Source organism: Rhizobium sp. Root708 (assembly GCF_001429725.1).
Lineage (GTDB): Bacteria > Pseudomonadota > Alphaproteobacteria > Rhizobiales > Rhizobiaceae > Rhizobium.
Genome location: NZ_LMHV01000001.1, coordinates 1 through 56,053, shown reverse-complemented (window position 1 = coordinate 56,053; position 56,053 = coordinate 1). Strand labels below are relative to the sequence as shown.

At 61.1% G+C, this 56,053-nt stretch carries 52 protein-coding genes and 1 tRNA gene; 28 read left to right on the top strand and 25 right to left on the bottom strand.

Annotated elements, in window-relative coordinates; all coding sequences use genetic code 11:
• The first annotated feature begins 151 nt into the window (after positions 1–151).
• Both ASE04_RS00255 and ASE04_RS00250 read left to right on the top strand, forming a co-directional pair.
• Positions 152–1,906, top strand: a complete 1,755-nt coding sequence (locus ASE04_RS00255; RefSeq protein WP_056810124.1) for a methyl-accepting chemotaxis protein — start codon at positions 152–154, stop codon at positions 1,904–1,906.
• 493 nt (positions 1,907–2,399) lie between these two features.
• A complete protein-coding gene (locus tag ASE04_RS00250; RefSeq protein ID WP_056810121.1) occupies positions 2,400–3,029 on the top strand; it encodes a hypothetical protein in 630 nt (209 codons plus the stop codon).
• On the opposite strand, the gene yddG is transcribed toward ASE04_RS00250, so the two are convergent.
• Positions 3,026–3,916, bottom strand: a complete 891-nt coding sequence (gene yddG, locus ASE04_RS00245; protein ID WP_056810118.1) for an aromatic amino acid exporter YddG — start codon at positions 3,914–3,916, stop codon at positions 3,026–3,028. The genes ASE04_RS00250 and yddG overlap by 4 nt on opposite strands.
• 28 nt (positions 3,917–3,944) lie before the next feature.
• Positions 3,945–4,721 carry a DUF3108 domain-containing protein gene (locus ASE04_RS00240; protein ID WP_056811244.1) on the bottom strand — a complete coding sequence of 259 codons (777 nt, stop codon included), beginning with the start codon at positions 4,719–4,721 and terminating at the stop codon, positions 3,945–3,947.
• Positions 4,722–4,958: 237 nt separating this feature from the next.
• On the opposite strand from ASE04_RS00240, the gene rpmB reads away from it, so the two are divergent.
• The 4 genes from rpmB (at position 4,959) to ASE04_RS00220 (ending at position 7,735) form a co-directional block, all read left to right on the top strand.
• Positions 4,959–5,258: a 50S ribosomal protein L28 gene (gene rpmB, locus ASE04_RS00235; protein WP_037182170.1), complete on the top strand. Its 300-nt coding sequence runs from the start codon at positions 4,959–4,961 to the stop codon at positions 5,256–5,258.
• A gap of 113 nt (positions 5,259–5,371) precedes the next feature.
• Positions 5,372–6,007: a queuosine precursor transporter gene (locus tag ASE04_RS00230; RefSeq protein ID WP_056810114.1), complete on the top strand. Its 636-nt coding sequence runs from the start codon at positions 5,372–5,374 to the stop codon at positions 6,005–6,007.
• A 202-nt stretch (positions 6,008–6,209) separates the two neighbouring features.
• Positions 6,210–6,551, top strand: coding sequence for a hypothetical protein (locus ASE04_RS00225; RefSeq protein ID WP_056810112.1), 342 nt, complete (start codon positions 6,210–6,212; stop codon positions 6,549–6,551).
• Positions 6,552–6,712: 161 nt separating this feature from the next.
• Positions 6,713–7,735: a porin gene (locus tag ASE04_RS00220; RefSeq protein WP_056810108.1), complete on the top strand. Its 1,023-nt coding sequence runs from the start codon at positions 6,713–6,715 to the stop codon at positions 7,733–7,735.
• A gap of 105 nt (positions 7,736–7,840) precedes the next feature.
• On the opposite strand, the gene ASE04_RS00215 is transcribed toward ASE04_RS00220, so the two are convergent.
• The 4 genes from ASE04_RS00215 to ASE04_RS00200 all read right to left on the bottom strand — a co-directional run bounded on the left by ASE04_RS00215 (position 7,841) and on the right by ASE04_RS00200 (position 12,723).
• The gene (locus tag ASE04_RS00215) at positions 7,841–8,872 is read right to left on the bottom strand and encodes an esterase-like activity of phytase family protein (protein ID WP_056810105.1); all 1,032 of its coding nucleotides are present in this window, start codon (positions 8,870–8,872) and stop codon (positions 7,841–7,843) included.
• Between the two features lie 21 nt (positions 8,873–8,893).
• Positions 8,894–10,795 (bottom strand): cobaltochelatase subunit CobT, encoded by a 1,902-nt coding sequence (gene cobT / locus ASE04_RS00210; protein WP_056810101.1) that lies wholly within the window; start codon positions 10,793–10,795, stop codon positions 8,894–8,896.
• 12 nt (positions 10,796–10,807) lie between these two features.
• Positions 10,808–11,800 carry a cobaltochelatase subunit CobS gene (gene cobS / locus ASE04_RS00205; protein ID WP_056810098.1) on the bottom strand — a complete coding sequence of 331 codons (993 nt, stop codon included), beginning with the start codon at positions 11,798–11,800 and terminating at the stop codon, positions 10,808–10,810.
• A gap of 311 nt (positions 11,801–12,111) precedes the next feature.
• On the bottom strand, positions 12,112–12,723 hold the full coding sequence (locus ASE04_RS00200) for a J domain-containing protein (RefSeq protein ID WP_056810096.1): 612 nt from the start codon (positions 12,721–12,723) through the stop codon (positions 12,112–12,114).
• 100 nt (positions 12,724–12,823) lie between these two features.
• On the opposite strand from ASE04_RS00200, the gene ASE04_RS00195 reads away from it, so the two are divergent.
• Entirely contained in the window at positions 12,824–13,105 is a 282-nt protein-coding gene (locus tag ASE04_RS00195; protein ID WP_056811241.1) for a BolA family protein, read from the top strand.
• Positions 13,106–13,169: 64 nt separating this feature from the next.
• Here ASE04_RS00195 and ASE04_RS00190 read toward each other — a convergent pair whose 3' ends face one another.
• The 4 genes from ASE04_RS00190 to ASE04_RS00175 form a co-directional block, all read right to left on the bottom strand.
• The gene (locus tag ASE04_RS00190; RefSeq protein WP_056810093.1) at positions 13,170–13,649 is read right to left on the bottom strand and encodes a DUF2938 domain-containing protein; all 480 of its coding nucleotides are present in this window, start codon (positions 13,647–13,649) and stop codon (positions 13,170–13,172) included.
• A gap of 67 nt (positions 13,650–13,716) precedes the next feature.
• Positions 13,717–15,027, bottom strand: a complete 1,311-nt coding sequence (locus ASE04_RS00185; protein WP_056810090.1) for an HlyC/CorC family transporter — start codon at positions 15,025–15,027, stop codon at positions 13,717–13,719.
• Entirely contained in the window at positions 15,024–16,154 is a 1,131-nt protein-coding gene (gene aroB, locus ASE04_RS00180) for a 3-dehydroquinate synthase (protein WP_056810087.1), read from the bottom strand. Before aroB ends, ASE04_RS00185 begins: the two co-directional genes overlap by 4 nt.
• Entirely contained in the window at positions 16,154–16,741 is a 588-nt protein-coding gene (locus ASE04_RS00175; protein WP_056810084.1) for a shikimate kinase, read from the bottom strand. Before ASE04_RS00175 ends, aroB begins: the two co-directional genes overlap by 1 nt.
• Positions 16,742–16,887: 146 nt before the next feature.
• Between ASE04_RS00175 and ASE04_RS31100 the strand changes: the two genes are divergently transcribed.
• From ASE04_RS31100 to ASE04_RS00155, 5 genes are all read left to right on the top strand, one after another.
• Complete coding sequence (locus ASE04_RS31100; RefSeq protein WP_200960665.1) at positions 16,888–17,064, top strand: hypothetical protein; 177 nt, start codon at positions 16,888–16,890, stop codon at positions 17,062–17,064.
• 4 nt (positions 17,065–17,068) lie between these two features.
• On the top strand, positions 17,069–18,022 hold the full coding sequence (xerD, locus tag ASE04_RS00170) for a site-specific tyrosine recombinase XerD (RefSeq protein WP_056810079.1): 954 nt from the start codon (positions 17,069–17,071) through the stop codon (positions 18,020–18,022).
• A 63-nt stretch (positions 18,023–18,085) separates the two neighbouring features.
• Positions 18,086–19,039 carry an acetyl-CoA carboxylase carboxyltransferase subunit alpha gene (locus ASE04_RS00165; protein WP_056810075.1) on the top strand — a complete coding sequence of 318 codons (954 nt, stop codon included), beginning with the start codon at positions 18,086–18,088 and terminating at the stop codon, positions 19,037–19,039.
• 187 nt (positions 19,040–19,226) lie between these two features.
• On the top strand, positions 19,227–20,483 hold the full coding sequence (locus ASE04_RS00160) for a L,D-transpeptidase family protein (RefSeq protein ID WP_056810072.1): 1,257 nt from the start codon (positions 19,227–19,229) through the stop codon (positions 20,481–20,483).
• Positions 20,483–20,710: a sulfurtransferase TusA family protein gene (locus ASE04_RS00155; RefSeq protein WP_056810068.1), complete on the top strand. Its 228-nt coding sequence runs from the start codon at positions 20,483–20,485 to the stop codon at positions 20,708–20,710. The genes ASE04_RS00160 and ASE04_RS00155 overlap by 1 nt, the downstream gene beginning before the upstream one ends.
• Positions 20,711–20,712: 2 nt before the next feature.
• On the opposite strand, the gene ASE04_RS00150 is transcribed toward ASE04_RS00155, so the two are convergent.
• Both ASE04_RS00150 and ASE04_RS00145 read right to left on the bottom strand, forming a co-directional pair.
• Positions 20,713–21,864 (bottom strand): CobW family GTP-binding protein, encoded by a 1,152-nt coding sequence (locus ASE04_RS00150; RefSeq protein WP_056810065.1) that lies wholly within the window; start codon positions 21,862–21,864, stop codon positions 20,713–20,715.
• A 12-nt stretch (positions 21,865–21,876) separates the two neighbouring features.
• The gene (locus tag ASE04_RS00145) at positions 21,877–23,001 is read right to left on the bottom strand and encodes a D-alanyl-D-alanine carboxypeptidase family protein (RefSeq protein WP_056810062.1); all 1,125 of its coding nucleotides are present in this window, start codon (positions 22,999–23,001) and stop codon (positions 21,877–21,879) included.
• Between the two features lie 148 nt (positions 23,002–23,149).
• On the opposite strand from ASE04_RS00145, the gene ASE04_RS00140 reads away from it, so the two are divergent.
• The 3 genes from ASE04_RS00140 (at position 23,150) to ASE04_RS00130 (ending at position 24,935) form a co-directional block, all read left to right on the top strand.
• Entirely contained in the window at positions 23,150–24,313 is a 1,164-nt protein-coding gene (locus tag ASE04_RS00140; RefSeq protein ID WP_056810059.1) for a M20 aminoacylase family protein, read from the top strand.
• A 71-nt stretch (positions 24,314–24,384) separates the two neighbouring features.
• Positions 24,385–24,461 (top strand) — tRNA-Arg (locus ASE04_RS00135).
• A gap of 258 nt (positions 24,462–24,719) precedes the next feature.
• Positions 24,720–24,935 carry a hypothetical protein gene (locus tag ASE04_RS00130; protein WP_056810055.1) on the top strand — a complete coding sequence of 72 codons (216 nt, stop codon included), beginning with the start codon at positions 24,720–24,722 and terminating at the stop codon, positions 24,933–24,935.
• Positions 24,936–24,989: 54 nt separating this feature from the next.
• On the opposite strand, the gene ASE04_RS00125 is transcribed toward ASE04_RS00130, so the two are convergent.
• The 4 genes from ASE04_RS00125 to ASE04_RS00110 all read right to left on the bottom strand — a co-directional run bounded on the left by ASE04_RS00125 (position 24,990) and on the right by ASE04_RS00110 (position 27,026).
• Positions 24,990–25,550, bottom strand: coding sequence for a DsbA family protein (locus ASE04_RS00125; protein ID WP_056811238.1), 561 nt, complete (start codon positions 25,548–25,550; stop codon positions 24,990–24,992).
• A 135-nt stretch (positions 25,551–25,685) separates the two neighbouring features.
• Positions 25,686–25,904: a hypothetical protein gene (locus ASE04_RS00120; protein WP_244490307.1), complete on the bottom strand. Its 219-nt coding sequence runs from the start codon at positions 25,902–25,904 to the stop codon at positions 25,686–25,688.
• A 35-nt stretch (positions 25,905–25,939) separates the two neighbouring features.
• Positions 25,940–26,308: a VOC family protein gene (locus tag ASE04_RS00115; RefSeq protein WP_056810052.1), complete on the bottom strand. Its 369-nt coding sequence runs from the start codon at positions 26,306–26,308 to the stop codon at positions 25,940–25,942.
• A 4-nt stretch (positions 26,309–26,312) separates the two neighbouring features.
• On the bottom strand, positions 26,313–27,026 hold the full coding sequence (locus ASE04_RS00110) for an SDR family oxidoreductase (RefSeq protein WP_056811230.1): 714 nt from the start codon (positions 27,024–27,026) through the stop codon (positions 26,313–26,315).
• Between the two features lie 113 nt (positions 27,027–27,139).
• Between ASE04_RS00110 and ASE04_RS00105 the strand changes: the two genes are divergently transcribed.
• The gene (locus ASE04_RS00105; RefSeq protein ID WP_056810049.1) at positions 27,140–28,036 is read left to right on the top strand and encodes a LysR family transcriptional regulator; all 897 of its coding nucleotides are present in this window, start codon (positions 27,140–27,142) and stop codon (positions 28,034–28,036) included.
• A gap of 78 nt (positions 28,037–28,114) precedes the next feature.
• On the opposite strand, the gene msrA is transcribed toward ASE04_RS00105, so the two are convergent.
• Complete coding sequence (msrA, locus tag ASE04_RS00100; RefSeq protein ID WP_056810046.1) at positions 28,115–28,633, bottom strand: peptide-methionine (S)-S-oxide reductase MsrA; 519 nt, start codon at positions 28,631–28,633, stop codon at positions 28,115–28,117.
• Entirely contained in the window at positions 28,630–29,079 is a 450-nt protein-coding gene (gene msrB, locus ASE04_RS00095) for a peptide-methionine (R)-S-oxide reductase MsrB (protein WP_056810043.1), read from the bottom strand. The genes msrA and msrB overlap by 4 nt, the downstream gene beginning before the upstream one ends.
• 338 nt (positions 29,080–29,417) lie before the next feature.
• On the opposite strand from msrB, the gene ASE04_RS00090 reads away from it, so the two are divergent.
• Complete coding sequence (locus ASE04_RS00090; RefSeq protein WP_056810041.1) at positions 29,418–29,936, top strand: DUF992 domain-containing protein; 519 nt, start codon at positions 29,418–29,420, stop codon at positions 29,934–29,936.
• A gap of 164 nt (positions 29,937–30,100) precedes the next feature.
• Complete coding sequence (locus ASE04_RS31095) at positions 30,101–30,253, top strand: hypothetical protein (protein WP_200960664.1); 153 nt, start codon at positions 30,101–30,103, stop codon at positions 30,251–30,253.
• A 30-nt stretch (positions 30,254–30,283) separates the two neighbouring features.
• Here ASE04_RS31095 and ASE04_RS00085 read toward each other — a convergent pair whose 3' ends face one another.
• Positions 30,284–30,550 (bottom strand): BON domain-containing protein, encoded by a 267-nt coding sequence (locus ASE04_RS00085; protein WP_056810037.1) that lies wholly within the window; start codon positions 30,548–30,550, stop codon positions 30,284–30,286.
• A gap of 126 nt (positions 30,551–30,676) precedes the next feature.
• On the opposite strand from ASE04_RS00085, the gene dxr reads away from it, so the two are divergent.
• Positions 30,677–31,852 (top strand): 1-deoxy-D-xylulose-5-phosphate reductoisomerase, encoded by a 1,176-nt coding sequence (gene dxr, locus ASE04_RS00080; RefSeq protein ID WP_056810034.1) that lies wholly within the window; start codon positions 30,677–30,679, stop codon positions 31,850–31,852.
• Between the two features lie 22 nt (positions 31,853–31,874).
• Here the strand turns inward: dxr and hemA are convergent, their stop codons facing one another.
• From hemA to ASE04_RS00060, 4 genes are all read right to left on the bottom strand, one after another.
• Positions 31,875–33,089 carry a 5-aminolevulinate synthase gene (hemA, locus tag ASE04_RS00075; protein WP_056811228.1) on the bottom strand — a complete coding sequence of 405 codons (1,215 nt, stop codon included), beginning with the start codon at positions 33,087–33,089 and terminating at the stop codon, positions 31,875–31,877.
• Between the two features lie 186 nt (positions 33,090–33,275).
• Positions 33,276–34,073 carry an FAD binding domain-containing protein gene (locus ASE04_RS00070; RefSeq protein ID WP_056810031.1) on the bottom strand — a complete coding sequence of 266 codons (798 nt, stop codon included), beginning with the start codon at positions 34,071–34,073 and terminating at the stop codon, positions 33,276–33,278.
• A gap of 12 nt (positions 34,074–34,085) precedes the next feature.
• Positions 34,086–36,431, bottom strand: coding sequence for a xanthine dehydrogenase family protein molybdopterin-binding subunit (locus ASE04_RS00065; RefSeq protein WP_056810028.1), 2,346 nt, complete (start codon positions 36,429–36,431; stop codon positions 34,086–34,088).
• A gap of 81 nt (positions 36,432–36,512) precedes the next feature.
• Complete coding sequence (locus ASE04_RS00060) at positions 36,513–37,004, bottom strand: (2Fe-2S)-binding protein (protein ID WP_056810025.1); 492 nt, start codon at positions 37,002–37,004, stop codon at positions 36,513–36,515.
• A 260-nt stretch (positions 37,005–37,264) separates the two neighbouring features.
• On the opposite strand from ASE04_RS00060, the gene ASE04_RS00055 reads away from it, so the two are divergent.
• From ASE04_RS00055 to ASE04_RS00045, 3 genes are all read left to right on the top strand, one after another.
• A complete protein-coding gene (locus ASE04_RS00055) occupies positions 37,265–37,528 on the top strand; it encodes a YMGG-like glycine zipper-containing protein (RefSeq protein ID WP_056810022.1) in 264 nt (87 codons plus the stop codon).
• Positions 37,529–37,697: 169 nt separating this feature from the next.
• Entirely contained in the window at positions 37,698–39,626 is a 1,929-nt protein-coding gene (locus ASE04_RS00050) for an autotransporter assembly complex protein TamA (protein WP_056810020.1), read from the top strand.
• A gap of 57 nt (positions 39,627–39,683) precedes the next feature.
• Positions 39,684–45,791 carry a translocation/assembly module TamB domain-containing protein gene (locus ASE04_RS00045; RefSeq protein ID WP_056811224.1) on the top strand — a complete coding sequence of 2,036 codons (6,108 nt, stop codon included), beginning with the start codon at positions 39,684–39,686 and terminating at the stop codon, positions 45,789–45,791.
• Positions 45,792–45,818: 27 nt separating this feature from the next.
• On the opposite strand, the gene ASE04_RS00040 is transcribed toward ASE04_RS00045, so the two are convergent.
• Positions 45,819–46,247 (bottom strand): Lrp/AsnC family transcriptional regulator, encoded by a 429-nt coding sequence (locus ASE04_RS00040; protein WP_056810017.1) that lies wholly within the window; start codon positions 46,245–46,247, stop codon positions 45,819–45,821.
• Positions 46,248–46,369: 122 nt separating this feature from the next.
• On the opposite strand from ASE04_RS00040, the gene rocF reads away from it, so the two are divergent.
• The 6 genes from rocF to clpB all read left to right on the top strand — a co-directional run bounded on the left by rocF (position 46,370) and on the right by clpB (position 53,633).
• A complete protein-coding gene (gene rocF, locus ASE04_RS00035; RefSeq protein ID WP_056810014.1) occupies positions 46,370–47,305 on the top strand; it encodes an arginase in 936 nt (311 codons plus the stop codon).
• Positions 47,306–47,319: 14 nt separating this feature from the next.
• On the top strand, positions 47,320–48,519 hold the full coding sequence (gene rocD, locus ASE04_RS00030; RefSeq protein ID WP_056810012.1) for an ornithine--oxo-acid transaminase: 1,200 nt from the start codon (positions 47,320–47,322) through the stop codon (positions 48,517–48,519).
• A 66-nt stretch (positions 48,520–48,585) separates the two neighbouring features.
• Positions 48,586–49,368 (top strand): glycerophosphodiester phosphodiesterase, encoded by a 783-nt coding sequence (locus ASE04_RS00025; protein WP_056810009.1) that lies wholly within the window; start codon positions 48,586–48,588, stop codon positions 49,366–49,368.
• A 190-nt stretch (positions 49,369–49,558) separates the two neighbouring features.
• Positions 49,559–50,035, top strand: coding sequence for a chemotaxis protein CheW (locus tag ASE04_RS00020; RefSeq protein ID WP_056810007.1), 477 nt, complete (start codon positions 49,559–49,561; stop codon positions 50,033–50,035).
• A gap of 259 nt (positions 50,036–50,294) precedes the next feature.
• Positions 50,295–50,795, top strand: coding sequence for a hypothetical protein (locus ASE04_RS00015; protein WP_056810004.1), 501 nt, complete (start codon positions 50,295–50,297; stop codon positions 50,793–50,795).
• A 234-nt stretch (positions 50,796–51,029) separates the two neighbouring features.
• Positions 51,030–53,633: an ATP-dependent chaperone ClpB gene (gene clpB / locus ASE04_RS00010; protein WP_056810001.1), complete on the top strand. Its 2,604-nt coding sequence runs from the start codon at positions 51,030–51,032 to the stop codon at positions 53,631–53,633.
• 55 nt (positions 53,634–53,688) lie between these two features.
• On the opposite strand, the gene ASE04_RS00005 is transcribed toward clpB, so the two are convergent.
• The gene (locus tag ASE04_RS00005) at positions 53,689–55,632 is read right to left on the bottom strand and encodes a M23 family metallopeptidase (protein WP_056809998.1); all 1,944 of its coding nucleotides are present in this window, start codon (positions 55,630–55,632) and stop codon (positions 53,689–53,691) included.
• Between the last annotated feature and the right edge of the window lie 421 nt (positions 55,633–56,053).

The window sequence follows — 56,053 nt, the reverse complement described above, 5'->3', positions numbered from 1 at the left end:
CCCGGCTTAATCATTGGTTGTGACGTCGTGCTATGATGCGATCTGAAGTACGCGCCGCGACCATTGAGCTTTTGCCAACATCCAGGCTCAAAGGCCTCGCTCAACATTGCCCAGAGCCACCCGGAGTGGCTTGGGTTCGGAGGGGATTGCAATGCTCAGCCTATCTTCTGATTCCAAGTATATCCTCAATGCCATTTCGAAATCCCAAGCCATCATTGAGTTCGACCTGAAGGGCAACGTCCTTCGCGCCAACGAGAATTTCTGCGCGGCGGTCGGCTACAGTCTTTCCGAGATCGTCGGGAAGCATCACAGCATTTTCTGCGATCCCGCCCACGCCGCCACACACGAGTATCGCGAATTCTGGGCTCGGCTCGGACGCGGTGAATACGATGCAGGCGCCTATAAGCGCCTGGCAAAAGGCGGACGCGAAATCTGGATACAGGCCTCCTACAACCCCGTCTTCAAGCACGGCAAGCCTTACAAGGTCGTGAAGTTTGCCGCCGATATCACTGACGTAAAGATGAAGGCGGTGGAAGACGCCGGCAAGCTCGATGCGCTCTCACGGTCGCAGGCTGTCATCGAATTCAACCCCAAGGGCGAAATCCTGACCGCGAACGAGAATTTCTGCGGCGCGCTCGGCTACTCGCTCTTCGAGATCGCCGGCAAGCATCACAGCATGTTTTGCGATCCGGCCTATACTCGCACCGAGGAATACGCGAATTTCTGGCGGCGTCTTACGCAGGGAGAGTTCATCGCCAATGAATTCGTGCGCTACGGCAAGGGCGGCAAGGAGATCTGGATCCAGGCTGCCTACAACCCCATTACCGACGCGAACGGCAAGGTCTACAAGGTCATCAAGTTCGCCACCGACGTCACTCAGCGCATGAGCGCGATCAGTCAACTCGGCGGCGCGCTGCGAGCGCTGTCGGAAGGCGACCTCACGAAAACCGTCAATGCTGCCTTCGTCCCGTCGATGGAACAGCTGCGGCACGATTTCAACGCAACGATCGCCAGGCTGTCAGAGACCTTGAAGACCGTGGGCGAGAATGCCCAGGCAATCGCTGCTGGATCCCGCGAGATCGGTGCCGCGGCGGATTCCTTCTCCAAGCGCACCGAGCAGCAGGCGGCTTCGATCGAAGAGACGGCCGCGGCCCTCGAGGAGATCACAACGACGGTCAACGACTCCAGCCAACGTGCCGACGAGGCGGGCAAGCTGGTAGCAAAAACGAAGCAGGGTGCAGAACAATCGGGCCAGGTGGTGCGCAATGCCGTTTCCGCCATGGGGCAGATCGAGCAATCGTCGCGCGAGATCACCAACATCATCGGCGTAATCGACGACATCGCCTTCCAAACCAATCTTCTGGCGCTCAATGCCGGGGTCGAGGCGGCGCGAGCCGGTGAAGCCGGCAAGGGTTTCGCCGTGGTGGCGCAGGAGGTGCGCGAACTGGCGCAGCGTTCGGCAAGTGCGGCAAAGGAGATCAAGGCGCTGATCACCACCTCGAGTGAGCTGGTGAAGAACGGCGTGGATCTCGTCGGGCAGACCGGAAGAGCGCTCGAAACGATCGTGACGCAGGTCGGAGAGATCAACTCCAACGTGGTCGCCATAGTCGAGGGGTCAAAGGAACAGGCGACCGGGCTCAAGGAGATCAATCACGCCGTCAACTCCATGGACCAGGCAACGCAGCAGAATGCCGCGATGGTGGAGGAGAGCACCGCCGCAAGCCACAAGCTCTCGGCGGAAGCGGACGCGCTCCGCACGCTGTTGGCGCAGTTCCGTCTTGATGAAGCCTACAGCCTCCGGACGCCCTCGCGGGCCGCCAGTTCGCCGGCCTTGCATCTCGTCGCCCGTGTGGCCAAGGCGCATGGTGCCGCGCTTCCCGTAGCGGACAGCTGGGAAGAGTTCTGATCGCAAGCGGCAGCATGGCCGACTGCCGGCCATGCTGCAATCCAAGGACGTGCGGCGCCTTCCACGTTCTCTGTGCAATGCGCAATATCCTTGATTGCATTAGAATGTATTGATGTTAATGGTGACGAATGCGCCAGTTGGTTTGAGTGCTGGAGCGCAATCTCATCGTCACCGGATCGATGCTTCTTGTAAGTGAATTTTCTTATATTTATCAGATAAGTATAAACTGGTACCCTCGCGGATTTGCGGTTCTCTTTCGACAATCTTAATCTCGGCTTTCACGATCTGTTAGTCGTAGCAGTATCTGAATGAAACCTATACGAGAAGTTCTGTTGAAATTTTAGCATTGTCGAATATTCTTCCTCTTATCGAAAGAGACGTATCGCATCCACTTTTGGTTGCCGCGGATCGACCGACTAAGGAAAGCGCGCTTCCTCTTTGTTTTAACCGCCTGAGCATGGTGCTTCGGCGAGAGACGATCTGGAGGTTTGGAATGTCTTACTACGCAAAGTCGCTGGTGCTGATTGCTGCAAGCTGTGCCGTCCTGATGTTGCCATCGGTGGCCGGCGCCCTGGATATCGGCGGCAGTAATGGTGTCAGTGTCAGCGGTCGCAGTGGTGGCTTGAGCGTGTCGGTCGGTGGTGCCAGCGGCGTGAATGCCAGCGTCGGCAGCGGTTCCAGCGGCGGCCTTGGCGTCAACGCGTCGGTCGGTGGTGCAAGCGGTGTCAGCAGCCGCACGTCTGTTGGGGGTAGCGGCGGCAGTCTCGGTGTCGGGACCAGCGCGAGTGTCGGCGGATCAAGCGGCGTGAACGCCAATGTCAACGCAACGGTCGGCGGGTCTCGGCTTGCGAGTGCATCGGCCGATGTTGGTCTCGGCGGCAATTCGTTGCTCAATCTCGGCCTCGGCATCCCCTCGACGAACGATCCCGGCAATCCGGGTTCCGGTACCGGAGGCTCCGGTAGCGGCGGCCTTGGCAACGGCAGCCGCTTCGTCTCGATGTACAACGACATGTCGTCGGCAGAAAAGGCGAGGATGAAGGTCCGCTGCAAGGACGTGCTGCGATCCGGCGGCTTCGAAGCCGGCCTTGTGAAGCTCTGCAAGATGGTCGTCGCGATGCGCTAGGCCGTTGCGCGCTCTGTGCTTGCGGCCTTGCGACGGAACATCTCCTGAGCCGCCAGCACAGCGCCGCCGGTCACCAGAATGCAGGCCAGCGCAATGCGCCAGCTTGGCTCGGCAAAGCCGAAGACGGTCAGGATCAAGGTTGAAAGAAGTGGTGCGGCATAGCCTGCCGCACCCAAAATCTGAATATCGCCGTTCTTGACGCCATGATCCCAGGCGTAGAAGGCCATCCCGACGGGGAAGAGCCCTAAACCGACGACGGCAACCCACTGCGAGGCGGTATCGGGCCATACGGTTGTTTCCAGTAGCAGATGGCAGACGAGAGACAGGGCCGAGGTCGCGAGGCAGAAGCCGGTGACGACATCCGTCGAGACAGCATCGAAACGGCGCGTCAGCAGCGAATAGCCGGACCAGGTGAAGGCGCACAGAAAGGCGGCGCCGTAGCCGACGGCATAGGCGCCGTCGAAGTTGATGCCGTTGCGGCTGACGATCAGGAAGGTGCCGCAGAGACCGGCGACCGCTCCCGCGAGATGATACCAGCGCAGACGTTCACCCGGCAGCAACGCCGAGCCGACGACGATCAGCAACGGCCAGAGATAAGCGATCAGCCCGGCTTCGACGGCAGGTGCGTTTCGAAGCGCGGTGAAATAAAGGAAATGGTAGCCGAACAGGCCGGCTATACCTATCAGCCAGACCTTGGCGGGCTGCTTCAGCAGCGCGATCCGCGACGGGTTGAGGATCAGAACGGCGATGCCGGGAATGCTGCCGATGGCAAAGCAGATCGCCGACAGCTGAAACGGAGGCATCGTGCCTGATGCAGCCGTGAACAGCGCCAGAAACGACCACATGAGGATGGCCGTAAAGCCGATTAGCGTGGCCCGAAGCTTCACCTGTCCCCCTTTGCGGAGACACGCTCCGTCAACTTGCGCCGTATTTGACCGCGGTGATCGTCACCGGTCCATATTGCGTAGGAATACGGACGTAGACTGGAGCATATACATTTGCGGCATCGGCCTTGGCAAACCAGATTTCCATTCGGCTGCTCTTGCTCAGATAGTCGATGTCGCTGCGGCCCTTCTTGTAGCCCGAACGCGGGACAAACCGAACGCTGCAGACGGTTGCCTTGCCGCTGAAGCCCTCGGTGGAGAAGTCGTCGCTTCCCTTCGGTGAGAGCACGAGGTCCATGCGCATCTCGCCGTCGTAGATCGGCAGTTTTTGGGCGCAGACATTGGTGCCGGCAGGGAAGATCAGGCCGGAGATCGGGTCGAGCACAGCGCGCATGTCGCTTGGTGACACGTCCACCCAGTTCTTCGGCTGGCGGCGAGGAGGCCGAACGGTCGTCGAGGTGATGTTGCCGTTGCTGTAGCGCACCTCGTAGGTGCGGGCGCGCTTGCCGCTCTTATAATAGAGATAGTAGCGGGACGCCTGCAGCCGGTCGCCGCGCAGCACGCCGTCAACGCTTGTCTTGGCCGAGATGTTGGTGACGAGGTCGGCAAGGCCGGCGGAGCTGATGTCGCCGGACACCCGATAGCTCTTGTCGTCCTCGATCCTCGTCAGGAAGGCTGCCCGCGCAATCGTCAGGATGCCGAGCGAAACCTTGTATTCGGTTCGGTGCACGATCTCGCTGGCACTGGCGGGAATGGCCAACAAGGCAGCTGCCGCGGAAATGAGAATGCGTCTGCTCAGATGAGCCATGAGGTGAACCTTGTTCAGGCGGCTGGTAAAGCCGCTCATTCCGGTCTATACGCCGGTCACGTGACGAAGCAAACACGAGCTTTTTGACAGAATTGCGGGAAATGCCAAGGTTTGGCTTGACGCGCACAGCCTGTCTGACTATAGAACCGCAACTTTCCAATCATGGCCCGATGGATTGCTAGCCCGATTATGCGTGGGCGTGCAGCTGATGGCCGAGAAAACAAGAATAGGTGTTCCATGTCCCGCATGTGCGAATTGACCGGCAAGGCAGTCCTCGTTGGCAACAATGTCAGCCATGCCAACAACAAGACCAAGCGCCGGTTCCTCCCGAACCTGTGCCAGGTTACGCTGATCTCCGACGCGCTCGGCCAGCGTTACCGTCTTCGCGTTTCGGCTGCTGCTCTTCGTTCCGTCGAGCATCGTGGCGGTCTCGATGCCTTCCTGATCAAGGCAAGCGAAAATGACCTGTCGATGCGCGCTCGTCTGCTGCGCCGCCAGATCGTCAAGAAGACTGCCGAAGCAGCGGTTGCTGCGTAAGCTCCTGCTTCTTTTTCATACGGCTTCGAAAGGCTTGCACGGATGATATCCGGACAAGCCTTTTGCTTTGCCGGTCTATCTCTCTAACTGGTGGCATACCCCAGGATAAAAAAATGCTGACGACACGCTCTACGCTTATCTATGTCACCCTGATGACGCTCGTCGTCGTCGCTTCGAACTTCCTCGTGCAGTTCCCTCTGAACGCCGAGTTCGCCGGCATCAACCTAGCCGACATCCTGACCTGGGGTGCCTTCACCTATCCGGTCGCCTTCCTTGTCACCGACCTGACCAACCGCCAGTTCGGCCCACGAGCTGCCCGCGAGGTCGTGTTCGCCGGCTTTGTCGTCGGCGTGACGCTGTCGTTCTACACGTCGGTTCCGCGTATCGCGATTGCCTCCGGCTCGGCCTATCTGGCTGGCCAGCTGCTCGACATTTCGGTCTTCAACCGCCTGCGCCGTCAGGCGTGGTGGCGTGCGCCGCTCGTCGGTTCGCTCGTTGGATCGTTGCTCGACACGGCAATCTTCTTTTCCTTCGCTTTCGCGGCCTTCTTCGTCTTCTTTGGCGCGAACGACCCCTTCGCGCTTGAATCCGCGCCCATCCTCGGCGTCTTCGCGGCACAGGCGCCGCGTTGGATTTCCTGGGCAATCGGCGATTTCACCGTGAAGGTGATCGTTGGCCTCGTGATGTTGCTGCCCTACGGCGCATTGATGAACGTGCTTCGCCCAATGCAGGCAGCGCGCGCCAACTAAGCCTCGAAATTTCTAAGCAATACCGACACGGCGGAGCGCCTAGCTCCGCCGTTTTGCGTTTTCCACCCTGGAACGTGACTTCTCGCCGACATGTTGCTGCCACGCTGCGGTGTAAAAGTTTTTGGACTACGCGTAGCAATGGTTGCTGATGACGGTTTTATGACAAATATTGTCTCAATAGCGTCATGTGAAGGGATGGGCCGTGAACGAGAAACGGAAGAAAGTCTACGAAGCGCTTCTGGATGGCGCGACTGAGGGGCTTTCCGGGAATGCACTCTTTGACTTCGTGCTCGAACGCTGCCCGAAGGCCACCAGCAAGAAGATCGTCCGTGCCTCGTTGCTGGCCCTGACGGATCCCGATGTGACGGATCGGAATATCCTCCACACCATCTATGCGCTTGCAATAAGCCACAGGATGGATGAAGTCGGCGTCACCAGCGATCCCGATGATGACGAGAACCCGGCGGAAAAGAGCCCAGTCCTGCGGAAGCTCCGGAAAAAACGCGCGACCGTGCCAGAGTTGTCCGAGGCCGGTCAGGTCTGACGTGGGCGGCTTAGGGCGGTGCGGTGGCAGCCTTTATGTTGCTCATGCACAACACGTTATGCGAAGCGGCGCAGTGAGCCCCGTCGCCGCAATGTTGTCACGGAACTGTTAGGTCTCGCTCATAGATCGATTTCCTAATCGAACGCAGATAGGGATCTCCCATGACTATCAGAACCATCCTCCTGAGCTCCGCGGCAACCGTCGTACTGACAACCGGCGCCCATGCCGCTGACGCCATCGTCGCCGCGGAGCCGGAGCCCGTCGAATATGTCCGCGTCTGCGATGCCTACGGCACCGGCTTCTTCTATATTCCGGGAACTGAAACCTGTCTTTCGATCGGCGGCTATATCCGCGTCGAGGAGCGCTTTGGGCGCGACCGTTCCGGCACATCCGACTGGTCTGCGTGGACGCGCGGGCAAACGACCCTGACGTCGAAGAGCGAAACGGAATACGGCACGCTGACCGGCGTCGTGACCCTTCGCTTCAACGCCGAGAACGCAACCAACCAGACTGCCCTTCTCCAGGAAGGCTACATCGACATCGCCGGCTTCCGCGCCGGCATGCAATATTCCTGGTGGGATAACGACCGCAGCATCGGCACCGGTGAAACCGACGTCATCTCGAGCAACCAGACGATCCACAACGCCTTCCGCTACATGTACGAGACGCCCAACTTCAGCGCCGGTGTCATGGTCGATGAGCTCGAGGATGCCTACCGCACGAAGCCGGGCGAGGGCCCTAACAACGTCGGCATCGAAGGCCAGTTGTTCGGCAAGGCCGGCGCTGTCAGTGGCTACCTGCTCGGTGGTTACGACACCGATACCGAGGAAGTCGCGCTTCGCGGCATTCTCTTTGCCGATATCGGACCGGGGCAGCTCGGCCTCTACGGCCTCTGGGCAAGCGGCGCAAACTATTACTACGAGGAATCCGAGTGGGCGCTCGGCGCGCAATATGTCTACAAGGCTACCGACAAGCTCTCGATCATCCCCGGTTACCAGTATTTCAGCAAGATTTCCCTGGATAGCAGCGGCGACTTCACCGGTGGCGACGCCTGGCGAGCTGGTATGACCGTCGACTACAAGGTCGCCACCAACCTGCTGACCAAGCTCAGCGTCCAGTACTACGATCCCGACAACGCGAAGGATCAGGTTCAAGGGTTCCTGCGCTTCCAGCGTACCTTCTAAGGCACGCTGTAGGGGCTGCGCGAATGCGGCCCCTGGACCATATGGGCGCGCGGAATTGGCGTGCTGGCGGCAACGGCGGCGTTCATCTAATTCGATGCCGCCCGCTTAATTCTGCAAGTGAGCCGTATCGCCGGCTCGCGGCTCCAACAAGCGGAACTCCAGCATCAGATTGCGCTGCAGGATGGAATGGTTGTCGTCGGACACGATTACCAGATGCGTGGTGCCGTCCTCGGCCGTGAAGGTATCCAGGCCTTCCATGTTGTCGATCTGATAGCCGAAGTCGCCCTGCAGCAATATCTCGCCGTCCATCACCGCGCCGGGGCGTATGTCGGCCGCCTTGATGCGGCGGATGCGCATTCCGATGCCTTCCGCCATGTTGAAGCGACGTTCCAGCAGCAGGAGATCGCCGTCAGGCAGGAAGGCTCCGTCCGTGGCGTCGAAGTCGCCGTAGTGGGCGAGCGCCAGTTTTCCTTTCAGAGGTCCATCAAGGATCGCTGCCAGGGCGTTCCCGGATGTATCCAGGCTGCGCTCCGCGACGATCAGCGTCCCGCCCTTAAGAGCGCTGTCGATCGGCGCCACAACTGTTGTCTCGAAGCCGCGATTGGCACGCAGCGATTTCTTCGGAAACGGAATGGGGATGGTCTCGATCGCAGGCAACGCCTCGAAGCCCGGATCGGGATAGATATCGACGCGATGATCCTGTTCGAAGGAAACCAGGATGCCGTCATTGCGCAGGGCAAGGCCCTCGGCGTCCATGTGGCCCTTGCCCTCGAAGCTGCGCCCGGCCCGGTTTCTCATTGGCGCAATCGCCACGTCGGCAAGGCCGGAGAGCCGGCCCTTGGGATCACGCTCGATGCGCCCCGTCATCCAGTGGCCGGTATCGAGCACGCCGACGAAATGCGTCTTGTCCGGTCGAAAGCGGATCGATGACAGCGAGCCGAACAGGCGCTGCGGTGAGACCATCTCAAGCCCGCCGAGAAATTCCAGCGAACCGAACTTGGTCTCATCGGAGCCGATCTGGAAATCGGTAATGATACGGCTGTGAACCTCGACGTCGCCGTCCGCAAACGCCGGCGGCATGACAGCCGCCAGGCCAATGGCAATCGAGATCAGGCTGGCGAAGGGCTTCCCGAGCATCCAGAAAGCGTCCTTTCGCGGTTAGCCGGCGCGGCGGAGGCGACCGCCCCGCGGCTGGACGGTCTTGTCTTCGAAGAGCGATGCAAGCTGCTCGGTCATGGCGCCCGCCAGTTCGTCCGCATCGACGATGGTCACCGCGCGCCTGTAGTAGCGGGTGACGTCGTGGCCGATTCCGATTGCCAGAAGCTCGACGGGAGAACGCGTCTCGATGCGGTCGATGACGGCACGCAGATGGCGCTCCAGATAGTTGCCGGGATTGACCGACAGCGTCGAATCGTCGACCGGCGCTCCGTCGGAAATCATCATCAGGATCTTGCGTTGCTCGCGCCGCGCGATCAGGCGGTTGTGCGCCCACATCAGCGCCTCACCGTCGATGTTTTCCTTCAGCAGGCCTTCGCGCATCATCAGGCCGAGATTGGCCCGCGCACGGCGCCAGGGTGCGTCGGCCGATTTGTAGATGATGTGACGCAGATCGTTGAGACGGCCGGGCGTCTGTGGCTTGCCGCTGCCAAGCCACTTTTCACGCGCCTGTCCGCCCTTCCAGGCCTTCGTCGTGAAGCCGAGGATCTCGACCTTGACGCCGCAACGCTCCAGCGTGCGGGCGAGGATATCGGCACAGGTTGCCGCGACCGTGATCGGACGGCCGCGCATCGAGCCGGAATTGTCGATCAGCAGCGTCACGACGGTATCGCGGAATTGCGTGTCGCGCTCCATCTTGAACGAGAGCGCCTGCATCGGGTCGATGATCATGCGCGTCAGACGCGCCGGATCGAGATAACCTTCTTCCAGGTCGAAGTCCCAGGATCGGTTCTGCTGCGCCATCAGGCGGCGTTGCAGCCGGTTGGCCAAACGACCGACCGCGCCCTGAAGGTGCGCAAGCTGTTTGTCGAGGAAGGCGCGCAGGCGTTCCAACTCGGCCGCGTCGCAGAGTTCCTCGGCGGTGATCGTCTCGTCGAATTCTTCGGTGAAGACGTGGTAGTCGACCTTCTCGTTGAAGTCGTCGAAGGGCGTGTTCGGACGGCGGGTTTCACCCGGCGTCTCGGAATCTTCCTCGCCTTCTTCCTGCATGTCGTCGTCGGAGATTTCGGCGCCCTCGGTCTCGCCATCCTCCATCTGCTCGTCGGCGACTTCGCTGTCCTCTACCGGTGCTGCATCCGATCCGGCGTCTTCATCGACTTCGTCCTGATCCTGCTCGTCGCCACCGGGCTTGTCTTCCTGCTCCGAATCGTCATCGGAATCCGGCTGATTGTCGTCGTCGCCATACTCTTCCGCCATCTCCATGGCCGAAAGCATGTTTCGGATCGCCTTCGAGAAGGCCGGCTGATCGTTGATGACGCCGGAAAGATTTTGGAGTTCGGGTCCGGCCTTGTCCTCAATGAACGAACGCCAGAGGTCGAGCACTTTCCCCGCCGAGGCCGGCGCCTTTTCGCCGGTCAGCTTCTCGCGCACCAGCATGGCCATGGCTTCGCCGATCGGGGCGTCTTCCTGTCGCTCGATGCCTGAGAAATTCGCCTTGGAGTATTTCTCCTCGGTCATCGACCGGAGGTTTGCGGCAACGCCTTCCATCCGCAGCGCGCCGATGGATTCCACGCGAGCCTGCTCGACGGCGTCGAAGATCGCGCGCGCGTCGGAGCCTTGCGGCGCCATCGTCGCGTGCACCTTGTCGTCGTGGCAGGCAAGCCGCAATGCCATCGAGTCGCCGAGCCCGCGCGTTACCGAGAGCTCATGCAGTGTCGGACGCTTGGAAATCTCCGGCAGACGAATCCGCTCGGCCGTCATTCCAGGGCGTTCATTGGCGAAGGTCACCTCGACGTCGCCGTCGCCGGCGATCGCGCGTACGCTGCCGGTTATCGCCCGGCGCAACGGTTCGACGTCGACAGGCGAGCCGGGCTTTGCTTTCGAATTGTCACCGCGAGCAGCCATGATCGGTCGGCCTTAAGCCTCCAGAACGATGTTGGCAGCGCTTTCCTTCAGCTCGACGCCGAAAGCACGCTGGTAATGCTCGGCCACCAACGGGCGCTCCAGTTCGTCGCACTTGTTGAGGAAGGTGACGCGGAAGGCGAAGGCGAGATCGCCGAAGATTTCGGCATTCTCGGCCCAGGTGATGACAGTCCGCGGGCTCATGACGGTCGACAGGTCGCCGTTCATGAAGGAAGCGCGCGTCAAGTCGGCAACGCGGACCATCTTGGAGACGGTGTCGCGGCCTTCCTTGTCCTTGCCGAAGGCCTTCACCTTGGCGGCGACGATGTTCACTTCATGGTCGTGCGGCAGGTAGTTCAGCGTCGTGACGATCGACCAGCGGTCCATCTGCGCCTGGTTGATCTGCTGCGTGCCGTGATAGAGGCCCGTCGTATCGCCGAGACCGATGGTGTTTGCGGTCGCAAACAGGCGGAAGGCGGGGTGAGGGCGGATGACGCGGCTCTGGTCGAGCAGCGTCAGGCGGCCGGACGATTCCAGAACACGCTGGATGACGAACATGACGTCGGGGCGGCCGGCGTCATATTCGTCGAAGACGAGCGCGACATTGTGCTGGTAGGCCCACGGCAGGATGCCGTCCTTGAATTCCGTTACCTGCAGGCCGTCCTTGACGACGATCGCGTCCTTGCCGACGAGATCGATACGGCTGACGTGGCTGTCGAGGTTGATACGAACACAGGGCCAGTTCAGACGAGCGGCAACCTGTTCGATGTGCGAGGACTTACCCGTGCCATGATAGCCGGAGATCATCACACGTCGGTTATGGGCGAAGCCGGCAAGAATGGCGAGCGTGGTTTCGCGGTCGAAGAGATAATCGGTATCGAGGTCCGGAACATAGGCGCTGCCCTGGCTGTAGGCCGGCACGCGGATGTCGGAATCGATACCAAAGACCTCCCTGACCGAAACGGTGGTGTCCGGAATCTCCGAAATATCAAGGTCAATCTTGCTCATCATGTCTCCAAGGCGGGTGCCCGACACCCGGCCATACTGTCTCAGCCCATTTCGCAACCATGACGCCGCAAAATAACCTGCGCTCGTTCATGTCGGAACGTCGGCGATGCTTCTCCGGGACTGAAACGAAACCTCGGGGGCGATAAATTACCGCTAGCGAGCATTCTTGAACAAAGTCCCGGACAAGAAACGCCGCGCCCGGAAGTGGCCAAGGCGCCTGTGGGACAAACGCAGAAACTTATGCCGCGGTCGCCTGCGGCCTCAGCCGTTTGGGACCATACCTGATTGAAGACCAAGAGCAAGGACAGGAACTAACAAAAACCGTTCTGCTTCAATAATTGATAGGCTTGGATAACGGCGCGGAACCGTTCCTCCGAACCACGGTCGCCGCCGTTGGCGTCGGGGTGGTGCTTCTTGACCAGTTCCTTGTACCGGCTCTTGATCTCCGAGGAGGTCGCGCTGGCCTCCAGGCCCATCGTGTCGAAAGCCTTGGCCTCCAAGGTTTTCAGCTTGCGCTGCTCGGGGAAGCGCGGGCCGTTTCCCTTGCTGCCGTTGACGAAGCCGAAGGGATCGCGCACCCGGTAGGAACCGGAGCGCATGTCGGACTGCAGCGGGCTGTCCTTGGCCGACTTGTTGACGCCGACCGTCCAGGTGGGGCGATGGCCGGTTATCGCTTCTTTCTGATAGCGCGCGATCTCGCCGTCGGAGAGGCCGGAGAAGTAGTTGTAGCCCTTGTTGTAGTCCTTGACGTGCTCGAAGCAGAACAGAAAGAACTGCCCCTCGGCGTTGCGTCCGACGGGAGCGCGATGCACGCCTTTTTTGTCGCAGCCGTCCCACTGACAGGAAGGGGGAGCCTGTTCGGGTTCCTGCTCGCGTTTGCGGCGGGTGCGGATACGGTCGAAATATTTGGAATCGAGTCTCATGGCGGCTTTAATTTTAGGCCTGCGAAGAGGCGACAACAAGAATTGACAAACGGGAATGTTGCTGGCTTGGTGGGAACCTTTTTCGCAAAGCAACGAGACCATGACCCTGCAGACCCGCATCGAAGAAAAGCTGACCGCCGCGTTCGCGCCGGAGCGCCTCAGCGTCATCAATGAAAGCCATCTTCACGCAGGTCATCAACCTGACATGACGGGCGCCGGCGAGACCCATATGCGGGTTCGCATCGTCTCCGCCATGTTTGCCGGCATGCCGCGACTGGCAAGGCACCGCGCGATCACGGAGCTTTTGAAGCCAGAACTGGATGCCGGATTGCATGCGCTCGCAGTTGAGCCGGCGGCCCCGGGCGAACCGGTGCGCTGGTAGCGGACGCTGTCCTTATATGGGTGACCTGGCGGCACTTTCCAATGCGGCCAGGCCGGCGATGTTTTCAGCGGATCAGCAGGGCCGTCGCGTAGAGCCCGAAGCCGAAGACCGTGTGCGCCACCAGATTGAGGAAGCGGACCTTGTTCGGATTCGGCGTCTTTGACGCCGCCCAGCCGATGCCGAGGCCGGGCTGCAGCAGAAACCAGCCGGCACCGACGGTAACAATCGACCAGATCCACGCCGGCAGGAAGGTCGGCTGCGCCAGCCAGCCGGGTCCGGTGAGCAGCACAAGCAGGACGCCGTAGAGAATGCCGACGGCATAATGGCCGATCCAGCCGAGCGCGAGTTCGTGATCGTAGGGTGCGGCCTTGCCGATGTCGTCGTGAAAAACCTTGCCGTTCTTCAGGTGCCAGAACCAGCGGCCGACAGGTGCCCAGTTCGGCAACGGCGTGCCGGTGGCTTTTGCATAGAGGATCGCCCAGATGTCCATGAGGACGGTGGCCCCGACGCCGACAACGACGGCCCGCAAGAAAATATCAAACATATCAAATCCATAATGGTGATGTCGCAGCGGACTCCTCTCCGTGGCGACAGTGGGTAGGATGCCCGCCTCAGGTCGGGACGGCGTCGTTTTCTTCGACCGGCCTGATGCGCAGTTTGGTTATGCGGTTCTTTTCCCGTTTCATGACGATGAAGCGCTTTTCGTAGAATGTGAAAGCCTGCCGCTCTTCCGGGATGGTCATCGACTCGTGGATGACGAGGCCAGCGATGGTCGTCGCCTCCTCGTCGGGCAGGTGCCAGTCGAGCGCGCGGTTGAGGTCCCGAATCGGGACGTTTCCATCGACCACGATCGAGCCATCCGCCTCCTGACGCACGCCTTGTATGTCGATGTCGTGCTCATCGGCAATGTCGCCGACGATTTCCTCGAGGATGTCTTCGAGCGTCACGATGCCCTGTACCTCGCCGTATTCGTCGACGACGACGGCGAAATGCTGCTTGCGGCGGAGGAAGGCGTTCAACTGCGCTTCGAGGTTGGTGCTGTCCGGCACAAACCACGGCTTCTGGGCGATCTTGACGATATCGAGCTGTTCGGGCTCGGCATCGCGTTCGGCAAGCGCGCGCAGCAGATCCTTGGAATGCACCACGCCGATGATGTTGTCGGTCGTCCCACGCCAGAGCGGCATGCGCGTGAACGGGCTTTCGAGGATGGTGCGCACGACCGCCTCGGGTGGATCGTCGGCGTTGATGGCCCGCATCGCCATGCGGTGAACCATGATGTCGGAGAGCTCGAGTTCGCCAAGATCGAGGACGCCGCCCAGGCGGTCTCGGTCGGCCTTCACGACCGATCCTTCGCGATGCAGGAGATCGACGGCGCCGCGCAATTCCTCATGCGCGGAAAGCATCGAGACCTCGCGTGAGAGGTTGATGCCGAAGAGCGCCAGGATCCGACGGACGATCGCGTTGACGAAGGACGATAGCGGGCCGACGACGGCGACGAACATCTTGACCGCATAGGCCGTTTTCAGCGCAAATCGATCCGGCGTCGAAATCGCCCAGCTCTTCGGCAGCACTTCCGCGAAAATGACCAGGATAACAGTCATTGCGAGGGTCGCGAGCGCAACGCCCGAGTTGCCGAACAGGCCGAGGAACAGGCTTGTCGCCAGCGAAGACGAGAGGATGTTGGCAAGGTTGTTGCCGATCAGCAGGGCGCCGATCAGTCGGTCGCGGCGCTCGATCAGCTGCCGCACGACCCCCGCGCGCTCCTCGCCATTGGCTTCGAGCGTGTGGATGCGGCTGCGGGAGACCGCTGTCAGCGCCGTTTCCGAACCGGAAAAGAACGCCGACATCAAAACGAGGGCCACGATGGAGACAATTTCCGGCCAGTATGCGGAAAGAAATGCCAGCGCGCCTTCGAGGGTCATTGCGGGTGTTTCTCCTTGAGGAAGCTCAGCACTTCCGAGGCGGGAACATCATTGGCGACGAAGGACTGTCCGATGCCGCGGGTGAGGATGAAGGTCAGCTTGCCGCCCTTCACCTTCTTGTCCTGGGCGATTGCATCCATCAAGACTTCGGCCGGCGGCAGCGCCCCCGGAATGTCCGAAATGCGGGTCGGCAGACCGACAGCCTTGAGGTGGGTCTCGACGCGGCGAGCGTCATCGGGGCTCGCAAGGTTTATGCGCGCCGAAAACTCGTGCGCCAGAACCATGCCGATCGAAACGCCTTCGCCGTGAACCAGGCGCGCGCTGTCGTAGGCGGTTGCCGCTTCCAGCGCGTGGCCGAAGGTGTGGCCGAGATTGAGGAGGGCGCGCTGGCCGTTCTCGTGCTCATCGGCGACGACGACATCCGACTTCGCCTGGCAGCTCGCGGCGATCGCCTCGATCCGTTCGCCGCCGCCCGCGAATACCGATTTCCAGTTGGCTTCCAGCCAGGCGAAGAAATCCGGCTTGTCGATCAGGCCGTATTTCGCGACTTCGGCATAGCCGGCGCGAAACTCGCGAGCGCTCAGTGAATTCAGGACATCGGTATCGGCGAGCACGAGGTCCGGCTGGTGGAAAACGCCGATCAGGTTCTTGCCGTGGCGGCTGTTGATGCCCGTCTTGCCGCCGACCGAGGAGTCGACCTGCGACAGCAGCGAGGTCGGCACCTGCACGAAACGGACGCCACGCCTGACGATACCGGCCGCAAAGCCGGAGAGGTCGCCAATAACGCCGCCGCCCAATGCGATGACATAATCGTTGCGCTCGATCCTTGCTTCGAGGACCTTGTCGCAAACGGTCATCAGGGGCTCGAAGCTCTTGGTCTTTTCGCCGGCCGGCAACACCAGGGTTGCGGAGGCGATGCCCGCTGCTTCCAGGCTGTGAACCAGCGCCTCGAGATAGAGCGGGGCGACGTTCTCATCGGTAATGATGGCTGCCTTGCGGCCCTTGAGGCGCGCTGCGATCTCGGCGCCGGCGCGCGCAATCAGCCCCGGCCCGATCAGGATGTCGTAGGCGCGGTCGCCGAGCGGCACATGAACCTTGCGTTCGGAGGCGGAGGCAATCGCATTCATCAGGCTGCACTTTCGGTTCTGGAATCGATCACGGCTTTGAGGACCTCGTCGGCCATCAGCTCCTTGCGAACATCGCGCGACAGCACGGTGAGGTCGGCGAGCTCGTAGATCGGATAACGCGCGTTCATGAGATTTTCGAGGGTCTGCCTGGGGTTCTCGGTCTTCAGCAACGGCCGTGTATCGCGCTTGTTGACCCGCTCCCAGAGAACTTCGAGCTCCGCCTTCAGCCAGATGGAGACGCCGCCCTTCTTGATGTGCTTGCGCGTCCTGTCGTTGATGAAGGCGCCGCCGCCGGTGGAGACGACGCGGGGGCCGTTCTTCAACAAGCGCTTCATGACGCGGGTTTCGAGCGCACGGAACTCTTCTTCGCCGTAAGCCGCGAAGAGTTCGGTGATCGACATGCGGGAGACCTTCTCGATCTCGGCGTCGCTATCAACGAAAGGGATGCCCAGCTGCTGGGCGACGATCCGACCGACGGAAGATTTGCCGGCACCCATCAATCCGACCAGGATCAGGTTGCGAGAACCGAGCGCAGCACGAGCTCTGTCTTTCAAGCTTTCGGCAACGATCAGAACTGGGTCGCTCATTGGTCCATTCACACTTTGTTTGCGAACGGTATCGACAAATGCAGGTGTAGCGTCAAGTCGCGGGCAAGGGAAACGTGGTTCAAAAGCGTCTTCTTGCACTTGCAAACATGCTTCTTCATAAAGAAGCAGATCCATGGAGTTGCTGAATGCCGAGTCTGTTCCGTTTTCTCGCCGTCTTGGCGGTCATCGCTGGCGCGATATACGGAGCGATGTGGGCACTCGTTGTGTTCGTCGAGCCGCAGGAACGCGACGTGACGATCCGCATTCCCTCCGAGCGGATCAATCCTCCGGCGACCGGCGCCATAAACCCGTCCAAGAAGTGAGCCGATGAAGGATCTCGGCTGGGTTCACGTCGAAGCCTTTCTGGAAATGATGAGTGCCGAGCGCGGCGCTGCGGCCAATACGCTCTCTTCCTATGAGCACGATCTGGACGATCTGCACAGCTTTCTGAGCGGCAGGGGCGTGCGTCTGCTGGAGGCGGTGTCGGCGGATCTATCCGCCTATCTCTCTTCGCTTGCCGGGCAAGGGTTCAAACCGTCCTCGCAGGCACGGCGTCTGGCGGCGATGCGCCAGTTCTACAAGTTCCTCTATGCCGAAGGGCTGCGTACCGACGATCCGACCGGCGTTCTCGATGCGCCGAAGAAGGGCCGGGCGCTGCCGAAGACGATGGGGGTCGACGAGGTCGGCCGGTTGCTTGAGCAGGCGGAGACCGAAGCGCAGGATCCGGCGCCGGGCCAATTGCAGCGACTTCGGATGCTGGCGCTTCTCGAACTGCTCTACGCGACCGGCATGCGTGTCAGCGAGCTCGTAACGCTTCCCGTGCGCGTGCTTGATCAGGACGGGCGCTTCCTGATGATCCGCGGCAAGGGCAACAAGGAGCGGCTGGTGCCGCTGTCGCAATCGGCGATCGCGACGCTGAAGCTCTATGGGCGGATGCTGGCTGCGGAGAACGCCGCGGCAAAGGTGCCGCAGGAAAGTCCGTGGCTATTCCCGGCAGCGTCGAAGGAAGGCTATCTGCCGCGTCAGGTTTTCGCGCGTGACTTGAAAAACCTTGCGATCAGGGCAGGTCTCACCCCATCTATGATCTCGCCGCACGTGATGCGGCATGCATTTGCAAGCCATCTTCTCGCCAACGGCGCGGATCTTCGCGTCGTACAGGAATTGCTCGGACACTCAGACATTTCAACAACGCAAATTTATACGCATGTGTTGGAGGAACGGCTTCAACAACTGGTCCAAACGCACCACCCCCTTGCCAAACAGGCCAAAAAGCAGGAATAGGACCGGCAACAAAGGGTGAGATTGTAGAAACTCGCCCCGGCACAAGGAACGGAAACGCACCTCATGCACAACTATCTCGACTTCGAAAAGCCGATCTCCGACCTCGAAGGCAAGATCATCGAACTGAAGAAGCTCGCCACGGAAGACGAGAGCATCGACACGTCCGATGAAATCGGAAGGCTCGAAGTTCGCGTTCGCGAAGCGATGGTCGACATCTATTCGAAGCTCAACGCCTGGCAGAAGACGCAGGTCGCGCGGCATCCGCAGCGACCGCATTTCGTCGATTACGCCAAGACCCTGTTTCAGGAATTCACGCCGCTTGCCGGCGACCGCAAGTTTTCCGAGGATGCTGCGATCCAGGCAGGGCTTGCCCGCTTTCGCGGCCAGCCCGTCGCCGTTCTCGGCCAGGAAAAGGGCAACGACACGAAGAGCCGCCTGAAGCACAATTTCGGCAGCGCCCGGCCGGAAGGCTATCGCAAGGCGATCCGCGTTCTGGAAATGGCTGACCGCTTCGGTCTCCCCGTCATCACGCTTGTCGATACAGCAGGCGCCTATCCGGGCGTCGGCGCCGAAGAGCGCGGCCAGGCTGAAGCCATCGCCCGCTCGACGGAAATGTGCCTCGGCCTCAAGGTGCCGATCATCTCCGTCGTCATCGGCGAAGGTGGCTCCGGCGGCGCGATTGCGATCGCAACGGGCAACCGCGTCTACATGCTGGAGCATGCGATCTACAGCGTCATTTCGCCTGAGGGTGCGGCTTCGATCCTCTGGCGCGATTCCGCCCGTGCCAAGGAAGCGGCCACCAACATGAAGATCACCTCCGATGATCTGAAGGCACTCGGGATCATCGACGGGATCATCGGCGAACCGCTCGGCGGTGCGCACCGTGACCCGGACAGCGTGATTGCCGCAACCGGCGACGTCATCGCCAATGCTCTCGGCGAACTTTCCAGCCGCTCGGGCGAGCAGCTTCGCAACGATCGTCGCCAGAAATTCCTCAATATGGGACGCAATCTCTAAGCGCCGAGCTTCCCGCCCCCGTGCATTGCGGCCAAACCTTGGCCACAATAATGTTATGAATAACATTCACCCTTGCGGGGGCGTGGGCGAACGTCATAGGCATTAGCAGATCGTAAACTATAAGGCGCTTATGATTCGACGCGCACACGCGCGTGCATGTCTGCATACTGTTGATGGGCTGGTTTGAATGCGCATTCGTCATTTTGCATCTATTTCCCTGATGGCCCTGGCACTCGCCGGCTGCAATGACGCATTGGAATCGACCACGCAGGTCGACCTTTCGAAGGTCAAGAACAAGGTCGAAGAACCGCTGCCGTCTCGCATCCTTTCCGAGATGTCGGCCAAGAACATGGACCGCAATTCGCCGATCATGATCCGCATCTTCAAGGAAGAAGGCGCGCTGGAGATCTGGAAGGCGAAGACGGACAATCGCTTCGACAAGATCGCGGACTACAAGATTTGCGCCTGGTCCGGACGTCTCGGACCGAAGGTGAAGCAGGGCGACCGGCAAGCGCCGGAGGGTTTCTATAACCTCAGCCGCGCTAACCTGAACCCCAATTCCAAATATTACCTGGCAATCAATACCGGTTTCCCGAACCGCTACGACGCGGTGAACGGTCGGAACGGCACGGACCTGATGATCCACGGCGCATGCTCGTCGTCGGGTTGCTACTCGATGACGGACGAGCAGGTTCTGCAGATCTATGCTTTCGCGCGCGACGCCTTCAAGGGCGGGCAGACGAGCGTGCAGCTTCAGGCATTTCCGTTCCGCATGACCGCGGAAAACATGGTGAAGCATCGCCTGAATCAGAACATCGAATTCTGGAACATGCTGAAGGTCGGCTACGACAACTTCGAAGTCACCAAGCGTCCACCGGATGTGAATGTCTGCGAGAAGAAATACGTCTTCAATCAGCAGACGGCTGATGGCGGCGGTTTCAATCCCGCCGGCAAGTGCCCGGCGATGTCGACGCCTCCGGCCTTGACTGCCGCGCTGGCATCCTACGGCAAGACCTATGATCTCGCTTATACCAGGGCGTTGAAGGAATTCGACGGCATGGCCTGGTATGATCCTACCGAAGCTGAGCGCAAGGCCGTCGTTGCCAAGCAGCGCAAGGGTCATGACCTCGCCTATGCGCCGACCGGTACCTCGCTCGAGGCTGGCCGCATGGTCAAGGTGGCCGATCTCGAAGGCATGATGGCCAACAAGACGGCGACGACCCTTGCCGCCAATGCAGCTCCGGCCTCCACGCCGGCAGCGGTGGCAGCAGCGGTAAAGTCAACCGATGTCGCGATCGCCGATCCGGTCAACGTGCCGGTCCCGACGCCAAGCCCGCTGGCACCGCAGAGCCAGATGGCGACAGCGTTTGCGCCGGTCGAGCAACCCGAATCGATCGAGGTCGCGTCGAAGAAGCCCTTCTGGAAGTTCTGGTCGAAGGACTGATGGCGTCTGCCATTTCCTATGATTTGCGTGGGCTGAAATGTCCGCTGCCGGTTCTCAGGACCAGGCGCAAGCTATCGTCGCTGCCGTCTGGCGCGCTGGTGCTCGTCGAGACCACCGATCCACTGGCAGGGATCGATATTCCGCATTTCTGCAATGAAGACGGGCACACGCTGCTGGAGACCGAAAAGACCGAAACCGGTCATCGGTTCCTGATCCAGAAGCGATAGAGTCAGATCCTCAGCCCGGGAATGGCGAGCGGGTTGTCGTTCAGCGCTGCCCGGTCCGGAGTATCGATGCGCGGCTTGCCGAGAAATGCATCGAACAGGTTCTTGACGAAGCTCTCCGGCAGATCCTTGGTAATCAGCACCATGCGGGTGCGCCGGTCGTTCGGGTCCGGCCAGGCGGGGAGCCGCGTCGGCGTGTGGAAAATGTTCTGCACGCCATGCAGGACGAGTGGCCGTTCCGGCCTGTCCGACATCGCGACGATCGCTTTCATCCGCAAGAGCTTCTCGCCATGCGCCGAGCGCAGCAGATCGATGAACATGTCGAGCGCCATCGGATCGATCGGCTTGTCCTCGACGATCGAAAATGAGCGGATCGAGCCATCGTGGCGGTTGATGTCGTGCGGGTCCTGCCCCTCATGAGCGTGATGGTGGCCGTGATCATGACCGTGGTGATGGTGGTGATGATGATGCTCGTCGTGTGCATCTTCATCGCGCAGCCAACGGCCGACGTCCGCGATCTTGGTCTCGGGGTCATAGAGCCCGTTCACGAGAGTGGCGGCGGTGCCGGTTTCTGCCTCGTCCGCGTCCATCATCGCGGCGCGGGGATTGAGCGCGCGTAGCTGCGCCTCCAGATCGGCCAGAACGTCCGGCTGTGCCATCGCCCTTTTCGAAATCACCAGCCGGTCGGCGACGGCTGCCTGCTTGACGGCTTCCTCGTGATTGTCGAGCGTCTGCGCACCATTCACGGCATCGACGACGGTGACGATACCATCGAGTTCGAAACTCTGGGCAATGATGGGATTGCCCATGATTGCCTGCATCACGGGTGCCGGATCGGCAAGGCCCGTCGTCTCGATCACGACTCGACGAACGGGCTTTACCCGGCCGGTCTGAACAGCATCCATGAGGTTGGCGAGCGTATCCACCAGTTCGCCGCGAACGGTGCAGCACAGGCAGCCGTCCGACAGCTCGATGATCGCATCGCCCGAGCTTTCAACGAGTAGGTGGTCGATGCCGACGTCGCCGAACTCGTTGATGATCACGGCGGCGTCCCTCATCGCCGGATCCTTGAGGATGCGATTGAGCAAGGTCGACTTGCCGGTGCCGAGGAAGCCGGTGAGGATGGTGACCGGTACCCGGCCCGAAGAAACGCTCATGTCAATGTGACCTTAGAAGGAGGTCGGGCGCGGCAGGGGAACCGGTATGTTGCCGATCGCGCCGCCGTTGTCGGCGGTTGCCAGCTTGTCAGGCTGCGGTTCGTTCTGCCCGGGGATGAGGCCAGCGAAGGAAAAATTCGGCTCGTGGTCCATTTCCTGGATATAGGGCGAGTGGACCTTCATCCGGCCGACTTCGTCGCGCGTCTCGCTGCGCACCTTTGCGCCCTTGGCGCTGCAGATATCGGCGGTGATGTCGGTAACCTGATCCTGGCCGGGTCCGTAGGGCTTCAGGGAGCCCAGGGTATCGCCGCCTGGAAATTGCGTCGTGAAGCCCTTCTGCAGCAGATCGGCGGATGCGTCGGCGCGTGCCGCCAGGCTATCCGTGCCGAGCACGACAGACACCAGCGTGCGGCCGCTGCGCGTCGCCGAGCCGATCTGGTTGAAGCCTGATGCGCAGATGAACCCGGTCTTCATGCCATCGGCGCCTGCAAAGCGGCCAATCAGCATATTGATGCTCGGTACATTTTTGGTACCGGTGGTGATGCCCTCGAGCGAGAAATAGCCGGCATATTGCGGAAACTCGCGGCGCAGCGCCACCGACAGGATCGCGAGATCGCGCGCCGTCGTGTACTGGCCCTTGCCGGGCAGGCCGTTCGGATTGACGAAATGTGAATCCGTCATGCCGAGCTTTATCGCTTCGGCATTCATCTTGAGGACAAAGGCTTCCTGCGTGCCGCCGACAGCTTCGGCAACGGCAACCGCAATGTCATTGGCGGACTTGACCATCAGGATCTTCAGCGCGCTGTCGAGCGTCAGCTTCTGGCCGGGCTTGAAATACATCTTCGCCGGCGGCTGCGCGGCGGCGCGCTTGCTCATCACGACAGGCGTGTCGAGACTGATCTGGCCGGAGCGCACGGCGTCGAACACCGTGTAGACCGTCATCAGCTTGGTCAGCGATGCCGGATACCACTTGCGGAAGGCTTCCTCATGCTCAAGCACGCGGCCCGACTGGACATCCACCAGGATATGCGGGTTTGCGTACGCCTGGGAAGCGGCGGAAAAAGCAATGGCGGCTGCTGAAGCTGCGATTGAAAGCGGCCGCAGGGCGGCAAGCAAACGATTCTGGCGAGTCGACACGGTTCGTCCTTAAGATGTCCTGGAGTCTCGAAAGTTTCCCCTATTTAACGTATATGGCCATGACATGGCAAAGGCCATTGACTAACTTATTTCCGCGGCATCGTGTCTCCGACGCCGTCCTCTTCGATTTGCATCAAGGAAAACGCGAATGCCGATTTTGAACAGAGCCGCCGAGCTTCAGGGCGAAGTGACCGAATGGCGCCGGCACATCCACGAGCGGCCGGAGCTTCTCTTCGCTGTGGAAAACACCGCCGCCTTCGTTGCCGAGAAGCTGAAGGAATTCGGCGTGGACGAGATCGTCACCGGGATCGGACGCACCGGCGTGGTCGGCCTGATCAGAGGCAAGGGCGAGGGCACGCGCGCGATCGGCCTGCGCGCCGATATGGATGCGCTGCCGCTGACGGAAATATCGGGCAAGCCCTGGGCTTCGACGACCGCCGGCAAGATGCACGCCTGTGGTCATGACGGCCACACGGCCATGTTGCTCGGCGCCGCCAAATACCTGGCGGAAACACGCAATTTCAACGGCAATGTCGCGGTTATCTTCCAGCCTGCCGAAGAAGGCGGCGGCGGCGGCAACCTGATGGTTCAGGACGGCATGATGGAGCGCTTCGGCATCCAGGAAGTCTATGGCATGCACAACCTGCCGGGTCTTCCGGTCGGCCAGTTCGCCATCCGCAAGGGCGCGATCATGGCCGCGACCGATGAATTCACCATCACCATCAAGGGGCGCGGGGGCCACGCCGCCCAGCCGCACGGTACGATCGATCCAATCGCCATCGGCGCGCAGATTGTCGTAAATCTCCAGATGATCGCGTCCCGCAATGTCAATCCGCTGCGCTCGGTGGTCGTTTCGGTCACGAAGTTCAACGCCGGCTTCGCGCATAACGTCATTCCGAACGATGCAACGATTGCCGGCACCGTACGCACGCTCGACGGCGAGATCAGGACGCAGGCGGAAACCCGCCTCAAGCAGATCGTCAGCAATCTCGCTGCCGCGCATGGAGCAGAGGCCGATATCGTCTTCCATCGCAATTATCCGGTGACCTACAACCATGCGACGGAGACCGGGCACGCGATCCAGATCGCGACCGATATCGCAGGGGCTGCCAACGTCAATCCTGAAATCGATCCGATGATGGGCGGCGAGGATTTCTCCTACATGCTGAATGCCCGTCCGGGTGCTTTCATCTTCATCGGCAACGGTGATACCGCAGGCCTGCACAACCCGGCCTACGATTTCAACGACGAGGCAATCAGCCACGGCATCTCCTACTGGGTTCGCCTGGCGGAGCAGCGCCTCGGCGCCTGATATTGCTTTGCCTTGAGACTGCAAAAAGGCTTGGCTTCCGGCCAAGCCTTTTGTATGCATGACGCCTAACTGGTCCCGTAGCTCAGCAGGATAGAGCACCAGATTCCTAATCTGGGGGTCACGCGTTCGAATCGCGTCGGGATCACCAGTAATACTCAACACTTTCAATCTGTTAATCTATCATTTGGCAGGATCGCCTTCCCCGCGTTCCTGCAGGCGTTCCCGCTTCCCGGTTCAGGTGTCGTTTCCGGCTGACCCGTGAGCGACGCGCAATTGTGCGGCAGTCTGGGTCTTCTCAAGCGTTCTCCCGTTGTCCCGCCGTGTCGCCGCAGAGTTTTTTGTCGCAGCCAGAGGCCGTTTGCGGATCGGCGCCTAGATATCTCCTCAGACAACACAGGAGCTTGAGATGGGTCTGGCAGACATTCGCGAACAGTATCGGACGAGGGTTTCGGAGCATGAGGAGAAAATTCGCCTCATGGATGAGAAGGACGCGCGTCATTTTCGGCAGGAGGGCGGCGGGCCGCTGACCGATATCACCGAGGAGATCAAGGCCGAGTATCACCGGCATATCGCGACTTATGCCGCGCTTATCGCCGAGATCGACGCCATTCTCGGGGCGTAGCGGGCATACGGGCGCAGGATCGCGGCGCTCGTGAGTGGCGCAGCGACACTGTTCTCAGCGGGGGAGCAATCGTTCGCGCCAGGCGGAGACGGGATCGCCACTACTCATGTCGGCCTGGACGATGCCGTCGATCATGAAGGTTGGCGAGACGTGGATGCCGTTCTGGCGGGCGTAGCGGCTATGCCACTTGATCTCCCGATCGAGGTCGGGGATCGCGAAGGCTTCGGCGAGCGACAGGCCGCTATAATTCTCGATCCGCTTGATGATGGCGTTCGGCGTTGCGTCGAGGTTCGGGCCGCCGCAGTGGCTGGTGAATTCGAACTCCTCACGGTGATCCGCGACGGCCGTCAAGACGGCCTTTGCCGCTTCCTTGCCGGCTTCGAGCGTCGATGCCGCCAGAATGCAGCGAATAATGACGCCGGAGAACATGTGCCAGGGCTGCGATTGCAGGCGGATCTTGATGGTGATGCGATCTTCGCCTGATTCGGCCAGAAGCTCGTCGAGCTTGCGGAAGGTCTTGACGGAGTAAGGGCACGTCGGCTCCAGGAAGACCTCGAAGATTTTCGCGCCGGTTCCCCAGGTCAGAGGATCTGCACGCCAGTCTGATTTCCGCATTCCGTCCCATCCCATCGCTTTTCGCCGGCAAGGATTATGCTCCCCGCCGGACTGAACCGTCTTACGCTGTGTTGGTTGCATGGCCGGCGGCTTTTCGTCAACGCTGCGGATCGCCGGCACGAGCAGCGGGACTGGCTATTCGTCCTCGCGGCGGAATGTCCATTTGACGACATAGTCGCCATTTCGCTTCTGCTTGGTCTTCATCCGGACGCGGACGGCGCCGCCGAGGGTCGCCTCGGCTTCCTCGAAGGCGCGGCGGGCTTCGGCCATTGCCTTGTGATAGGCGCTGTTATCCCGTTTCGGCATTTCGGCCAGCGTTTGTATCAGCGATGCCATCGTCTTGTCTTTTGCCACGCCGCATCGCTCCTTCGACTCGCGTCAGGCCAGCTTTAAACAATTGCGGTGCGGAAGACGAGTTCGATCAGAATACCACCAGGTGTGCGAACGAACAGGCGACGCTCGCCGAGTTCCGGAAGATCCATTGTCGAGTAGGCGATCGACGCCGTGTCGAGACGGGCGCGAAATGCGTCGTAGCCGTCCAGCCTGAATGCCACGTGGTCGATCGTTTCAGCCGCCCGATCGACCGGGCTTCCGCCGCCCGGGATAAGATGAACGATCGGATCTCTGTCGCGATAGAGCCAATAACCGGGGAAGGGGAAGTCGGGCCGGAACCCCGGCTCGAGGCCGAGCAGCGCTTCGAGAAACGTGCGCGTGCCTTCGAGGTCGGCGGTCCGTAGCGTTACGTGATCGATCTCCATCGGCTCATCCGATCACGCCGCCGCCATCGACACGGATGGTCGAGCCGGTCGCAAACGGCGTCGTCATGGCGAAGAGGACGGCATTGGCGATGTCTTCAGGGTGCCCGATCGTCTTGGCCGGCAGACTGGCGCCGACGCGCTCGAACATCGCCTGGCGGGCGCCTGCATCCATCTTCGACCACAGAGGCGTGTCGATCAGGCCGGGTGATACGGTATTGACGCGCACTGGCGAGAGTTCGAGCGCCAGTCCGCGACCGAGTGCTTCGAGAGCTGCGTTGATCGCACCCTGAAGCACGGAATTTGCCGACGGGCGTTCGCTCAGGAAGCCGGAAATGAAGGTGAGCGAGCCTCGCTCGGTGAAACGGGCGGCGCGGGCGATGCGATACGCGCCCCAGAACTTGCTGTCCATCGCGCGCCTGGCGTCTTCGAGCGACAGCTTGCGGACCGGACCGCTCGGGGTCTGCGCTGCCGAGATCACGACATGATCCCACGGTGCGCCGCCAGTGAAGAACGCTTCGATCGATGCTTCGTCGCCGGTATCGAGCACGGCGGTCTGGACCTTGCCGCTAAGTTCACGGGCGGCTTCCGACAGCTTTTCCTGAGACCGCGAGGCAATCGTCACCTCGGCACCGGCCTCTGCCGCTTGGGCTGCAACCGCAAAACCAATGCCGGAGCTGCCGCCGACGACGAGTACCCTTTTTCCTGCAATCGATGCCATCTGACGATCCTTTTCTTCGATGACCATGTTTCGTTATTTGCCAAGATAGCCTATCGCCTCTTCGGCAAGAATGGGCATTGTTGGCCACTATCTATTGCTGTAACAGCAATAATATGAGCGACAATCTTCTGGATATGCTGGTATTCGTTCGCGTGGCCCAAGCCGGCAGTCTGTCGGCGGCGGCGCGCGAGCTGCGGCTTTCGCTGACGGTCGTCAGTCGCAAGCTGACACGACTGGAGGCGCGCCTAGGCGTCCGGCTCTTCAACAGGACGACGAGATCGCTGACGCTGACGGAAGAAGGGATGCGTTTTCATGCCCGTTGTGTCCGCATTCTAGCGGAGATCGACGATGCCGAGACCGAGGTGACGAGCGGCAGGGATACCGCGCTTGGGCTTCTCAGGGTCACGTCGACCTTTGCATTCGGGTGTCGATGGCTGGCGCCCTTGCTTCAGGAATTCCAGGCGCAGCACCCGGGACTGCATGTCCATCTCGATACCGATGATGGCGTCGCCAATATCGTCGAGCGCGGCTACGATCTTGCGATCCGTTTCGGGGCGCTTGCCGATTCAAGTTTGATCGCGCGGCAGCTGGCGCCGAACCGGCGTGTCATTTGCGCTTCGCCGTCCTATCTCGCCCGCCATGGGCGACCGGAAACGCTGGAGGACCTGGCCGGCCATGCCGCGATTACCTTCGGCGATCCGCCGAACACCCACTGGATCTTTGCCGATGGCCGAAGCGTCAACGTCAAAGGCGTGCTGACCACCAATAACGGCGAGCTCGCACATCGATGGGCGCTTGGAGGCGCCGGGTTGATACTGAAATCGATCTGGGATGTTCGTGACGACATCCGGTCCGGTCAGCTAGAGGTGGTGCTTCCCGACGTACTGTTGCCGGCGGCGCCGATCCATGCAGTGTTTCCGCACAATCGGCTTACGGCAGCGAAGGTTCGCCTCTGCGTGGATTTTCTTGCCGTGCGACTGAAGGATATCGGTGGCGATCTGCTCGGCTAGGCGCAAAAGAAAAGGCGGACTTTCGCCCGCCTCGCTTGTGCGTGTCGCTGCCGTTTCAGCAACACCTACTGGCTTCTCTCAGGACGCCTGGCGATCGACCTGCCGCTTGGGCAGCTTCCAGCCGGGGCGCGCGAAGTGGCAGGTGTAGCCATTCGGGATGCGCTCGAGGTAGTCCTGATGCTCAGGCTCGGCCTCCCAGAAATCGCTCACCGGGGTCACTTCGGTGACGACCTTGCCCGGCCACAGACCGGATGCGTCGACATCAGCGATGGTGTCCTCGGCCACCTGCTTCTGTTCCGGGCTGGTGTAGAAGATCGCGGAGCGATAGCTGGCGCCGCGGTCGTTGCCCTGCCGGTCGATCGTGGACGGATCGTGGATCTGGAAGAAGAACTCGAGAAGGTCCCGGAAACTGGTCTTGGCCGGATCGAAGATAATCTCGATCGCTTCGGCATGGTTTCCGTGGTTGCGATAGGTCGCATTCGGCACCTCGCCGCCGGAATAGCCGACGCGGGTCGAGATGACGCCGTCGAAGCGGCGAATGAGATCCTGCATGCCCCAGAAGCAACCACCTGCGAGTACTGCGCGTTCCGTCGTCATTGAACGTCCTCCACCTGATCGATATAGGCTCCATACCCTTCCGTTTCCATCTGGTCACGATGGACGAAGCGGAGGGACGCCGAATTGATGCAATAGCGCAATCCGCCACGATCGAGCGGGCCGTCGGGAAATACGTGGCCGAGATGGCTGTCGCCGTGAAGCGAGCGCACCTCGGTTCGAACCATCCCGTGTGATGCGTCTTGCAGTTCCTTCACATTGGGCCCTTCGATGGGCTTCGTGAAGCTTGGCCAACCACATCCGGATTCGTACTTGTCCGCCGAGGCGAACAGCGGTTCGCCGGAGACAATATCGACATAGATGCCGGGCTCCTTGTTGTTAAGGTATTCGCCGGTGCCGGGCCGCTCCGTACCTGCCTGCTGCGTAACGCGGTACTGCTCAGGCGACAGCTTCGAGATTGCTTCGGCGCTCTTGCTGTAAGGCTGCATATTGTTTCTCCTGTTACGGACCTACCACCGCCACGGCGAGCCGGAAAGCGCTGCACCCGGTATTCTCGGACGAGAATGGGAAGGCGTTCGACCGGCGGCAGATCGTTGGCGTTTATATAGGAACAGCCGCGGATGATTGTCAGGGGTGGGGCTGGCGGTATCGCTTGTTGTGGAACGCCGATCTCCGGACCATCAAAGGCGCCATCCTGTGCCGGAACGGTCCACCTTTTGGCGTAATCGCATACCACTTGTTTCGTCACTTTGATTCGGATCAACGCGCTGGGCTTGGTAAATTATAACAAGGCACTATGTTCCCAGCAGACGACAAGGAGACGACCATGAAAAAGAAAATCGCAACGATCCTTGCTGCAGCATCTGTGGCGCAGACTCTGGCCACGGGCGTTATGGCAGCCGATATGGTGACCACGTATCGAGAGCCCGATGTCAGTGGCGGCGTCAAGATAGGGATGCTGACCTGCGATATCGGCGGCGGCGTCGGCTATATTCTTGGATCTTCCAAGACCATCGATTGCGTTTTCACGCCGACCTCAAGCTCAGAGGGACAGGATCGCTACACGGGTGAAATCCGCAAGCTGGGTGTCGACATCGGCTTCACCACGCGCGGCCGACTCGTTTGGGCGGTCTTCGCGCCGACATCAGGATATCATCGCGGTTCGCTCGGCGGTCTCTATCAGGGCGCCACGGCCGAGGCGACCTTGGCTGCAGGCATCGGGACCAACATCCTTGTCGGCGGCACCTCCGGTTCCATTCACCTGCAGACGATCAGCCTGACAGGCCAGCTCGGCCTCAATCTGGCAGCGACCGGCACGTCAGTGACGCTCACGCCCGCGGGCTGATCTGCGTATTGAACGCTTCGACTGAGGAAAAGCCGCTGTTTTGCGGCTTTTCCTCATACTCGAGTTTGCTGCTTTCTATCTGGCCAGTCCGCCGCTGAGGCGATGTCGCCTGCCAGGAACTTTTGCTCCGTTTTCGCGTTTTTGAGGAAATAGGAGTGTTCGCCATGCGTACCAAGATGGCTCTTCTGGCTTTCGCTTACCTCGTTGTAAGCGGCCTGCTTCTGGCAACGGTCTACAAGTCTGCAGGCCCGATCACCACGCCGAAAACAGACCGTGTTGCGGGCTCGACATTTCTCGTCGAGCGCTTCGCCGGCTAGCTGAGAATGACGCTTTGCGCTTGATGGCGCTCAGCCGATCGCGATGTCGTTTCGCACGGGATGAATTCCGGCAAGCGCTTCCGCGACCGCTGTAGCGCGAACGATCTCCTGCTGTGTCCCGACCGATCCGCTCAGCACAACGCCGGCGCCATCGACAGTCACGTTGACATCCGCCGCGTCTATTCCGCCGGCAACGGCGAGCGCGTTGGCGATGTCTTCCTCGAGTTTCGCGTGGTTCTTGAATTCAACTTCGATTTCCGGCTGCTCTCCGAAAAAGGTTCCCGGCTTGAAAACCATGGCGCTGTCCTCCTTTGGCCACTTGCAGGAACGCGCCGATTAAAGGTTGGTTGCATGCCATCCGCACTTGCTGCATTTTCCAATCCCCTGTAGAGCCTGACCAAACGGAAACGACTGGCAAATGGCATGATCACGGGCAGACAAGCGCCGAGGCGGCTCAGCATATTTGGCTCGACGGGATCGATCGGCAGGAACACGATCGACGTTGTCGATCACCTTGGCGGCCCAGAGAATTTCGAGATCTCCGCGCTTACCGGTAACGAAAACATCGCACTGCTGGCCGACCAGGCTAGGGCTCTGCGGCCGGCGCTGGTGGTAACGGCAAGCGACAGCCAATATGAAGCGCTGAAGAGCGCACTGGCAGGCAGCGGCATTGCAGTCGCCGCAGGTCAGACAGGTCTGATGGAGGCCGCGGATATCGAGGCCGAATGGGTGATGGCTGCGATCGTCGGGACCGCGGGTCTGGCGCCGACGCTTGCCGCAGCGCGCAAGGGCGCCGATATCGCACTTGCCAACAAGGAGTGCCTCGTTTCCGCCGGCGGGCTTTTCGTGGAGTCCGTTCGTCGCGGTGGCGGCAAGTTGCTTCCCGTCGATAGCGAGCACAACGCGATCTTCCAGGTGCTGGAAGAGAACCAGCGCCACGCGGTCGAACGCATCATTCTGACGGCCTCGGGTGGTCCTTTCCGAAATTCGTCGATCGAAGAGATGGCGAACGTGACGGTTGAGACCGCGCGTGCCCATCCCAACTGGTCGATGGGTCTGAAGATCTCGATCGACAGTGCCTCGATGTTCAACAAGGCGCTCGAGATGATCGAGGCGAAGCATCTGTTCGGTCTGTCGCCGGATCAGATCGAAGTGATCGTTCATCCGCAGTCGGTCATTCATTCGATGGTCGGCTATACGGACGGTTCGGTTCTGGCCCAGCTCGGCGCACCCGATATGCGCACGGCGATCGGCTACGCGCTCGCGCATCCGCTGCGTCCCAACCTGCCGATCGAGCGGCTCGATTTTGCCAAGCTGTCGCGCCTCGACTTCGAAGCGCCTGACGAAAAGCGTTTCCCGGCATTGCGGCTTGCCCGCCTGGCAATGATCCGTGATGGGGTTCAGGGCGCTGTGCTGAATGCTGCAAAGGAAGTGGCGCTCGAGGCCTTCATCGAGGGCCGGCTATCCTTCCTGTCGATGGCCGAGGTCACCGAAACGGTCATGGATCAGCTTGCCGGCTTGCCGCCGGCGTCCACCATGGATGACGTCTTCGCAGTCGACAAAGAAGCCCGGCAGCGGGCTGCCGAGCTCATAAACTAAGCAACGATCTTTCTGTCGAACGTCAGGCGACGTGGCGGGCCAGCGCGCAGCGCGACCACAGCGAATGCAGCGCCTCGACGAGATGCTCGATGTCGGCATCGGTGTGAAGCGGCGTTGGCGTGATACGCAGGCGCTCGGTCTTCTTCGGCACGGTCGGATAGTTGATCGGCTGCACGTAGACACCACAGTTGTCGAGCAGCAGGTCCGAGATCCATTTGCACTTTGCGGCGTCGCCCACCATGACCGGCACGATGTGGCTGGGGTTCGGCATATGCGGGATGCCGCGCTTGTCGAGAAGGTTTCTCAGCGTGCGGACGCGATCCTGATGACGCGCACGCTCGAAGGGGCTGACCTTCAGATGCTGGATCGAAGCAACCGCGCCCGCGGCAAGAGCCGGCGGAAGCGCGGTCGTGAAAATAAAGCCGGATGCGAACGAACGGATGAAGTCGCAAAGCGCCGTGGACGCCGCGATATAGCCGCCCATGACGCCGAAAGCCTTGCCGAGCGTGCCTTCGATAACGGTCAGCCGATCCATCAGGCCTTCGCGCTCGGCGATACCGCCGCCGCGCGGGCCGTACATGCCGACGGCATGGACTTCATCGAGATAGGTCATCGCGCCATACTTGTCGGCGAGATCGCAGATCTCCTTGATTGGAGCGATATCGCCATCCATCGAATAGACCGATTCGAACGCGATCAGCTTCGGCGCCTTCGGATCGGCGGCCGCGAGCCTTGCTTCGAGATCCTGCACGTCGTTGTGCTTCCAGATCACCTTCTCGCACTTGGCATAGCGAATGCCTTCGATCATCGATGCGTGGTTCAGCGCGTCCGAGAAAATGATCAGACCCGGAATCTTGGCGCCGAGCGTGCCGAGGGCCGCCCAGTTCGAAATGTAGCCCGAGGTGAAGATCAGCGCTGATTCCTTGCCGTGCAGATCGGCAAGTTCGCGCTCCAGGAGAACGTGGGAGTGGTTGGTGCCAGAAATATTCCGGGTGCCTCCCGCACCCGCGCCACAGTGGTCGATGGCATTCTTCATCGCCTCGATGACCTTGGCGTTCTGTCCCATGCCGAGATAGTCGTTGGAACACCAGACCGTCACGTCCTTCGGGCCATCCGGGGTATGGCGGGTGGCGCGGGGAAAGCCGCCGCGGTGACGCTCAAGATCGGCAAAAACGCGATAGCGGCCTTCATTGTGCAGGCCATCCAGCTCGTCTTTGAAGAATGCTTCGAAATCCATCATATGCTCCAGTATCGTGCGAGCGTTTTTGCGAACCGGCGCGCGCACGTCAACCCTTGCCTGCTGCTTTAGCATCATGTGCGGCAAAAGGCCCATAGTCTTGAATTATTTTAATTCGAAATTGGCCGTTTTGGCCATGCCTGATGGTGGTCGCGAGGCAGTTGGCCACGCGACCACCGATCGATGTCAGGTGGCACTTGTGACCGCACGCTTCGCCATCACCTTCACTAGGTTTGCCCGGTATTCGGCGCTGGCGTGAAGATCCGACATCAGCTTCGAGGCGTCCACTGTGATGCCCGAAAGCGCGCCTGGGGACCAGTTGCCGTTCAACGCCGTTTCGATCGCGCTCTCGCGGAAGACACCACTGCTTCCCGCGCCTGTTACCGCGACCCGTACGCCGCCCGAGTCCTTGGCGATGAACACGCCCGTCATCGCATAGCGCGATGCCGGATTGGGAAACTTGGCGTAGCCTGCCTTCTCCGGGGCTTCGAAGCTGATCGACGTAATCAGTTCGCCCTCATCGAGGGCCGTTTCGAAGAGGCCGGTAAAGAAGTCGTCGGCGCCGATCTCCCGCTTGTTGGTGGTGATGCGGGCATTCAGCGCCAACATCGCGGAAGGGTAGTCCGCGGCGGGATCGTTGTTTGCCACCGATCCGCCGATGGTTCCCATATGGCGGACATGCGGATCGCCGATCATGCCGGCGAGGTCGCAGAGTGCCGGGCAGATTGCCCGCAGCGGCCCGGAAGCCGCTACTTCGGCATGCGGCGTTGCCGCCCCGATCGTAACCTTGCGCCCATCGATCTTGATGCCCTTCATCGCCGGGATATGCCGGAGATCGACGAGATCGCTCGGTGCGGCGAGCCGCTGCTTCATCGTCGCAATGAGCGTCATCCCGCCGGAGACATATTTGCCTTCGGAGGTGCCGGATATCATCTTGACGGCCTCATCGACGGAGGAGGCGCGGTGATAATTTGTCTGGTACATCCTCGTTCCTCCTCAGTTAACGGCGCGGGCTGCCATCCAAACCTTCTGCGGTGTGGCCGGCATTGTCAGCATGTTGTTTCCGATCGCGTCGGTGATGGCGTTGATCAGTGCTGGTGGCGAACCGATCGCGCCGGCCTCGCCGCAGCCCTTGATGCCGAGCGGGTTGCTTGGTGAGGGCGTCGTCTGGTGCGAGACGTTGAACGAGGGCAGATCGTCGGCGCGCGGCATGGCGTAATCCATGAAGCTCGCGGTCAGAAGCTGGCCGTTCTCATCATAATGCACGGCTTCGAGAAGCGCCTGGCCGATGCCCTGCGCGATGCCGCCATGAACCTGTCCCTCGACGATCATCGGGTTGATGATGTTGCCGAAGTCGTCGGCCGCGACGAACTGGATGATGTCGGTCTTGCCGGTTTCCGGATCGACCTCGACCTCGCAGATGTAGCAACCGGCGGGGAAGGTGAAGTTGGACGGATCGTAGAATGCCGTCTCCTTCAGCCCCGGCTCCATGCCGGCAGGCAGATTGTGGGCGGTGTAGGAGGCGAGTGCCACCTGGAACCAGGGAAGGGCCTTGTCAGTGCCGGCGACCTTGAGTTCGCCGTTTTCGATCACGATGTCGCTTTCGTCCGCTTCCATCAGATGCGCGGCGATTTTCTTCGCCTTCGCTTCCACCTTGTCCAGCGCCTTCACGACCGCCGACATGCCGACGGCGCCCGATCGAGAGCCATAGGTGCCCATGCCCATCTGGACCTTGTCGGTATCGCCGTGGACGATCGAAACGCTGTCGATCGGCACGCCGAGGCGACCGGAAACGAGCTGTGCGAAGGTCGTCTCGTGGCCCTGGCCGTGGCTGTGCGATCCCGTCAGCACCTCGATTGTGCCGACCGCATTGACCCGCACTTCCGCCGATTCCCATAGGCCGACGCCGGCGCCAAGTGAGCCGACGGCCTGCGATGGAGCGATGCCGCAGGCTTCGATGTAGCAGCTCATGCCGATGCCGCGCTTCATGCCGCGGTTGGCTGCTTCCGCCTTGCGGGCGGCAAAGCCGTTCCAATCGGACGCCTGCATCGCCGCCTCAAGGGAGGCTTCATAGTCGCCGGCATCGTAGTTCATGATGACCGGCGTCTGATGCGGGAAGGATCGGATAAAGTTCTTCCGCCGCAACTCAGCCGGCGAGATGCCGAGCTCGCGTGCGGCCGTCTCCATCGTGCGTTCGAGCAGGTAGGTCGCCTCCGGGCGGCCGGCGCCACGATAGGCATCGACAGGCGCTGTGTTGCTGTAGACCGTTCGGACATTCGCATGGATCGCCGGGATATCGTACTGACCGGACAGCAGCGTGGCGTAGAGATACGTCGGTACGGCCGATGAGAACAGCGACATATAGGCACCGAGGTTGGCGATCGTGTCGACCTTCAGTCCGATGATGCGATGGTCCTTGTCGAAGGCCATCTTCACCGTCGAGACATGGTCGCGCCCGTGCGCGTCCGTCAGGAACGCTTCGGTGCGGTCCGAATTCCATTTGACCGGCACGCCGGTTTTCTTGGATGCCCAGAGACAGACGATCTCTTCTGGATAGATATAGATCTTCGATCCGAAGCCGCCGCCGACATCGGGCGCGATGACGCGCAGCTTGTTCTCAGGCGCCACATTGTAAAACGCGCTCATCACAAGTCTGGCGACATGCGGGTTCTGGCTCGTCGTGTAGCAGGTGTAGTGATCCTCAGCCGAATCGTAGATGCCGAGCGCGGCGCGAGGCTCCATCGGGTTGGGGGACAGCCGGTTGTTGTGGAGTTCGATCTCGGTCACATGCGCGGCTTCGGAGATCGCCTTGTCGGTCGCGTCGCCATCGCCGATTTGCCAGTCGAAGATCAGATTGCCCGGCGCGTTCGAATGGATCTGCGGCGCGCCCGATTTCAGCGCATCGACAGCTTCGACGACAGCCGGCAGTTCTTCGTAGTCGACAACCACGGCCTCGGCTGCGTCGCGCGCTTCGGCAAGCGAATCCGCCACCACGATCGCAACGGCATCGCCGACATATCGCACGGTCTCGGTCGCCAGCGGGCGCCAGGCGCCCATGTTCATCGGAGAGCAGTCCTTCGAATGGATCATCCAGCCGCAGATGAGGTTGCCGATGCCGTCGGCCAGCAGCAGATTGCCATCAAGTATATCGATGACGCCGGGCATGGCCTTTGCCGATGCCGCATCGATACTCTTGATCTTCGCATGCGCATGCGGGCTACGGATGAAAAAAGCATACTTCATTCCCGGCACGACCATATCGTCGGTATAGCGGCCCTTGCCGGTCAGGAACCGCTTGTCTTCCTTGCGCGCGACGCGTGCACCAATTCCTTCAACACCCATGATGTCCTCCCAATGGGGTTTCGGGCCCGGCATTCCGCCAAAGAGAATTGTGTTGGGCGGCAGCCAGACAATTCCTGAGAGTTATTCGGCCGCCTGCTTCGCGCTGCCGTGCATCTGTTCGTTGGCCGACAGCACCGCCTTGACGATGTTGTGATAGCCGGTGCATCGACAGATATTGCCTTCGAGCTCGTGACGAACCGTCTTTTCGTCGAGTTGGCCGCCGTGGCGGCTGATCATGTCAACCGCGGTCATCACCATGCCGGGCGTGCAGAAGCCGCATTGAAGTCCGTGGTGTTCCTTGAAAGCCGCCTGAACCGGGTGGAGTTCGCCGTTGCCGGCCAGTCCTTCGATTGTCGTGACCGCCGCGCCGGATGCCTGGACGGCAAGGATGGTGCAGCTCTTGACCGACTTTCCATCCATATGCACCACGCATGCGCCGCACTGGCTTGTGTCGCAGCCGACATGGGTGCCCGTCAGCCCCAGTTTCTCCCGAATGAAATGGACGAGCAGCGTGCGTTCTTCACAGTCTCCGCTCACCGCCCGGCCGTTCACCGTCAGTTTCACTTTCGCCATGATGTCCTCCTCGTGCCTCCTCCAGGCACAAACGGCATCATTTGATGTTCCTGCTTTAGAATCAACCGCTACTTTAGGGAGGTGCGTTAAATTCGGCGTGTGCGGGTAAAGCGCGCGACGGGCTGGATGCTGCCGTCGTTGAAAATGAGCACCGCTCCCCGATTGTTCCTTTTTGCGCCACAGTTTGCGGGCTAGCGTTACGAAAATATAAGAATCAGGGACGGCCACCGCCATTTCCGGCGACCATCTAGGAGTGATTGATGAAGAAGATTTTTGCTTTGGTCCTTATTGGCCTTTCTATTGCAAGCTGCACACCGACCGAACGCGGTGCCGGCATCGGCGCCGCATCTGGCGCGATTATCGGCGGCGCGGTGACTGGTAACGTCCGGGGTGCCGCGATCGGTGCTGCCGTCGGCGGCGTTTCCGGTGCCGTCATCGGCCGCGTGGCCGAGCAGCCTGGCCAGTGCTATTATCGTGACCAGTATGGTCGTCGCTACATCGACGATTGCCGCGGCGGCTACTGAGACGCCGGCTAAGGGCTTCAAATCCCGGGTTTTGGCCCGGGATTTTTTGTTTTTTCACGTTATTCGTTCATTCGCCGCGTTAAAACGGTACACGAAAAGGAAATTTGCCGCTAAGGTCCTCGCCGGCTGGGGACGCAGGCTTAATTCCAATGTAACCAAAAAGCGGCGGATGCAGATCAGAGGGAAGGCACCGAAAACGGGTATTGCGTATCGGCGAACAGGCATCGTGCTGGTGGTCGCGGCGGCAGCCGCATTCTCGCCGGCGATGGTTGGCAACGCCTATGCCTTCAAACTCTTCGGTATCAATTTTTTTGGGAAGGACGAGCCGGCAGCTGATCAGGTGCCCGATCCCGTGCGCTATGACGTCACGTTGACGACCGACGCGGTCGATCCGGACCTTAAGGAAGCGCTCGAGAATAGTTCGCGTCTCGTCAGCGACAAGGCGCAGCCCGTTTCGGGCGACCTCGGCGTCGTCGTGAAGGCGCGTGACGATCGCGATCGTCTGATCGCCGCTCTCTACGAAAAGGCCCGCTACGGCGGCGTCGTCACCATAACGGTTGACGGCAAGAATATCGACAACCTTCCACCGAATCCGACGTTCGATCGCGCGAAACCGATTGCGGTGGCCGTCAACGTCGCGGCCGGGCCAATCTTCCGCGTTGGAGAGGTACAGTTCGGCGGCGACGCGGCGAACCGAAATCCCGCGGACTACGATTTGGCGCCGGGCGCGCAGGCCGGTTCCCTCGTTGTCATCAAGGCCGGCGATAAGCTGGTCGAGGAGATGAAGGAAGAAGGGCGGCCGCTCGCCAAGCTGACCAAGCGCGAAGTGATCGCCGATCACAGAACCGATACCGTCGATGTCGTGCTCTCCGTCGAAAGCGGGCCGATCGCGCCGATCGGCACGGTTGGCGTCACGGGTTCAAAGAGCGTGCGGCCCGACTTCATCCAAAGCTACTCCCGACTCGACAAGGGCGACCGCTATTCGCCCGAGGCGCTGAAGAAGGCGGGGGATCGTCTGCGCGCGCTCGGGGTCTTTTCCAGCGTGACGATCCACGAGGCCGAGGGGCTTGCCGGCGACGGCAGTCTTCCGATGACGATCGAGGTGTCGGAGGGCAAGCAGCGCTACTTCGGTGTCGGCGCGCAATATTCGACGATCGACGGCTTCGGCGTGAACGGCTACTGGGGCCACCGCAATCTGTTCGGCGGGGCCGAAGGCCTGCGCATCGAAGGCGCCGTCGGGCGGCTCGGCGAGGCAAGCGGCGTCAGCGACCTCGATTATTCGGCAGGGATCACCTTCACCAAGCCCGGTATCTTCGTTCCCGAGGCGACGCTGACGGCGAGCATTCTTGCGAAGACCGAGAACCCCGATGCCTATAACGCGAAGCTCGTTACCGCCTCGCTCGGGATCGCCTACGAACTCAACGACAGGGATACGATCACCGGCAGCGGCGAGGTCAGCTGGGAAAAGGATGACGACGCCTTTGGAAACAATACCTACCTGACCTTTGCCCTGCCGTTCCAGTTCGACCGGGACGCGCGCGACAACAAGTTCGACCCGACCGAGGGCTATCGCGCGATGGCGAAGGTCACGCCGAGCTGCGAGTCCTACAGCGGCACTTTCTTCTCCGCCTTCGAGGGGTCCATTTCCGGTTACTATGGCTTGGGCGCGGAAGACCGGATCGTGCTTGCCGGCAAGGTTGCGGCAGGCTTTCTTGTCGGTGCTGACGACCTCGAGAATATCCCCGCGACACGCCGCTTCTTTGCAGGTGGCGGCGGTTCGGTACGCGGTTACGGGTACCAGGAGATCTCGCCGTACAACGCGGCAAACGAGGAAACGGGCGGAGCGTCTTATATGACCGCCTCGTTCGAGACGCGTGTTAAGATCACCGATACGATCGGGATCGTTCCCTTCATCGATGTCGGAACCGTTTCCGCTGACGTCGCACCCGACTTTTCCGACTTTCGCGCAGGTGCGGGCATCGGCATTCGCTACGCCACGCCGTTCGGTCCCTTGCGTCTTGATTTCGCTGTCCCGCTCAACAAGTACGAGGGCGGTACGAACTACGGTATCTACGCTGGCATCGGCCAGTCGTTCTAACGGGTTTGGCGCGCGGCGGGGCTGCGCGGTTGAAGAAACGGAATGGTATCCGCGTCCATGCATATCGTGACGAAAATCGCCAAGGGTATCGCTCGGCTGCTCGGCTATTCCGCCGCAGCCGCAGTCGTTCTGCTCGCCCTTGCGCTCGGCATCTTCGGCTTCACCTCCTTTGGCGCCCGTATCGTCACGGACAAGGTCGCATCGATCATTTCCAACCGCGACATGACCATCCGTGTTCTCGAGCCACAGGGACTGTTGACTGGCGGATTGCGCGCGAGCCGCATCGTTCTGTCCGATACGCGAGGGACATTCGCCGATATCGAAGGGCTTTCGATCAACTGGAATCCGCTCGCTCTGTTGACCGGTCGCTTCCACGCCACGCGTGTCGAGGCATCCGCTATTCGAGTGTTGCGTAAGCCCGTGCGCACGTTGCCCTCCCGCCCGAGCACACCGGAAGACGAAGGCGACGGCGGCTTTTCTCTGCCGGTCAAGGTCGATGTGGACGCGATTTCGCTGCCGCGCATCAGCCTTGCGACACCGTTGATCGGCCGGGCGTTCACCTTGGCGGCTGATGGCAGCATGCGCGCCGACAATTCGGGCGGCGAGGCCGAGATTGCCGTCAGCCGTCATGACGTGCCGGACGCCAAGCTGTCGGCCAATGTTGCCTTCGTGCCGGATCACAGCCAGTTGCGGGTGAGGGCCAAGCTCAACGAGCCCAAGGGCGGGCTGCTCGCGGGCCTTCTCGCGCTGCCGGGCAATCCGGCGGTGGAGATCAGCCTCGATGGTGACGGCCCTGTTTCCGATTGGAAGGGCAAGCTGCAGGCGTCACTCGACGGGCAGCAGCGCGCCGCGCTGGAGACCCATCACACGCTGACAACCGACGGCCTTCACCATGTCGAACTCAAGGGTGGCGGCGATTTCAGCTCGCTGCTTCCCGCCGCGTTCAGGCCGCTTTTTGCGGGACAGACGAACATCGATGTCGCCGCAAACTTCGACAACAAGGGCAAGATCGATATCCAGACCGGCAATCTGGCGACCGGCGCGGTGGTCATTGCCGCCTCGGGCACGCTGGATCCCAAGGGCCGCAACAGCCTCAACGCCAATCTCCTGGGAACCTCGGGGCCGGTCGATTTCCGCTGGCCGCTCGCCGATAGCGAAGCGCGCTTCCTGATCTCGGGCGTCAATCTGGCGCTGACGGGGGATGCAAAGGCCTCGAGGCTGAACGTCAGCGCTTCGCTGGATTCGGCAGTACTGCCACAAGCCACGATCGGCAATGTGAAGCTGACGGCCAAGAGCGACAGCTTCAATCTCGCGGGCGGATCGGGCGCGGTTCAGGTCCGGCTGGTGGCCGGCGAAATGACGTTTGCCAATCCCGATGTCAACAGGGCCGTACAGGGACCGGTGACGATCGTATTGCCGCTGCAGCTTTCGCCGCAGGCTGTCGGCTTCAACGGAACGACGATCGAGAGTGCTTCCGCCAATGCGACGCTGAACGGATCCTACAAGCTTGCTGACAGCACACTGACTGGTAATGCCAAGCTGACGGTCGAGCCTCCCGCCATGCCGCCCGCGGTGGCGGCGCGTTTCAATGCGCCTGTTGTCGTGGAGACCCAGGTCACCGGCACGGTGCCTTCGAAGATCAACCTGTCGAACCTCACCATCAAGTCGAATACCGTGGAAGCGGCGGGCGCTGTCTTGATCGACGACAACACGCTTGATGCGACGCTGTCCGGCAGGCTCCCCGATGTCAGCAAGCTGCTCGACAGCGCGCATGGCGAACTGACTTATTCGGTGAAGGCCAAGGGCGATTTTGCAGCTGTTGCCGTGTCGGCCGGCATCAAGGCCCAGTCCCTCGACATGGCCGGGCGCCAGCTGACCGACCTCGACGTTACGCTTTCGGGAACCGCAGATGCCAAGGCGCCGCAAGCGGAAGTAACGGCGACGGGCAAGATCGACGGACAGGCGATCAACATCAGTACCGATGTTCAATCCGCGGACGGAAGGATCACGCTACCCTCGATCGTGGCGAATGTCGGCAAGAACCGCCTGACCGGCCACATGGAGCTTTCCGAAAGCTTCGCGCCGGCCGGCAATCTGTCCTTTGATTTTCCCGATCTCGGGCTGCTGGCCGCTCTTGGCGGGCAAAAGGCGGAGGGAGACATCAAGGGGACGTTCGACGTCGCCGACGATGCCGGAAAGATCGTTCTGAAGATCGACGCTGCCGGAAACGGCGTCAAACGCGACGACTTTGCGATAGTGAGGCCGAACATCAATGTCGTCGTCAACGACCTCAAGGCATTCGCCGCCTCGGGAAGCGTCATGGCGGATGAAGTGGCATCCGGCAGCAACAAGGTCCAGGCACTGGATCTGCGCTTTACGCAGCAGCAGAACCGGACGAATTTCGAGCTCGACGCCGGCTATGACGGCCATCCGCTTCAGGCTGCCGGGGGAGTTGAAACCAACGCCGGCACGACACTCGTGCAGCTCGAGCGCTTTTCCGCCGAGCCACACGATATTCCGGTCACCCTGGACGCGCCGTCGCAATTGTCGATCTCGGGCGGAACCGTGGCGCTCAATGGACTGGCGCTGAAGGCTGGCGCCGGCACTGTGCACGTCGAGGGATCCGCTGGCGAAACGCTGGATCTCAAGGCCGACATCAAGGACCTGCCCGCGAGCCTCGCCAACAGCTTCGTGCCCAATCTGGATGCCGACGGCACGATCTCCGGAAAGGTAACCGTGACCGGTACGCCGGCAGCACCGGTCGCCAATTTTCAACTGGACTGGAAGAACGCGGCAACCAGTCATACCCGTGGTGCCGGCTTGTCTCCTCTTGCGATCGGCGCCAACGGGAAATTCGCCGACAACAAGCTCGATTTCCACACCGACCTCAGCGGCAAGGGCAATGTATCGCTGAAGGCAGACGGCAATTTCGTTACCGCGGGCCAAAACGCGCAATCGCTCGCCGTGGATGCCGACATCGTCAACATTCCGGCCGGACTGGCGAACGCTTTCGTTCCGAAGCTTGAGGCGGAAGGTGCCATTACCGGGACCGTGATGGCATCGGGGAAGCTACCTGCACCCGCGCTGGATTTCAAACTGAACTGGAAGAATGCTGCCACGCGCCAGACGAAGACGGCGAAGCTCTCCTCGCTCGGCCTTGCGGTTAGCGGCAAGCTGGAAGGCAGTGTTCTCAACTTTCAGGCCAATGCCAGCGGTAACGGAAACCTGCAACTGAAGGCGCAGGGCAACTATGTCGTCGCCGGAGCGGACGCGCAGACACTTACCGTCGCAGGGCAGCTCAGCAACATCCCGGCTGCCCTTGCCAATGACTTCGTTCCGGATCTTGCGGCGGAAGGCATGATCGGAGGTACATTCGATGCTTCGGGCAAGCTGCCGATGCCAAAGGCGAACGTCCATCTGAACTGGACGAACGCCGCGACGCGTCAAACAAAAGCGGCGGGTGTTTCCGGCCTTGCCCTCACCGCCGACGGTCGCTTCGATGCGGGCAAGCTCACCTTCGACGCTGCGCTCTCCGCCAATGGTGGGGCTGCGCTGAAGGCAACGGGCGGGCTGTCGCTTGTCGGCAGCGAGCTGCGCGATATCGCGGTGCAGGCAAACATCGAACGATTGCCCGCCAGCCTCGGCAACGCTTTTGTTCCCGGGCTTGGCGCCAGCGGCACGATCTCGGGCACGGCATCGGCGTCGGGCACATTGCAGCAGCCGAACGCGACATTCGATCTTGCCTGGAGCGATGTGGCGACGACCCAGACCAAGGCGGCGCGCCTTCCGGCAATGAAACTCGCGGCGAAGGGCAAGCTCGCCGACAACGCGCTGGATTTTGAGGCCAATGTCGACGGTGATGCGGGCGCTGCCTTGGCGGCTTCCGGCAAGGTCACGCTTGAAGGCATGGCGCCAAAAAGCATCGAGGGGAATGCCACACTCAACAGTCTCCCCGCGGCGCTGGTCAGCAGTTTCGTTCCCGATCTGCAGGCCGAGGGAACAATCTCGGGCAACGCGACCGTTTCCGGAGCGCTGCCGCTGCCGGCGGTCGATTTCAAGCTCGACTGGAAGAATGCCGCGACACGCCAGACAAAAAGTGCTGGCCTTTCCGCGCTCAGCCTGAACGCCACCGGAAAATTTGCGGACAACAAGATCGATTTCAATGCCAATCTGACCAGCGCTCAGAGAACCCTGCTGAATGCCAAGGGAACCGCTGAGCTGCGCAATGGTGCGATCGGCGGGCTTTCCGTGGATGCCGACATCAGGGACTTGCCGGCGACTATCGCGAACGGCTTCGTTCCCGGGCTTGGGGCGGAAGGCATCATCTCTGGGACGGCGAAAACGTCGGGAACGCCTGAGAATCCGACGATCGACTTCAATTTCGACGTGAAGAACGCGGCCACCAGCCAGACTCGAGCTGCCGGCGTCGGATCGCTTACCGCGCGCGCCAGCGGCAAGCTTTCGAACAACAAGCTGGATTTCACGACCGATATCGCGGGCGGCATCTCGCTCAAGGCGCGCGGCAATTTCGTCGTCGCTGGGACTAGCGCGCAATCGCTCGACGTCAAGGCCGACATCGCCAGCCTGCCGGCGAGTATTGCCAATGCGTTCGTGCCGGGCCTGGCGGCGGATGGCAACATATCCGGCACGGTTTCGGCGACCGGCAAGCTTCCGCTTCCGGCCGTCGACTTCAAGCTCGGATGGAAGAATGCGGCGACCAGCCAGACGAAGGGCGCGGGGCTTGCGCCGCTCTCGATCGACGCCGGCGGCAAGCTGGCCGGCGACAGGCTGACGATCGACACCACTGTCGCCGGGGATGCGGGCCTCTCGCTCAAGGGCGGCGGCAGCGTCACCATCACCGGTAACCGGTCGCTCGATATGCGCTTTTCCGGCAATCTGCCGTTTGCCGTACTCGGCGCGCAGCTTGCCGCGCAAGGGTTGCTCGCGGATGGCACCGCGAATTTCGACCTCAGGGTAGCCGGCACGGCGGCGGCACCGCTCATCAACGGCACGGTCACGACGAACGGCGCCAAGATCATCGATGTTCGGCGCAACCTGGCGCTCAACAATCTCTCCGCCGACATCCGCTTCAACGGACAGCAGGCGGTCATTTCGCGCCTGACCGGTCAGCTCGCAAGCGGCGGCAGTATCAGCGTGTCAGGCAATGTCGGTATCCAGCCGGCTTCGAACTTCCCGGCGAATATCGACATCAAGCTCGACAGGGCCGTCTACGTCGATGGCACGCTCGTCGTCGCGACGGTTGACGGCACGATTACGCTGCGCGGTGCCTTGCTCGCGGGACCAACGCTCGGCGGCAAGCTCTCCCTCGAGAAGGCCTCGATCACCGTGCCGGAGAAGCTTCCGACCTCGCTGCGGGAAGTGGAGATCAAGCATGTGCATGCCCCGAAGGCGGTGCTGGCTCAGCTGCGCGACGAAGGCGCCGGAGGCGCAAGCGAGAAATCCAACACCATCAATCTCGAGATTCAGCTCGACGCGCCATCGAAGATCTTTGTGCGGGGTCGCGGTATCGATGCTGAACTCGGGGGAAGCGTCTCGATCAGGGGAACGGCGTCAGCACCCCTGGTTTCCGGTGGCTTCACTATGCGTCGCGGCCGCCTGACGATCCTCAACCGCCGGCTCGATTTCACCGACAAAAGCCGCATCACGTTTGCCGGCGACCTGACGCCAGCGCTACAAATGGAAGCAAGCTCGACGTCGGGTGCCACGACGCTGACGGTCGACGTTGCCGGTCTCGCGACCGACCCGTCGATCACGTTCTCCTCGTCGCCGGCTCTGCCGCAGGACGAGGTACTGGCACAGCTGATCTTCGGGCAATCGATGTCGAAACTGTCCGCCCTACAGATCGCGCAGCTCGCGGATGCCGTCAGCCAGCTGGCTGGCGGTCGCTCTACATCGTTGTTCCAGGGACTACGCAACCAGCTTGGCGTCGATGATCTCGACATCAGCACCGATGCGAACGGACAGACGAATGTCGGCGTCGGTCGCTACCTCAACGACCGCACCTACCTCGAACTGCAGCAGAACACCAAGGATGGGGCGAAGGCCATTATCAACCTCGATGTCGGGCGCGGGGTAAAATTGCGTGGCGCGGCCGGGGCCAATGGCGCCGGTGAAGCCGGCATCGTCTACGAGCGGGAATATTGATCGCCGGGCGGCGGTCAATAGACTCGTCTAGAAGCTGGCCTTGCGAGTTTTCAGCAGGATGTTCGTTTCGGTCACGTTAATTCCGTCGATCAGGCGGATGCGTCGCAATGTTTCATCGAATGATACCAGATCACGGTCTTCCAGTTCGGCGATGAAGTCCCATTTTCCATTCGTACTATGCAGGGCTCGCACTTGCGGCAAGCCGCGGAGTTGATCGGCGACCTTGTCGGCGAGTTTGCCGAGCACTTCGATCATGACGATGGCGCGAACGCCGGCTTCGCGCGTTTCGTGGCCCGTTCGGATCGTGAAAGCGGTGATCGTCCCGTTGGCAACAAGGCGCTCGATACGGGCGGCGATTGTTGCCCGCGAAGCGCCGGTGAGGGCGGCAAGTGACGAGACAGGTATGCGCGCATTGTGCCTGAGGGCACTGAGGAGTGTATGGTCGAGATCGTCCATGGTGTCACTTTGTCATATCGGAGTGAGCAATATGCGAAATTGATGTCTATTATTGACACTTTTTCATCTTTTTGTCGCCGGGGCGATGTCTGATATTCAAACCAATTGTGAAGGGGACAAACATGCAGGCACAGACGAAATCGGTGACGCTTATCGGCGCTCCCCTGGAAGAGGGTTCGGGCCGTCGCGGTGCGGCGATGGGGCCGGCGGCGCTGCGCATCGCGGGCGTCGATCAGACGTTGATCGAGCTGGGCTACGAGGTCGCGGACGCTGGCGATGTGCAGGTTGTTCCGGCACGAGATCTCCCCAACCATCCGAAGGCACACAACCTCCGCATCGTCGGGGCTTTCACGCGTGCTTTGGAAGCAAGCGTTTACGAGGTTGCCGCGGCGGGACGCTTCCCTCTCATCCTCGGAGGCGACCATAGCCTGTCGATGGGCAGCGTGTCCGGCATGGCGCGCTATGCCGCGCAGCAGCGCCGGCCGTTGTTCGTTCTGTGGCTCGATGCGCATTCCGATTTCAACACGCCCGAAACCTCGCCGTCAGGCAATATCCACGGGATGCCGGTGGCATTCTTCTGCGGGCAGGCAGAAGTCGCCGAGATACTGCCGCGCGACCGCGCCTTCGTCGATCCGCGCAACGTCTTCCAGGTCGGGATACGGTCGGTCGACGCGCCGGAACGTGAACTCATCAAGCAGCATGGCGTCAATGTTTTCGACATGCGGTCGATAGACGAGCAGGGCGTTGCCTCGATCATGCGCGACGTTCTCAGCAAGGTTGAAGCCGCGAACGGCCTGCTGCATGTCAGCCTCGATGTCGATTTCCTCGATCCGGACGTCGCTCCGGGCGTCGGGACCACCGTTCCCGGCGGAGCGACGTTCCGCGAAGCGCATCTTATCATGGAGATGCTTTGCGACAGCGGTCTGGTGTCGTCGCTCGATCTCGTGGAGCTCAATCCGTTTCTCGATGACCGAGGCAAGAGCGCCCGCGTTCTGGTCGAGCTGACGGCAAGTCTTTTCGGTCGGCGGATCTTCGACCGCCCGACGCGCGCGGCATGATGGAGGGGACGCGGATGAGCAATTCTGAAAGCCTGATCAGCACCGAACAGCGCCTTGGCGCTCATAACTACAAGCCGCTCGATGTCGTGCTGACGCGCGGCGAGGGCGTCTATGTGTGGGACACCGATGGCAAGCGTTATCTCGATTGCCTCTCGGCCTACTCGGCGGTCAATCAGGGGCATTGCCATCCGAAAATCCTTGCCGCCATGGTCGAGCAGGCGGGGAGGCTGACCCTGACGTCGCGCGCGTTTCGCAACGATCAGCTTGCGCATCTTTATGAAGAGCTCGCCGCGCTCACCGGTTCGCACAAGATCCTGCCGATGAATTCCGGGGCGGAAGCCGTCGAAACGGCGATCAAGGCCGTGCGGAAGTGGGGATACGAGGTCAAGGGCGTGCCGGAGAACAAGGCCGAGATCATCGTCTGCTCGGATAATTTTCACGGCCGCACGCTGACCATCGTCAGTTTCTCGACAGACCCGGATGCGCGCAGCGGCTTTGGGCCGTACACACCCGGTTTCCGCACCGTTCCCTTTGGCGATGCGGACGCGTTGGCGGCTGCCATCAACGACAATACGGTTGCTGTCCTGATCGAACCGATCCAGGGCGAGGCCGGCGTCGTCATTCCGCCGGCCGGCTACTTCAAGCGTGTGCGCGAGCTCTGCACCAACCACAAGATCACGCTGATCCTCGACGAGATCCAGACCGGGCTTGGCCGAACCGGCAAGTTGCTGGCGGAAGAGCACGAGGGGATCGAGGCTGATGTGACGCTGATCGGCAAGGCGCTTTCGGGCGGCTTCTATCCCGTGTCAGCCGTTCTCTCGAACTCCGAGGTTCTTGGTGTACTGAAGCCCGGCCAACACGGCTCCACCTTCGGCGGCAACCCGCTGGCATGCGCGGTTGCTCGTAGCGCGTTGAGAGTGCTGACCGAAGAGGGCATGATCGAGAACGCTGCCGTCATGGGTGACTACTTTCTGGAAGGGCTGCGCTCGATCCGTTCCAACATCGTCAAGGATGTGCGCGGCCGCGGCCTGATGATGGCGGTGGAACTCGTGCCGGAAGCCGGTGGCGCCCGCCAGTTCTGCTACGCGCTGAAGGAGCGAGGCCTGCTCGCCAAGGACACGCACGAGAACACCATTCGCCTGGCGCCGCCGCTCGTCATCACCAAGGAGCAGGTGGAATGGGCAGTGGACGAGATCCAGAAGACAATCGTCTGAGGCTTGCGGTCTCTTCGCGGTGTGGGCAACTGTGCGGACAGTATTCTGTTCAGTTACGGAGCCCAAATGCCCGACCTCTGGCGACAGGCAATCGGCAAGCCGCCCAAAAGACCGCTCGTTATCGCCCATCGCGGCGGCGCCGCGCTGGCGCGTGAAAATACCCTGGCGGCTCTGCGGGCCGCCGAGGCCGAGGGGGCGGATGCAATCGAAACGGATATACGCCAGACGCATGACGGGGTCCTCGTCTGTGTCCACGATCCGGATCTTAACCGCCTTTGTGGCGACCCGCGTTCTGTAGCCGATCTCGACCTCTCGGTCCTGCGCCAACTCTTGCCCGAGGTCATGACGCTGTCCGAAGCGCTTGCCGCTTCCGGGCAGCTCGGCGTCTTGTTGGACCTCAAGCTTGGCGATGAAGCCGCCTTGTTCCGGGTCATAGAGGAGATCGAGCGGTCGGGTGCGGAACGCCGCGCGTTGCTGGGCCTACGGAGCCTTTCGCTGATCAGCGCGGCCCGATCGCGGACTGTCGACATCGCTATTCTGGCGTTTCTCGATGGTCCTGATCTTGTAGAAGAGGCTGCTGCTGCGGGTGCGACCTGGTATCGGCTTTGGCAGGCCTGGGCAGTGGATGCGAATGTTGCCGCCGTTCGCCGCGCCAATCTGCGGCTTGCGGTGATGGTGGGGCAGCCTCGATCCGTCGCTCTTCCGGAGTATCCGCCGTTTCCGGTGGGTGAGGTGGATCTGGCCGGACTTTCGAGGATCGCGGCGATCGAGCCCGTAGCAATCCTGTTGGACGATCCGCGTCTGCTTCAGACACGTCCATCGTCGGCAAATCGTTCCAGCAGCCAATAAGCCACCTTACGCCGGGCGAAAAATGCTGCCGGCGGATTTAGATTTGGGAAACATTCTTTCTTTAATGTCCGAACTAACCGTGACGGTACTCTTTATTTCGAGAGAACTGGCGGCTTGAAGGCAAAGTGCATCGGCGCCAATGGTGACGCGGTTGCTTCTGCCCTGGCTTTCGACAGTTGGGACAATTCTAATGACGACGATCAATTCTCCGAGCTTCAGTGGCGACACGCTTGAGATCATTGCCTTCCGCCTGCACGATCAAGAATTCTGCGTGAAGACGACGACCATTCGCGAAATCCGCGGGTGGGCGCCTTCGACGCCGATCCCGCATTCGCCAGCCGACGTTATCGGTGTCATGAACCTGCGCGGCTCGGTTATCCCGATCATCGACCTCGCCTTCAAGCTCGGCATGAAAAGCACCGTTGCCAACGAACGCAGCGCAATCGTCGTCGCCGAGGTCCACAGCATGGTCATCGGCATGCTGGTGGATCGCGTATCCGACATCCTCACGATTTCGTCGAGCCAGGTTCAGCCGGTTCCCGAGGTCACTGCATCCTTCGATCGCGCTTTCTGCGAGGGCATCATTGCCTCGGAGAACGGCATGATCTGCTTCCTGAACCTCGCCAAGATGTTCAAGGAGAACGAGACGGACGACCTCGCAGCCTGAGGCAGTTCCGCTTTCCTGAGAAACATTCGCCCTGCCCGCGTGTCTTCGCCGGCGGGGCGATTTCGTTCTGCAGTACAGACGGATCAGGACAAGGCTGTGCTCCCGTCGCTTTTCGTGGTTCAACCACTCCCAACACAGCCTGCGTTCGGCGGGCTCTTGGAGGCCCAACGAATTGAGGAGATCAAGGAAGCCGTTCTCGGTGGACCTTGGTCGCGCAATCGGCCAAGGATGATATCGAGCAGCAATTGGGAGACGCTATATGAACCGCAGCCTCGTGACCATTTTCGTCCTCGCGACACTATCCGCGCCCGTCCTCGCCAAATCTCCCACCGACATCGCGGATCTGATCGGTGCGCGGGCGGCCGGTGCGGAGTCGGAAATCCAGGCGAGGGGCTATGATAACGTCAAGAACAATATCTGGTGGAACGGCGCCACGGGCACCTGCGTCCGCGTCCATGTTTCGAATGGCCGCTACTCGGCGATCGATACGCTGAAGCCGAGCGCCTGTGGACAGAAAGGCAGTAGCGGCACTGCCCCGAGCGGCGGCAAGCCGGCCGTTCAAGGAACTGTTCCGCAGGCTGCCTTGAGTGCCTGCGTGCAGCGCGCGGACGAGTTTCAGAATGCCCGCCGGGGAGCGAGTGTCGCCACTGGAGCCGAGAGATCCGGGCCAAACTGGGTGCTGACCATGGGAACGGGCCAGTATACATCCAGGTGTACCGTCTCGGGCTCCGGCCGGGTCGTCAGCATCGATCCCATTTGAGCTTGGTTCCGGACGGGAAGTGCCCGGTGCTGTTGACGAACCCGCGCTCTCACGGTGGCGGGTTTTTCATTTATCCACCTCTTTAAACTCTTCAAATCCTCCACCATATCCAGCCCAAGTTCTTCAACCACAAATCCAAAACGTGGTGGAACAATGGGCTTGCCGTTTGAGGGAGCTCAATCTCAGTCATCGGCCTGTGCCTTATGAGGGCAGGGCGATTTATGGAGGTACAGCATGAATATCGAAAAATACTCCGAGCGGGTGCGCGGTTTTATTCAATCCGCCCAGACCTATGCGCTTGCGCAGGGGCACCAGCAATTCACGCCCGAGCATGTCCTGAAAGTCCTACTGGACGATGACCAGGGCATGGCAGCGTCGCTGATCGAGCGCGCCGGCGGTGATCCCAAGGCTGCACGCCTTGCCAATGATGCCGCACTCGCCAAGCTGCCGAAAGTCTCCGGCGGCAACGGGCAGATCTATCTTGCACAGCCGCTTGCCAAGGTTCTTTCGACCGCCGAAGAGGCTTCGAAGAAGGCCGGCGACAGTTTCGTCACCGTCGAACGGCTGTTGCAGGCTCTGGCGATCGAGAGTTCGGCTTCGACGTCCACGACGTTGAAGAGCGCCGGTGTGACCGCGCTTGCGCTCAATCAGGTCATCAACGAGATCCGCAAGGGCCGTACCGCCGACAGCTCGAACGCCGAACAGGGCTTCGATTCACTGAAGAAGTACGCTCGCGACCTGACCAGCGAAGCCCGCGAAGGCAAGCTCGATCCTGTTATCGGCCGTGACGACGAAATCCGTCGCACGATCCAGGTTTTGTCGCGCCGCACCAAGAACAATCCGGTGCTGATCGGCGAGCCGGGGGTCGGCAAGACCGCCATCGTCGAAGGCCTTGCGCTACGCATCGTCAACGGCGACGTGCCTGAATCGCTCAAGGACAAGAAGCTGATGGCGCTCGATATGGGCGCACTGATTGCGGGCGCCAAATATCGCGGCGAGTTCGAGGAGCGTCTGAAGGCGGTTCTCAACGAGGTGCAGGCCGAAAACGGAGAGATCGTCCTCTTCATCGACGAGATGCACACGCTTGTCGGTGCCGGCAAGGCGGATGGGGCGATGGACGCTTCCAACCTCCTGAAGCCAGCGCTTGCCCGCGGCGAGTTGCATTGCGTTGGTGCGACGACGCTCGACGAATACCGCAAGCACGTCGAAAAAGATCCAGCCCTTGCCCGCCGCTTCCAGCCTGTCATGGTCGAGGAGCCGACGGTCGAGGACACGATCTCGATCCTGCGCGGCCTCAAGGAAAAATACGAACAGCATCACAAGGTCCGCATCTCGGATTCGGCCCTGGTTGCGGCTGCGACGCTTTCCAACCGCTACATCACCGACCGTTTCCTGCCGGACAAGGCCATCGACCTGATGGACGAAGCCGCTGCGCGGCTGCGCATGCAGGTGGATTCCAAGCCCGAGGAGCTGGACGAACTCGATCGCCGCATCATGCAGCTGAAGATCGAGCGCGAAGCGCTGAAGAAGGAAACCGATACGGCGTCGGCCGACCGGCTGGTGCGGCTTGAAACGGAGCTGACCGGTCTCGAAGAAGAGGCCGATGCGCTGACGGCCCGCTGGCAGGCGGAAAAGCAAAAGCTTGGCCTGGCGGCGGACCTGAAGAAGCAGTTGGACGAGGCCCGCAACGATCTGGCGATCGCCCAGCGCAAGGGCGAGTTCCAGCGCGCCGGCGAGCTCACCTACGGCGTCATTCCGGAACTGGAAAAGAAGCTTGGCGAGGCCGAACAGCAGGATAGTGATCGCAGCGCCATGGTCCAGGAGGTCGTGACCCCCGACAACATCGCGCATGTCGTTTCCCGCTGGACCGGTATCCCGGTCGACAAGATGCTGGAAGGCGAGCGCGACAAGCTGCTCAGGATGGAAGACGAGCTGGCGAAATCGGTGATCGGCCAGGGCGATGCGGTTCAGGCCGTCTCGCGTGCCGTGCGCCGTGCGCGTGCCGGCCTGCAGGATCCGAACCGGCCGATCGGCTCGTTCATCTTCCTCGGCCCGACCGGCGTCGGCAAGACGGAGCTTACCAAGGCTCTGGCCCGCTTCCTGTTCGACGACGAAACCGCGATGGTTCGCATGGATATGTCCGAGTACATGGAGAAGCACTCCGTGGCCCGGCTGATCGGTGCCCCTCCCGGCTATGTCGGCTACGATGAAGGTGGCGCGCTGACGGAAGCCGTTCGCCGTCGGCCGTATCAGGTCGTGCTGTTCGACGAGATCGAGAAGGCGCATCCCGATGTCTTCAACATCCTGCTGCAGGTTCTTGACGATGGCCGCCTGACCGATGGCCAGGGCCGGACGGTCGACTTCCGCAACACGATGATCATCATGACGTCGAACCTCGGCGCCGAGTACCTGACCCAACTGAAGGACGGGGACGACAGCGAAGTGGTGCGCGAACAGGTGATGGAAGTCGTGCGCGGTCATTTCCGGCCGGAATTCCTGAACCGTATCGACGAGATCATCCTGTTCCACCGCCTGAAGCGTGAGGAAATGGGCGCGATCGTCGATATCCAGCTGAAGCGTCTGGTGGCACTGCTTGCCGAGCGCAAGATCACGCTCGAACTCGACGAGGATGCCCGCAACTGGCTCGCCAACAAGGGTTACGACCCTGTTTATGGCGCGCGTCCGCTGAAGCGGGTGATCCAGAAGTACGTTCAGGATCCGCTCGCCGAGCAGATCCTTTCCGGTCAGGCGCCTGACGGCTCCACGGTGAAGATCACCAGCGGCACGGACCGGCTGTTATTTCGCACGCGGAATTCGACGGTCGAGCAGGCGGCTTAAAACGCTCGACATCAAAATGAAAATGGCGGCTTCGGCCGCCATTTTTGTTCGATCTCTATTTGCTCGCCACCTGCGGCGGCGGCTGGTTGCCGAGAAGCGCGTCGATGCGCTGCCGCTCATCCTCGAACTTGGAGAGCGCGGTGCCCGTCAGGGACTTTCCGCCCGGCAGGCGGACACGCAGCGGGTCGACCTTGGTGCCGTTGACGATCATCTCGTAGTGTAGGTGGGGCCCGGTGGATTCACCTGTCGTGCCAACCCAGCCGATTACCTGGCCCTGACGCACCTTTGCGCCAGCGACGACGCCCTTGGCGATGGCGCTCTGGTGATTGTAGGAGGATTCGTAGCCATTCGCATGGCGCACGATCGTCTGGTTGCCGTAACCGCCGGAGTCCCACCCGGCCTTTTCGACCGTGCCGTTGCCGACAGCGATGATCGCCGTGCCGCGCGGAGCGGCCCAGTCGACGCCGGTATGCATGCGGGCAAAGCCGAGGATCGGATGCCGGCGCATGCCGAAGCCCGATCTGAAGATGCCGTTCGGAACAGGATTGCGCAGCAGGAATTGCCGGATGCTCTTGCCGTCCTGATCGAAGTAATCGATCGAACCGTCTTCCGGATCCTGGAAACGATAGAAGCGGGTCTGCGTGTCGCCGAAGCGGGCATTCACATAGAGAAGATCGGAATCCTTCGTCGCCTGTCCGCTGGCATCGGCCACGGAGAAGAAGGCCTCGAGCGTATCGCTCGGACGCAGTTCCGCCTGAAAATCGACGCTGCTCGCGAGCAGCTTGATGATCAGCGCCGTCATGTCCTTGGTCATGCCGTAGGACAGCGCGGCACGATAGATGCCGTCATAGACGCGCGGCAGATTCTGGTTGGACGGAACCGAAGACGAACTGTCGTCGAAGGCCGTCGTCACGGCATCGAGTTGTGGCGGCTCCCGTCCGGCGACGAAGCGGTCGTGATCGTCGAGCGCGACGGTGACGAGATGGCGGCTGCCGCGATAGACGCTGGCGCGGATGATTTTCGCCTGTTCGCCCTTCTGCAGGATGCCGATGCGCAGCACGTCGCCCTTGTTGAGATCGTCGGATCCGATCAGTGGCGACAGATAACCGGCGAGCCCCTTTGCCTGCGGCTCGGGATAGCCCGAGTCCATCATCGCCTTGGTGATCGACGATGCCTGGCGAACCGGAATGATGTCGTCGGCGAATTCCTCGGTCTGCGGCGTGATCGATTCCGGGGCCGAAACCGTCATGTTCTGCTCGAGAACGCGGGCGGTCAGGCCGGCCGTCAGGTCGACATCGTTGTCGTCGTTGGAAAAGCGCCGCGGGTCGACATAATAGAGGGCGGCGATCTGGGCGGCGCCGTCCGTCAGCACCGAGCCATTGGAGCGGACGTTCTCTTCGATCTCGTCGAGCGTCATGCCGGTCGCGACCTTGAGATCGGATTTCGCCGTCGGATAGGCGACGGTCTTCAGGCTGACTTCGGATTCGACGTCGGAGCCGTAGATCTGCCCGGTGCGGGCGACTGGCTGGGCATCCGGCTCATCAGCGGAAAAGATCGTTAGCGGGTTGAAGCTCGGATAGTCTTCCGTTGCCACATGGTTGGCGGCAAGCGTCATCTTCACGCGCGCGAAGGGCTGGCGGCGCACGACCTCCTTGTCGCCCTCGTGGACGACGGTCGACACTTCCATGATCTTGCGGTCGGAGGGCTTGGCAGCAATCGCGGGCGAAATCAGGCGGCTGCCACGGGTCACATCGGTGTCGGCAGCATGCGCATCGGTATTGATGTTCGCATAGGCTTCCGCAGGGATTGCCAGCTGCTGGCGGCCGTCGAGTGCCGCGAAGAGCGCAACGCCCATCAATACGCTCGATGTGATGCCTGTGAGGAACGTGCCCGAAAGCCAGCGCAAGGAAACTTCCCTGCGGTCCGGCGCACGTCTGCCGTCGGCGAGAAGCGGTGGCTCGTTGCCAAACGAGCGGATCATCATCTTCTCCGTCATCATGGCAGGTTTGTCCGCGTCCTTTCAATGGCTTCTTCGGCAGCTTTGGCTGGCGCGAAAAGTGCATAGTTTGGCAATGGAAGTCAAATCGCACGCATATGCATGCGCGACATCTGTTCTTGAAGACCATCCGATTGTGAAGATGTGAGGGCGAAGGCGGTGCTTATTCGGTTTTCCCGCGTGATTTCGCGGAAAATGACCCGGCTATAGGACATTGGACGAGGCGCATAATTACTCTTCTGGAAATGTCTCTGTTAATTCAATGACCTACGTGAAATCTCTATTTTTTCCGAAAGCGCTGTTGACTTAAAAAGGTGTGGTGTCCTATAAGCCGGATCACAGAACGAGGGCGGCGGCGCTGCTGGCGACGAAGACTTTCGCTCTGAGATTTCTTAAGATTGGCTGTGATGCTGATTGGTTCCCG

Excerpts from the sequence above, each read along its gene's own strand:
- ASE04_RS00105 (WP_056810049.1), top strand. The coding sequence starts at position 27,140 with ATGAGCGACAATCTTCTGGATATGCTGGTATTCGTTCGCGTGGCCCAA.
- ASE04_RS31095 (WP_200960664.1), top strand. The coding sequence starts at position 30,101 with ATGCGTACCAAGATGGCTCTTCTGGCTTTCGCTTACCTCGTTGTAAGC.
- ASE04_RS00230 (WP_056810114.1), top strand. The coding sequence starts at position 5,372 with ATGCTGACGACACGCTCTACGCTTATCTATGTCACCCTGATGACGCTC.
- ASE04_RS00160 (WP_056810072.1), top strand. The coding sequence starts at position 19,227 with ATGCGCATTCGTCATTTTGCATCTATTTCCCTGATGGCCCTGGCACTC.
- rpmB (WP_037182170.1), top strand. The coding sequence starts at position 4,959 with ATGTCCCGCATGTGCGAATTGACCGGCAAGGCAGTCCTCGTTGGCAAC.
- ASE04_RS00240 (WP_056811244.1), bottom strand. The coding sequence starts at position 4,721 with ATGGCTCATCTGAGCAGACGCATTCTCATTTCCGCGGCAGCTGCCTTG.
- ASE04_RS00070 (WP_056810031.1), bottom strand. The coding sequence starts at position 34,073 with ATGTACCAGACAAATTATCACCGCGCCTCCTCCGTCGATGAGGCCGTC.
- ASE04_RS00005 (WP_056809998.1), bottom strand. The coding sequence starts at position 55,632 with ATGATGACGGAGAAGATGATGATCCGCTCGTTTGGCAACGAGCCACCG.
- cobT (WP_056810101.1), bottom strand. The coding sequence starts at position 10,795 with ATGGCTGCTCGCGGTGACAATTCGAAAGCAAAGCCCGGCTCGCCTGTC.
- ASE04_RS00200 (WP_056810096.1), bottom strand. The coding sequence starts at position 12,723 with ATGAGACTCGATTCCAAATATTTCGACCGTATCCGCACCCGCCGCAAA.
- ASE04_RS00060 (WP_056810025.1), bottom strand. The coding sequence starts at position 37,004 with ATGGCGAAAGTGAAACTGACGGTGAACGGCCGGGCGGTGAGCGGAGAC.
- rocD (WP_056810012.1), top strand. The coding sequence starts at position 47,320 with ATGAGCAATTCTGAAAGCCTGATCAGCACCGAACAGCGCCTTGGCGCT.
- ASE04_RS00215 (WP_056810105.1), bottom strand. The coding sequence starts at position 8,872 with ATGCTCGGGAAGCCCTTCGCCAGCCTGATCTCGATTGCCATTGGCCTG.
- ASE04_RS00090 (WP_056810041.1), top strand. The coding sequence starts at position 29,418 with ATGAAAAAGAAAATCGCAACGATCCTTGCTGCAGCATCTGTGGCGCAG.
- hemA (WP_056811228.1), bottom strand. The coding sequence starts at position 33,089 with ATGGATTTCGAAGCATTCTTCAAAGACGAGCTGGATGGCCTGCACAAT.
- ASE04_RS00150 (WP_056810065.1), bottom strand. The coding sequence starts at position 21,864 with ATGAGCGTTTCTTCGGGCCGGGTACCGGTCACCATCCTCACCGGCTTC.
- ASE04_RS00040 (WP_056810017.1), bottom strand. The coding sequence starts at position 46,247 with ATGGACGATCTCGACCATACACTCCTCAGTGCCCTCAGGCACAATGCG.
- ASE04_RS00185 (WP_056810090.1), bottom strand. The coding sequence starts at position 15,027 with ATGACCCTCGAAGGCGCGCTGGCATTTCTTTCCGCATACTGGCCGGAA.
- ASE04_RS00175 (WP_056810084.1), bottom strand. The coding sequence starts at position 16,741 with ATGAGCGACCCAGTTCTGATCGTTGCCGAAAGCTTGAAAGACAGAGCT.
- ASE04_RS00065 (WP_056810028.1), bottom strand. The coding sequence starts at position 36,431 with ATGGGTGTTGAAGGAATTGGTGCACGCGTCGCGCGCAAGGAAGACAAG.
- rocF (WP_056810014.1), top strand. The coding sequence starts at position 46,370 with ATGCAGGCACAGACGAAATCGGTGACGCTTATCGGCGCTCCCCTGGAA.
- aroB (WP_056810087.1), bottom strand. The coding sequence starts at position 16,154 with ATGAATGCGATTGCCTCCGCCTCCGAACGCAAGGTTCATGTGCCGCTC.
- xerD (WP_056810079.1), top strand. The coding sequence starts at position 17,069 with ATGAAGGATCTCGGCTGGGTTCACGTCGAAGCCTTTCTGGAAATGATG.
- ASE04_RS00130 (WP_056810055.1), top strand. The coding sequence starts at position 24,720 with ATGGGTCTGGCAGACATTCGCGAACAGTATCGGACGAGGGTTTCGGAG.
- ASE04_RS00115 (WP_056810052.1), bottom strand. The coding sequence starts at position 26,308 with ATGGAGATCGATCACGTAACGCTACGGACCGCCGACCTCGAAGGCACG.
- clpB (WP_056810001.1), top strand. The coding sequence starts at position 51,030 with ATGAATATCGAAAAATACTCCGAGCGGGTGCGCGGTTTTATTCAATCC.
- dxr (WP_056810034.1), top strand. The coding sequence starts at position 30,677 with ATGATCACGGGCAGACAAGCGCCGAGGCGGCTCAGCATATTTGGCTCG.
- ASE04_RS00085 (WP_056810037.1), bottom strand. The coding sequence starts at position 30,550 with ATGGTTTTCAAGCCGGGAACCTTTTTCGGAGAGCAGCCGGAAATCGAA.
- ASE04_RS00045 (WP_056811224.1), top strand. The coding sequence starts at position 39,684 with ATGCATATCGTGACGAAAATCGCCAAGGGTATCGCTCGGCTGCTCGGC.
- ASE04_RS00155 (WP_056810068.1), top strand. The coding sequence starts at position 20,483 with ATGGCGTCTGCCATTTCCTATGATTTGCGTGGGCTGAAATGTCCGCTG.
- ASE04_RS00255 (WP_056810124.1), top strand. The coding sequence starts at position 152 with ATGCTCAGCCTATCTTCTGATTCCAAGTATATCCTCAATGCCATTTCG.
- msrA (WP_056810046.1), bottom strand. The coding sequence starts at position 28,633 with ATGACGACGGAACGCGCAGTACTCGCAGGTGGTTGCTTCTGGGGCATG.
- ASE04_RS00190 (WP_056810093.1), bottom strand. The coding sequence starts at position 13,649 with ATGTTTGATATTTTCTTGCGGGCCGTCGTTGTCGGCGTCGGGGCCACC.
- cobS (WP_056810098.1), bottom strand. The coding sequence starts at position 11,800 with ATGAGCAAGATTGACCTTGATATTTCGGAGATTCCGGACACCACCGTT.
- ASE04_RS00020 (WP_056810007.1), top strand. The coding sequence starts at position 49,559 with ATGACGACGATCAATTCTCCGAGCTTCAGTGGCGACACGCTTGAGATC.
- ASE04_RS00165 (WP_056810075.1), top strand. The coding sequence starts at position 18,086 with ATGCACAACTATCTCGACTTCGAAAAGCCGATCTCCGACCTCGAAGGC.
- ASE04_RS00195 (WP_056811241.1), top strand. The coding sequence starts at position 12,824 with ATGACCCTGCAGACCCGCATCGAAGAAAAGCTGACCGCCGCGTTCGCG.
- msrB (WP_056810043.1), bottom strand. The coding sequence starts at position 29,079 with ATGCAGCCTTACAGCAAGAGCGCCGAAGCAATCTCGAAGCTGTCGCCT.
- ASE04_RS00015 (WP_056810004.1), top strand. The coding sequence starts at position 50,295 with ATGAACCGCAGCCTCGTGACCATTTTCGTCCTCGCGACACTATCCGCG.
- ASE04_RS00055 (WP_056810022.1), top strand. The coding sequence starts at position 37,265 with ATGAAGAAGATTTTTGCTTTGGTCCTTATTGGCCTTTCTATTGCAAGC.
- ASE04_RS00025 (WP_056810009.1), top strand. The coding sequence starts at position 48,586 with ATGCCCGACCTCTGGCGACAGGCAATCGGCAAGCCGCCCAAAAGACCG.
- ASE04_RS00220 (WP_056810108.1), top strand. The coding sequence starts at position 6,713 with ATGACTATCAGAACCATCCTCCTGAGCTCCGCGGCAACCGTCGTACTG.
- ASE04_RS00050 (WP_056810020.1), top strand. The coding sequence starts at position 37,698 with ATGCAGATCAGAGGGAAGGCACCGAAAACGGGTATTGCGTATCGGCGA.
- ASE04_RS00125 (WP_056811238.1), bottom strand. The coding sequence starts at position 25,550 with ATGCGGAAATCAGACTGGCGTGCAGATCCTCTGACCTGGGGAACCGGC.
- ASE04_RS00110 (WP_056811230.1), bottom strand. The coding sequence starts at position 27,026 with ATGGCATCGATTGCAGGAAAAAGGGTACTCGTCGTCGGCGGCAGCTCC.
- ASE04_RS31100 (WP_200960665.1), top strand. The coding sequence starts at position 16,888 with ATGCCGAGTCTGTTCCGTTTTCTCGCCGTCTTGGCGGTCATCGCTGGC.
- ASE04_RS00140 (WP_056810059.1), top strand. The coding sequence starts at position 23,150 with ATGCCGATTTTGAACAGAGCCGCCGAGCTTCAGGGCGAAGTGACCGAA.
- ASE04_RS00250 (WP_056810121.1), top strand. The coding sequence starts at position 2,400 with ATGTCTTACTACGCAAAGTCGCTGGTGCTGATTGCTGCAAGCTGTGCC.